Source organism: Croceicoccus sp. Ery15 (assembly GCF_020985305.1).
Taxonomy (GTDB): Bacteria; Pseudomonadota; Alphaproteobacteria; order Sphingomonadales; family Sphingomonadaceae; genus Croceicoccus.
In genome coordinates, this window is the sequence record NZ_CP087588.1 from 1188722 (window position 1) to 1245237 (window position 56516).

The window sequence follows — 56516 nt, forward strand, 5'->3', positions numbered from 1 at the left end:
GCCGGCAATGGCCTCTGCCTCAAGCTGCTGGATCAGGTTCATATGCCTGTGCCTTCATCATCGTGCCGCGCGCCAGAGGCAGGCTGGCCCCGAACGTCACCGTGACGTTCCCAAAGGTCCGGCCTGCGTAACCGTGTATCGTCCTCGCCGCGTTGCTTTCGCCACGCCGCGATCTTCGCATGATCCCCCGATCGCAGCACTTCAGGGATCGTGCGCCCTTCCCATTCGACAGGTCGGGTGTAGTGCGGATATTCGAGCAAACCGTTCTCGAACGATTCCTCGACTCCGCTTGAAGCGGCGCCCATTACGCCGGGAAGCAGCCGAATGCAAGCGTCGAGAAGCATGATCGCGGCAGGCTCTCCACCCGACAGGATGATGTCGCCAACCGACACTTCCTCGACATCGCGGCCCGCAAAGATACGCTCGTCGAACCCCTCGAACCGTCCGCACAGCACGATGGCGCCCGGCCCCGATGCCAGTTCGCGCACGCGCGCCTGCGTCAACGGCTTGCCCCGCGGCGTCATCGCCAGCACCGGCGCCCCCGGGTTCAGCGCGCGCGCATGGTCGATCGCGGCGGCCAGCACATCGACTTTCAGCACCATGCCCGCGCCCCCGCCCGCCGGCGTATCGTCGACGGTGCGATGCTTGTCGGTGGCGAAATCGCGGATCTGAACCGTCTGCATCACCCACGATCCCGCTTCCAGCGCGCGGCCCGCAAGGCTAATGCCAAGGGGGCCGGGAAACATTTCTGGATAAAGGGTCAGGACGGTGGCTGTAAAACTCATCGCGCGGCGTTAGCGGCGCCGGTCATCCACCGCAACCGCCACAACCGCCGCCTCCGCAGCCGCTTCCGCCGCCATCGCTGCCGCAGCCGCCCGACGAATTATTCGCGAACATCTGGTGAAACGGGTTCAGCGCTGTTCCCGCCAGCGCGGCAGGGCCGAACAAAGCCACCGCCTGCGCCATCTCGGGCTCGCGCGGGGCGCGGCGCAACCGCTCGCCGCGCACTCTGGCGGCCGCAATCTCGGCCTTGCCTTGCACCGTCGCCGGATCGATCGCGAAAAAACGCAGCAGCATGGCGATGGCAGTCGCAAATTCGAAAAAGACCAGAAAGCCGATGGATTCGTCGCGGATCACACCCAGCCGCATACGCTCCAGCCCGAACAGCAACAGCATGAACAGCGGCGCGGACTGGGTGAACCGGATCAGCCGCTCGTCCCCGCCGTCCATCATCAACCCGCGCATCTGCAAGTCGCGCTTTACGCCTTGCAAAGGCTCTTGCATCACGCGTTTGAGCTGGCGCAGTTCGATCATGCCCGGACGGCCCAGCATCATCCGCTCCGCCGCCGTGGAACCTGCCGAACCCGCACCGCCCATTGCGGGTCGCATCAGCCGTTTGCCGTTATCAGCCATCACCAGTCGCCCGTCCGCCAGCAGGGCGGTCGCGACCGCTTGCAGAAAACGGATCGGTCCGCCTGCCAACAGGGCGGTATCCTCGGCCCCTTGCAGCACGCCCGCGCGCCCTTCGGGTCGCAAGCCGTTCTGGATCGCCGCACCAAGGATCAGACAGGCGACGAAAGCCATGGCATGAAAGCCCAGATAGGCATTGGCGCTCCAGTCGAGCGGATTCCATCCTTGCATCGAGCGCTCCCCCCTCTGGCGGCTCTTAACGGATCAGCAGAACTGCCATAATGCCAAGTGCTAACAGAATTGCTACCACCAGCGTGCGCCGCCTGGGCAGGATCCAGAAATCGCGGGGGTTGACGCGGCGGGCCTGCGGATCGCGATAGAGCCGTTGCATGGCCGCTGGCCATATATCGGGCGGCGACGGGCCGAAGAAGCGTTCATAGCTGGCAAGCGTATCGGCATATTGGCGATAGTACCGGTCCCGCTCGACCTTGCCGCCCGCCGTGGGACCGTGATGCAGCGACGCGCCCAGTATATCGGGGCAGAACCGGTCCCAATAATCGCGGCTGTATGTCAGATGCAGGTGCCATGCCTGATCCACGGCATCCGATGGCGTTACCTGATGGCCCGCGCGCATCGCCAGAAAGCAGAAACGGCGGTACTCCTCCATCACGCGGTCGGCATGGGATTCGCTCCACCCGTTCTCGCGGGCCAGACGTTGAATGAAACTGAATTCGGCATCGTCGGGACCGACCCGATACCGGTCAAGGCGCTGCCACAGGGCGGTGGTGCGATAATCCTCTCCACCCGCCATGAACGGCCTAGTCCATATGCTTCAGGCCGACACGCAGATAATCCCAGCCGGTCACCACCGTCAGCGCTGCTGCTGCCCACAGACATGCAAGCCCCGTCAGCCTGATCCATTCCATATGCGGCAAGGCACCCGCCAGTATCAGCGCGCCCAGCGCCACAATCTGCGCCGTTGTCTTCCATTTCGCCAGTTTCGACACGGGCACCGAAACCTGCACACCTGCCAGAAATTCGCGCAGGCCCGAAACGGCGATTTCGCGAAGCAAGATCACCAGCCCTGCCAGCGCATGCAGATCGCCCACATAGGGGCCCGACAATCCGCCCTTGGCCGTCAGCACAAGGATCACCGCCCCCACCATCAGCTTGTCTGCGATGGGATCGAGGAAGATGCCCAGACGGCTGACCCGCCCGCTGGACCGCGCGAGATAGCCGTCGAAATAATCGGTTATTCCCGCCAGCGAATAGATCACAAAGGCGATCGCATGCCCCAGCGCCCATTCGGGCCACCACAGGAAACCGACCAGCAGCGGAACGGCGAAAATGCGCGAAAGCGTCAGAAGATTGGGAAGTGTCAGCATAGATTCGTGAAAGCCATGTAGCGCGAAAAGAATGAAAACCCCAAGACGACACGCAGCGCCGCCAACCGATTTTATTGCACCGATGTGCCGCGCGGGCTTGTGCAGCGCGGTATGGTCGGTAAGGACGGGCGCCGACAGATCATGCTGACCTCACCCGATCTCCTTACCAGGCGCCGTTTCCTGCCGCTGTTCGTCACCCAGGTGCTGGGGGCGTTCAACGACAATCTGTACAAGAACGCGATGGTGCTGTTCGTCGTCTATGCCGTTTATTCCAGCGCGGCAGAGGAGACGATGTTCTCCGCCGTGGCGCAGGGCTTGTTCACCCTGCCATTCGTGCTGTTTTCGGCGCTGTCGGGGCAACTGGCCGACATGCGCGACAAGGCGATGATCATCCGGCGGGTCAAGCTGGCCGAGATTTTCATCATGATCGTCGGCGCGGCAGGCCTGATCATGGCGGCGATGGATATTGCGGTGCACGGCGTAGCGATCCCGCTGCTGCTGGCGGCCCTGTTCGCGATGGGCGTGCACTCCACCTTCTTCGGCCCCATCAAATACGCGATCCTGCCGCAGCATCTGGAGAAACAAGAAGTGCTGGCCGGAACCGGACTGGTCGAGGCAGGCACCTATCTGGCGATTCTGGCAGGCACGATCCTTGCCGGCTGGATTTCGGTAGAAGTGGCCGCAGTGCTGGTCATCGGCCTTGCCGTGCTGGGCTGGTTTGCGGGCAAACAGGTCCCCTCCGCACCCGCGCAAGGCACGGTCGAGCCGATCGACTACAACATCTGGCGATCATCGGTAAACGTGGTCAAAGGTTCGATGCAGGATGCGCGCGTGTTCTACGCCATTCTGGCGATCAGCTTTTTCTGGACCATCGGGGCGGTGCTGTTCATCGAATTCCCGCCGCTGGCGAAAAACGTGCTGACTGCCAGCAAGGAAGTCGCCAGCCTGTTTCTGGTCGTATTCTCCATCGGCGTCGCCATCGGATCGGTGTCGATCAACATGCTGCTCAAGGGAGAGGTATCGGCGCGATATTCCCCGGTCTCGGTCATCGTGATGGGGCTGTTCGTTGTGGCCTTTCACGTGGTTTGCCGCATGTGGCAGCCGCATGTCGGCGGGCTATACGATGTGGCCGAATTCATCGCCCTGCCGCTGGCAGCGCCCTTGCTGCTGTGCCTGCTGGGCATCGCCATTGCGGGGGGCATGTTCGTTGTGCCGCTCTATGCGTTTCTGACGACAGTGGTCGACAAATCGCAAACCGCGCGGGCGGTGGCGGCCAATAATCTGGTGAACAGCTTTGCGATGGTTGGCGGATCGGCGCTTGCCATGGGGCTGAACGCGATCGATGTCTCTATCGTCGATCAACTGCTTCTGGCTGCCGCGATGAGCGTGATTTCGGCCTATCTCGGCTGGGTGCTCTATTGCGCGGAACGACGGCTGGCTGCCGCCAAAGGATCAGGCCGACGGTAGGATCAGGCCGCAAGGTCAGGCGATGAAACCGATTACCGCCATGAAGCACGCGCAATAGGCCATCAGGAATTCCTTGGCGTCGCGCGTATTCAGACCCCAGAACAAGGGTTGCGGCCGGTCTTGCGCCACCTGCTCCATCAGCGGTTGCACCTTGCGGCCGAACCAGCCCTGCATGGCCGCGCGGCGCTTGGCGACGGGTTGCACCACGGGAAGCCGGATCGGCGTGCGCATGGCGGGCGTGGCGGCGTGAATCATCGGCGTCGAATTCCTCGCTTGGCTGGCTACTGGCTTACCGGAAACGAGCAAGCGCAGTAACGGTTTCTTAACCAAGCTTAACGGACGCGATCTGCAAAGCGCCACCACACGCCCCGCCCCGTATCGGGACAGGAGCGTCCTCATCCGTCATACCCCCGAATAGCCCGTCGGCAGACCGGGATTCAGCCTGCCTTTTTGGCGTTGGCTTTCGCCATGGACAGGATTTTCCTCCATTCCTCGGGCCGGACCTCGCTGACCGACAGGCGCATCAGCTTGACCAGTTCCATCTCGGCCAGCGATTCCTCGGCCTTGACCTGCTTCAATGTGACGGGCGCGGGCAGCTTCTCGACCGGCTTGACCTTGACCGCGGCCCATTTGCCCGTCTCGTCCGTGGGATCGGTAATGCCGTCCACACTGATTTCGCAAATACCGACGATCTCCAGCCCGATGTTGGAGTGATAGAAGAACGCCTTGTCGCCCTTTTTCATTGCGGCCAGATTGTTCTTGGCGCGATGGTTGCGCACCCCGTCCCACGTCCCCTCGCCCTCTGCGACAAGATCGTCCCACGAATAGACGTCGGGTTCGGATTTCATCAGCCAGAAACGCTTGGCCATGCAGGCGACCTCCAATCATGTAACGGCGTCGGACAGCTCGGTTCACCTTGCGGCCCCGCCGGATGCCCGCGCCTTTAGCCAGCAGCAACCGACCGGCGCAAGGGCCGCGGACACGCAAAAGCGTGCAGGTTGAACCGGCTGCAATTGGTGACTAGATTCCTGCGACCGGCCGCAGCGCATCCCGCGTCGGCCTCCGGTTTCTTGCGGAATAGTTCCTCCATGGCCACACAGACGATCCTTGTCGTCGAAGACGATCCACAGCTTCGCGTCCTGATTTCGCGCGCATTGAAAGAGCATGGCTATGATGTGCGCTCTGCCGCGACCGGCGCCGAAATGCAGGTCCAGCTGGAAGACGGCCGCCCTGCCCTGATCGTGCTGGACATCATGCTGCCGGGCACGAACGGCATCGAGCTGCTGCGCCGTCTGCGCACCACCAGCGATATTCCCGTTATCTTCGCCAGCGCGCGCGGAGAAGAGGCCGATCGCGTCGTCGGGCTGGAACTGGGCGCCGACGATTATCTCGCCAAGCCGTTTGGCACACGCGAGTTACTGGCGCGGATTTCCGCCGTTTTACGCCGCCACGGTAACGGAAATGGCGGTGCCAGCACGCAGCGGCAAGACGAAATCGCGTTCGACGGATGGACGTTATCGCTGTCGCGCCGCGAATTGCGGTCACCCACCAAAGCGCTGGTCGAACTGACCACCGCCGAATTCGATTTGCTGAGCGCCTTTGTCCAGTCGCCCCAGCGCGTGATCAGCCGCGAAAGGCTGATCGAATTGTCGCGCACGCGTATCGGCGATTCGTCGGACCGCAGTGTCGACGTTCTGGTCAGCCGCTTGCGCCGCAAGCTGACGATAGAAGGACGCGACGCCCCGATCGCCACCGTGCGCGGCGTGGGATATATGTTCACGGCCGAGGTCGAAACCCCGTGACTTTCCCCCAATTGCCAAGCGCCGGTCTTCTGGGCCGGCTGTTGGGCATTCTCTTGCTGGTCGTCGCGCTGGAATTCGCGCTGAACGCATTCGTTTTTGAACGTGCGAACGAGTTTTCGCTTCAGGAAGAAGACGCGGCGAGCATTTCCGACCGGCTTGTCGTCGCCTATCGCCTGCTGGAACAGGCCCCCGCCGAGTTGCGGGCCGATGTCGCGCAGGAGCTGTCCACCCATCACTTCCGCATCGGCTGGTCGCAGGATACCGCGCGGCGGGCCGCCAGCCTCGAACTGGATGCGCTTCGCAGCCAGATCGTCGAACAGCAGGAAGAGCTGGGCCTTGCGGGGCTACGCCTCCATCTCGAACCGCTTAGCGGCGGGGGCGACATCGCGGGCAGCATGACGCTTTCGGACCAGAGTGTGATGACATTCTCGGCCGAGGTCCACGAAACGTTCAAGCTGAATGCACAGCGCGTGATCATGTTGCTGCTGCCGACTGCCCTATTGATGCTGATCGGCGGGCTTTTGGTGGGCGCTGCCCTTCGCCCGCTGCGCAATCTGGTCGCCGCATCGCGCAAGGTAGGCGAGCTGGACGAACCCGAGCCCGTTCCCTTAGCCGGTTCGCAAGAGGCCCGCGACCTGATCGCCGCCTTTAACGAGATGCAGGAGAGGATCCACCAGCTGATCCGCAATCGCCAGCTGACCGTTTCGGCCATCGCGCATGACCTGCGAACGCCTCTCGCACGGTTGCAGATGCGGCTGGATCAGACCTCTCCCGACCGCGAGGCAATGGCCGCCGATGTGGCCGAAATGCGCATGCTGCTGCAATCCTTGCAGACCTTTAACGAAGGACATGATCACCGCGGTCCGGTGGAACGGATCGACATTGCTGCAACCGCGCAAACCTTGGTCGACGACGCGGGGGACCGCGGTTTCAAGACGGACTATGAAGGGCCTGAACATCTGGAGATAAAGGGCCGCGCACTCGCGTTGCGGCGGGTGATGTCCAATCTGATCGAAAACGCGCTTCACTATGCTGGCGATGCAAAAGTCCGCCTCGCTCGCGAGGGGAATCATGTCGTCATCTCGGTCATCGATACCGGGCCGGGAATCGCGGAATCGCAAATAGATGAGGTGATGAAACCCTTTGTCCGGCTGGACCATGCACGTAGCCGGAACACGCCGGGCATGGGCCTTGGCCTTGCCATCGTGAACCGCATCGTGCGTGCGCAAGGCGGCAGTTTCACCATTGCAAATCACACCACCGGCGGGCTGTGCGCCACGATCCGGCTGCCTGCCGACGGCCCCGAATAACGCATCGACCGACCGGCTCGCCGCATTTCGCGCGTGCAGCAACAAACTATTACAAACAGGAACGCTTCGCGAAACACGCCCCCGATAGTCCTCTGCCCCATCCGCATATGCGTGATGAAAAATCCCCCCGGATGCAGTCAAAAGGACTTTCCCGATGAACGAACTGATCGGCCGTGTTTTCAACTTTGAAAAGACCGTCTTCCCCAACAGTAGCGAACTTTACGGCACGCTCGCCCGCGACGGACAGAGCCCCAAGGCGCTGATGATCTCGTGTGCCGATTCGCGTATCGTGCCCGAAGAAATCATGCAGGCCCGCCCCGGCGACCTGTTCGTATGCCGGAACGCGGGCAATATCGTTCCGCCCTATGCCTCGATGCTGGGCGGCGTGTCGGCCACGGTCGAATATGCCGTTGCCGCGCTGGGTGTGCGCGACATCATCGTGTGCGGCCACACCGATTGCGGCGCGATGAAGGCGCTGGCCAATCCCGCCGGGCTTGAAGAGGCCATGCCCAATGTCGCCGCATGGCTGAAGCACGGCAGCGCCGCGCAGACCGTGGTGAACGGCTGCCAGGGCCATCTGGAAGGCGACGCACGCGTCCGCGCGATGATTTACGAAAACGTCGTCGCACAGCTTTCGAACCTGCGTACGCACCCGTCGGTCGCTCGGGCCATGGCTGCGGGCGAGATGAGCCTGCACGGCTGGGTCGTCGACATTCACGAAGGTCAGGTTCTGGGTCTTGACGGCCAGACCGGCCAGTTCGTGCCGCTGCGCGACAATGATCCCCTTCCCGTCGCCGTGTCGGCGCAGGTCCGTTATCCCATGGCGGAGGCCGCCGAATGAGCAGCGCCACAGCTTCTGTTGTGGAAGCGGAAGAAAAGGGCGGCATGTTCGCCCATTTCGGCCGCGATTTCACAGCATCCATCGTCGTGTTTCTGGTGGCCATGCCCTTGTGTATGGGCATCGCGATCGCATCGGGCGTTCCGGCCGAAAAGGGCCTGATCACCGGCATCATCGGCGGCATCGTGGTGGGCCTGTTTGCGGGTTCACCTTTGCAGGTATCCGGCCCCGCGGCCGGCCTTGCCGTCATCGTGTTCGATTTCGTCGCCAATAACGGCATCACGGCCCTTGGTCCGATGCTTGTGCTGGCGGGCGTATTGCAGTTCATTGCGGGCTGGATGAAACTGGGCGCGTTCTTCCGCTCCATCAGCCCTGCCGTTGTGCATGGCATGCTGGCGGGGATCGGTGCGCTGATCGTGATCAGCCAGTTCCATATTCTGTTCGACGCATCGCCGCTGTCGAACGGCATCTCAAACCTTGCCGCCATGCCCGCACGCCTGCTGGGCCTGTCGCCGTTTAATGTGGAACAGGCCGAAATGGCGCTGGGCATCGGCCTTTTGACCATCGGCATCATGATCGCATGGGAAAAGTTCAAGCCTGCCAAGATGGGCCTCCTTCCCGGCGCACTGCTGGGCGTGGTGGGTGCGACCCTCGCTTCGATGGCGCTGGGTCTGGACATCACGCGCGTCAATGTGCCCGATTCGATCTTCGGTGCCGTGACCGCGCCCGATGACAGCTTCCTCGGCTTGCTGACCAGCCCGACGATCATCATCGCCGCCATCGCCGTTGCCTTTATCGCCAGCGCGGAAACGCTGCTGTCAGCGGCTGCGGTCGACCGGATGCATGATGGCGTGCGCACCAATTACGACAAGGAATTGAGCGCGCAGGGCATCGGCAACTTCCTGTGCGGCCTTGCCGGCGCATTGCCGATGACGGGCGTGATCGTGCGTTCGTCGGCGAATGTGCAGGCCGGTGCAAAGACCCGTCTGTCGACCATCATCCATGGCATCTGGATCCTGGGCTTCGTCTCGCTGCTGCCATTCGTGCTGAGCGAGATCCCGATGGCGGCACTGGGCGGCGTTCTGGTCGTGACCGGCTGGAAGCTCGTCAGCCTCAAGCATGTGCGTCACCTCTATTCCAGCTATGGCGCGCTTCCGGCGGTCATCTGGACAGCGACCTTTGTACTGGTGGTCACTGTCGACCTGCTGACCGGCGTGCTGGTCGGCCTTGCGCTGACGCTGCTGGAACTGATCCCGCATCGCCGTTCGCTCAAACTCGGCTTCGACAAGGATGACGAGGGCGAGGAATGCGACGTTCATCTGTCGGGCAGCTGCACCTTTGTCAGCCTGACCGGCCTGACCCGCAAGCTCGAGGATATTCCCGGCACGCGTCCCGTGCGCGTGAACCTCGCCAATGTGCAGGGTTTCGACCACACCTCGGCCGAGCAGTTCAAGGAATGGGTCGGCCGCCGCCGCAAGCTGGGTCATCCGGTCGAACTGACCGGTCCGAGCCACCTTGTGGATCGTTTTTCCTGACATAACGATTCACTGCCGACTGGGCCGGGCGCTACCCTCAGCGCCCGGCCCTTTTTCTTTGCTGCACGCAGGCGTGAGCCGGACGGGCATGAAAAAGGGCCGTAAAAACGACCCGCATCCTGTTCGGAATATGAGATAATGTCTGCGATGGTGGAGCCGAGGGGGATCGAACCCCTGACCTCTACAATGCCATTGTAGCGCTCTCCCAGCTGAGCTACGGCCCCGATCTTCATCGCGTCCCTTGGGACATGCGGCACACTGGGAAGGTGCCGCGCTCTCCGTCGTTTCGCGTGCATTATTGCGGCGCGTCCGTTGCGGAGAGCGGCTCTCTAGGCAGGGATTTCGCCGGTTGCAAGAGCTAATTTCAACCGGCGAAAATTCTGTAACGAACGATCAGTTATCGTCGTCGTTATCGTCGTTGGAACTGGCGACGCCCAGATCGTCGTCACCGCCCAGATCGACATCGTTATCCGGCGAATCGTCGTCATCGTCGACATCGATGTCAAGATCGTCGTCGCCCAGATCCTCGTCGTTTTCAGGCTTCTCGGTTTTCGCTTCCTCATAGGGAATCGGCTGCTTGGACTTCAGAACGGGTTCGGGCGTCCATTCGTTACCGCATTCGATGCAGGTAACCGGATCGTCCTTGCCGAGATCGTAAAAGCGGGTGCCGCATTTCGGGCAGCTGTGCTTGGCACCCCATTCGGGCTTGACCATGAAAACCTCTGTGACTTCGCGCCGGAATGGCGCATTCGCAATTGGTGGAATACGGGCGCCGCCGGCAAGAATCGGGCAGTACTGCCCTTCCCGCCTTTGGCACGAAGCGCGCGCCTTGCCATAGGGCTTGCGCGCTGTCAAAAGCCAGCGCCAATCCAGCCCAATGATTTCCGTTGCACCGGCAGTTCGCCGGTCCGGTTCCTGCCCGCAAAGGTCGTTCAGCGTGAGCCATTCTGCATCCGCCCCCTCTCCGCACCGTTTCACTGCCGGGGCCGCGCTGACGGGTCGTATCCGCGTTCCCGGTGACAAATCGATCAGCCACCGGTCGCTGATGTTCGGCGCGCTGGCAGTGGGCCGCACGACCGCGCGCGGACTGCTTGAGGGGGAGGACGTGGTGGCCACCGCCGCCGCGCTGCGCGCCATGGGCGCAACGATCGAACGGCAGGACGACGGCACATGGGTGATCGACGGTGTGGGCGTGGGTGCCTTGCTCCAGCCGGATACCGCGCTCGACATGGGGAACTCGGGCACCTCCACCCGCTTGCTGATGGGGCTGGTCGCCAGCCATCCGGTCACCGCCACTTTCACCGGCGATGCCAGTCTGTCGAAACGCCCGATGGGCCGCGTGATCGTTCCGCTGTCGCAGATGGGCGCCGAATTCACGTCCTCGCCCGGTGGCCGCCTGCCGCTGACGATGCGCGGCGCTTCGCCCGCGGTTCCCATCGAATACCGCCTTCCCGTCGCTTCGGCACAGGTGAAAAGCGCGGTCTTGCTAGCGGGCCTCAACACGCCGGGCATCACCCGCGTGATCGAACCTGTGCCCACGCGCGACCACACCGAACGCATGCTGCAAGGATTCGGCGCCGAGCTGACGGTCGAGGAAACCGGCGGCGAGCGCATTATCGAGCTTCGCGGTCAGGCCGAATTGCACCCGCAAGACATTACCGTCCCCGGCGATCCGTCTAGCGCGGCCTTTTTCGCTGTGGCGGCGCTGCTGGTGCCGGGATCGGATCTGGTGATCGAGAATGTCGGCCTGAACCCAACCCGCGCGGCATTGTTCACCGTGCTGCGCCAGATGGGCGGAGAAATCGAGGAACTGGACCGCCGTGACGTGGGCGGCGAGCCGGTGGCCGACTTGCGCGTGCGCCATTCGCGGCTGACGGGCATAGACGTCGACCCTGCCCTCGCCCCTGCCATGATCGACGAATTCCCCGTGCTGTTCGTCGCCGCCGCACTGGCCAAAGGCCGAACGGTGACGACCGGCCTCGACGAATTGCGCGTCAAGGAATCGGACCGGCTGTCCGCGATGGCCGCCGCCCTCACCTCTGCCGGCGCGCAGGTGGAAGAGCGTGAGGACGGGCTGGTCATCACCGGAACCCGCGGCACGGCGCTGCGCGGTACGGGGAATGCACCCGTCGTGACCCATCTCGACCACCGCATCGCCATGAGCATGGCGGTCGCGGGCCTTGCCAGCGAACATGGCGTGGATATCGACGACACTGCCCCCATCGCCACCAGCTTTCCCAATTTCATGGCGCTGCTGGAACAGGCGCAAACTGCCGCGCCGGTATGATGCTTGCTGCCATGATGCCTGCCGCAATGCCCCATATCGATTGGCCCACCATGGTCGGATTTGGCGGCATGGGGTGCATCATCTGGGCCTATTGGTACATCACCGCGCGGGACGCGCCAAACCCCTTTATCCAGCACGGGGTAAACCTGATGGGGGCGGCGCTTCTGACGGTGTCGCTGATGTATCACCTCAATCTCGCCTCGCTGGTGCTGGAAGGGTTTTGGGCCTCCATCGCGATCTGGGGCCTGTGGAAGGCTTTCAGAAGGCGGGAAGCGTTCAGTAAAAGGAAAAACGCATGATCATCGCCGTCGACGGGCCGACCGCCAGCGGAAAGGGCACCATCGCCAGGGGACTGGGCAAGCATTACGGCCTGCCGGTGCTGGATACGGGCCTGCTCTATCGGGCGGTGGGCATGCAGGCGCGCAAGATGGGCCTCGACCCCGACGATCCGGTCGAGGCTGCCCGTGCGACAGGCTTTCCCGATGCCCTGCTGGCAGAGCCCGAATTGCGCTCCGTCGCATGCGGCGCGCTGGCATCGCGCGTTTCGGTGCACAAGCGTGTTCGCGCGGCCCTGCTCGAACGCCAGCGCCAGTTCGCCGCGCAACCGGGCGGCGCGATCCTCGACGGACGGGACATCGGCACGGTGATCGTACCCGATGCCGATGTGAAGCTGTTCGTAACCGCCAGCCTCGATGCCCGCGCAGCGCGTCGCCATGGCGAAAGCAAAGGCCGTGGAGAGAACCTGACGCTGCAGCATGTGATCGACGACCTCGCTCGCCGTGACGACCGGGATCGCAACCGCGCAGAGGCTCCGCTGGCGCAGGCCGCCGACGCGGTGCTGATCGATAATACTGATATGAGCGCGGCACAGGCGCTGGAAGCCGCGATCGCGATCGTCGATGCCCGCATGGGCCGCCACGCCGCCAAGGGTGCTTGACGCACCGCGCGCGCTGCCCGCACAGCTTGGCAAGGCGCGCTTTCGCTTGCTTTCACAGCCATTAGCGCCTAAGCGCGCGCGGTCCTGACGGCCAAAGGCTCCGGTTCGCTGTCGTTACGGATATTCGCAGGTGCAATCGGCCCTGCGGATGGTTCGGCCCTTTTTGGCCCGCCGATGCAATGGTGCGGATGGCGGAGGAAAGACCGGCGGAAAAACCGCCCGGCCGGAAAAATCGATTGAACGGGAATAACATCCTAATGGCAACTTCGCCTAACCCTACCCGCGATGATTTCGCGAAAATGCTTGACGATATGCTTGGTAACGAGGCCGATGGCGGCTTTGAAGGCCGCGTCGTCAAGGGCACCGTCACCGCCATCGAAAACGACAAGGCCGTCATCGACGTCGGTCTGAAGAGCGAAGGCCGCGTGCGCCTTTCGGAATTCGCGCGCAATGCGGACGAGCACGGCCTGAAGGTCGGTGACGAAGTGGAAGTTTTTGTCGACCGCGTCGAAAACGCCGACGGCGAAGCGATGCTGTCGCGTGACCGCGCCCGCCGCGAAGCCGCATGGGACCGCCTTGAGAGCGAGTTCGGCGAAGGCAAGCGCGTCGAAGGCAACATCTTCGGCCGCGTCAAGGGCGGCTTCACCGTCGACCTCGACGGCGCCGTGGCCTTTCTGCCCGGCTCGCAGGTCGATATCCGCCCCGTGCGCGACATCACCCCGCTGATGGGCATTCCGCAGCCGTTCCAGGTCCTCAAGATGGATCGCCGCCGTGGCAATATCGTCGTGTCGCGTCGCGCCGTTCTGGAAGAAACCCGCGCCGAACAGCGCCAGGAACTGATCGGCGAGCTGAGCGAAGGCCAGGTCATCGACGGCGTGGTCAAGAACATCACCGATTACGGCGCCTTCGTGGATCTGGGCGGCATCGACGGCCTGCTGCATGTCACCGACATGAGCTACAAGCGCGTCAACCACCCCAGCGAAGTGGTGGAAATCGGCCAGACCGTCACCGTGCAGATCGTCCGCATCAATCAGGACACGCAGCGCATCAGCCTTGGCATGAAGCAGCTGGAAAGCGATCCGTGGGATGGCGTCGCCGCCAAGTATCCGGTTGGCGCGAAGCTTTCGGGTGTTGTGACCAACATCACCGAATATGGCGCCTTCGTCGAACTGGAACCGGGCATCGAAGGTCTGGTCCACGTTTCGGAAATGAGCTGGACCAAGAAGAACGTCCACCCCGGCAAGATCGTTTCGACCTCGCAGGAAGTCGAAGTCATGGTGCTGGAAGTCGATGCCGACAAGCGTCGCATCTCGCTTGGCCTCAAGCAGGCCCAGTCGAACCCGTGGGACGATTTCGCAGAGAAGTTCCCCGTCGGCTCGACCGTCACCGGCGAAGTCAAGAACGCGACCGAATTCGGCCTGTTCATCGGCCTTCCGGGCGACGTCGACGGCATGGTTCACATGTCGGATATCGCATGGGGCATTTCGGGCGAAGACGCGCTGGCCCTGCACCGCAAGGGCGAGGAAGTCGAAGCTGTCGTTCTCGATGTCGACATCGAGAAGGAACGCATCAGCCTTGGCATGAAGCAGCTTGAAAAGGGCGCACCGGCCGTTGGCGGCGCTGCCGCTTCGGGCGCTGGCCTGCGTCGTAACGAAGTCGTCACCGTCACCGTTCTGGAAGTCCGCGATGGCGGCCTTGAGGTGCAGGTCGGCGAAGACGGCGCGACCGGCTTCATCAAGCGTTCGGACCTTGGCCGCGACCGCGACGAACAGCGTCCCGACCGCTTCCAGACCGGTCAGAAGATCGACGCCATGGTCACCGGTTTCGACCGCACCAAAAAGCCGAACTTCTCGATCAAGGCGCGCCAGATCGCCGAAGAGAAGCAGGCTGTCGAGCAGTACGGCTCGTCCGATTCGGGCGCGTCGCTGGGCGACATCCTCGGCGAAGCGCTGAAGGGGAAGAGCTAAGCACAGCGAGGAAGGGGCGGAGCGCGCAAGCGGTCCACCTCTTCCGCAGCGGCGGCGCAGCCGGTGCGCAAGTCGGCCGACGGTGGCCCTTGGCCACCGTTCGACGTCATGGAATTCACTTCCATGACGATTTGCGAACACGAACGCCTAAACCCAAATCCCGAAAGGCCCGCCCGGTTCATCCGCGGCGGGCCTTTTGCTTTGCGCGCTTCCCGCCTACATCAACGGGCGAAGGAGCGTGCCATGATCGAAGTCCACCAGTTCCCCTGTCTCTCCGACAATTACGGCTTTCTGCTGCATGACACGGACAGCGGCGAAACCGTGTGCATCGATACGCCCGACGCAGCGGTCTATCTGGCCGAGGCGGAGACGAAGGGCTGGACCATTACCCAGATCTGGAACACGCACTGGCACCCGGACCACGCAGGCGGGAACGAGGATATCAAGACGGTCACGGGCTGCACGATCACTGCGCCCGCAACCGATGCCCCCAAGATCGCAGCCACCGACCGTATGATGAAAGGCGGCGACACGGTTTCCATCGGAGCGCACAAGGCCGAAGTGATCGACGTGGGCGGCCATACGAAAGGCCATATCGCCTATTACCTGCCAGACGCGGGGATTGCATTTGTCGGCGACAGCGTGTTCGCCTTGGGCTGCGGGCGCATGTTCGAAGGGACGCCCGACCAGTTTTGGGCGAGCCTGAAGCGGATAAAGGCCCTGCCGCCCGGGACGCGTTTGTTCTGCGCCCACGAATATACCGCGGCCAACGCGAAATTCGCGCGGCATGCCGACCCCGACAATGCCGCGCTGGCCGATTATGCCGAGGAGGTCGCCGCCCGCCGCGCGCAGGACCTGCCGACCGTGCCGACACGGCTGTCGCGCGAACTTGCGACCAATCCCTTCCTGCGTGCCGACGATCCCGCGATGCAGGCGCGATGGGGCGGCGGTGATGCCGTGGCGACCTTTGCGGCCCTGCGCGCCGCCAAGGACAGCTTTTAAGGAGACTGGCGGCCATGGACGCAGATGACGCCCTCTTCCGCCTCGCCCCCGACCATTACCGCGCCCGCGCCGATGCCGAACAGCTTTACCGCAGCGTATCGCAGCGCCTGATCCGCTTGCTCCCCACGGGGAGCGAGATCATGCATGTCGGCGCGACCGCGATTGCCAATTGCCTGACGAAGGGCGACCTCGACATCATGGTCCGCGTCGACCCCAATGAATTTGCCGAGGCGGAACAAGCGCTTGCCAGCCTGTTCGCCCGCAGCCGCTCCGATCCTGCCGACGGTTTTGCCGGTTTCGAGGATGCAAGTGCCTCCCCCCACCTCGGCATCCAGCTCGTCGCGCGCGGCGGCGCGTTCGACATGTTCGAGAAGTTCCGCGACCGCCTGAATGCCAGCCCCGCCCTGCTGCGCGAATATAACGCGCTGAAACGCGACCATGACGGCGCCGCAATGGAGGCCTATCGCAGCGCAAAGGACCGGTTTATCGCGCGCACATTGCGCTATTGACCGTCACAGATCGGCAAGTAGCACCCACGCCATGAAGTTACCAAGCGATGGCCCATCACCCCGTATGCGATGGCTGCACCGGATTGGATATGTGACGACCGGAATCGTCACCTTACAACTTGGCACAATTGGATTTTTTATCGCCAGCACTCAGGTCCAGAACTGGCACAGGGCAAGCCAGACCGCAACACAAGATGGCCCCATCGTCGACAATGGCGACCCCCATGTGAGAAGTGGCTTGTTACGTCTAATTTCGCTCCTGCCGCAGGATGGGAACTTCAGGGATTGCGGGCTCCGCTTCGTCGCCATGCCATCATTCGGCGATACGGATTACGCAATTTCTATTGGCCTTCCAACCAGCGGAAAATTCGCTGCGGGCACGCTGGTCACCGTGCCCAGCGGTAAGGAAGCACCAATCAGGGCCCGGCACTTTCGGATTCCTGAGAAGGATTTCCACCGCCTGATGACGTCCATCAATCGCGAATTGGATGCAAATGACGGCTACGGGTTAGTCGGCACCGATGGTACGCCAGTAGCTATCGAGACATGCGGAAAAAACGGTATCCGGTCAGCCGCAGGCAATGTCTATAACGAGCGCTATGATACAATTTCCAGTTTAGTGCTGAACTCAATCCGGGAATGGGCTCCCGGCGACGATCTACCCTATGAGGACGACTGGCACCGAATTCCCGAATAGCGGCGCCGCAAACAAAAACCCCCGCACATGGCGGGGGCGTTCGTTTGACTGCAAGGCGAACCCGATCAGATCGAGCCGATCGCCTGATCCACCAGCGCCTTGTCGGCATCCGCGCCATAATTCCTGGCGATCAGATCGGCCGAAGCGGCAGCCGATGCCTGTGCGGCGCGGACGCGCAATTCGTCCATCACCCCGCGCTCGGCAGCAGCGATCTTTTCCTCGGCCATTTTCTCGCGGCGGGCGACCATGGCGGTCGCATCGCTTTCCGCCTTGGCGACGATGGCGCCAGCCTCGGTGCGGGCATGGTCGAGCATCGCGGCCGCGTCTTTTTCGGCATTCGCGATCTTGTCGGCATATTCCTTGCGGAGCGCCTCGGCCTCGGAGCGAAGCTTCTTCGCTTCCTCAAGCTGGTTCTTGATCTCGGCAATACGGTTGTCGAGGCCGCCGGCGATCTTCTTGTGCGCCTTGGCATAGAAGAATGCGATGGCCAGCAGCACGATCATGGCCGAGCTGACAACCGCAGCCGGAGGGGCGATGCCCAGCAGTGCGGGTTCGACGTGATGTTCCTCGGTCATGCCTTCCGCGGTGGCGGCATGATCCAGATGCTCTTCGACGGCCTGCGATGCAGCGGGCAGTTCGTGCGTTTCGGCAGCCATCAGGCGAGCTCCTTCCTGACCGCGCCCAGCGCGGCGGCATTATCGACCGACAGGCCCGACACGCGTGCGACGATCGACTGAGTCGCTTCGGCAGCGATCCCCTCAATCTCGGCAGCGGCCTTTTCGCGGGCTTCGGCAATACGGGCCTCGGCGGCGTCCAGCTTTGCATCGATTCCCGTCTGGGCAGCGCCCAGCCTGGCTTCGGTTTCGGCTGCGGCCTTGGCCTTGGCTTCGGCAATCAGTTCCTGGGCCTTGGCGCGGTTTTCATTCTCGCGCTGGCGCCATGCCTCTTCCTGCTCGTCAGCGGCCTTGCGGGCAGCTTCGGCAGCGGAAAGATCGTCGGCGATCTGCTTGTCGCGCATCGCCACGGTGTCCATCACCTTGGGCACCATGCCGCGCCCGATGACGAAATAGGTCAGGCCGAAAAAGATCAGCAGCCAGAAGACCTGGCTCGCATAGGTTGCGGCTAGCTGGGATATTTGTGGCATGGCCAGACCCTAAAGATAGATCAAATTCATGACGCCCGGCCATATCACAATGGCCGGGCGAAATTCAGTATCGTTCGATCAGGCGACGAAGATCAGGATCATCGCGACGACGAACGAGAGCAGGCCCAGAAGCTCGGCACCGGCGAAACCGATGAAGAGGCGGCCCTGCTGGCCGTCGGCAGCACCCGGATTGCGCAGCGCGCCTTCGAGGAACTTGGCGAAAACGTTACCCACGCCGATCGAGGCGAGGCCCGCACCCAGAGCGGCGAGACCGGCACCGAGCAGCTTTGCGGCTTCTGCGTCCATTTCAAAAACTCCTTTGGAAAACTTGATTAGATGATGGAAGGATCAGTGAAGATTTTCGGCGTCGTTCAGATAGACGCTGGTCAGCAGGGCGAACACATAGGCCTGGATCCCGGCAACCAGGATTTCCAGTGCGCAAATGCCCACCATGAGGAGGAAGCTCGGGATACCGGCCAGCGCGAAAATGCCCGCGCTGTGGTTGCCCGCGCCGATCACGAAGCTGGAAAGCACTTCCAGCAGCACGTGCCCTGCCATCATGGCCACGAACAAACGCAGACCAAGGCTGAAGGGACGCACCATGAAGCTGATCAGTTCGACCACGAAGATCACGGGGATCATGGGAACCGGCGTGCCATGCGGCACGAACAGCGAGAAGAAGTGCAGACCGTGCTTCGCGAAACCGACAATCAGCACGATCGAGAAAGAGATGATCGCCAGCACGCCCGTAACGGTGAAATGGCTGGTGAAGGTAAAGGGATGCAGCCCGATCACGCCCAGCGGCAGCAGGCCGAGGATATTGGCGAACAGGATGAACATGAACAGCGAGAAGATATAGGGCACATATTTACGCCCTGCCTTGCCCACATTGGCTTCGAGCATATCGTCGATAAAGCCGGTGAAGCTTTCCACGGCCATCTGCCAGCGGCCCGGCACCAGCTGGCGCTTCATCCCGCCCGCGACGAACACCCAGAGCACGACGACCGAAATGGCCATCCACAGCGCGCTGTTGGTGAAAGCAATGTTATAGCCGCCGATGGCCCACGCATCCGAACCGAACATCGGTTCGATGGTGAACTGGTGCATCGGATCGACCTTGGCTTCGCTTGCCACTTGCTGAAAATCCCTATTGCCCCAAGGGAACCGTGCGGTCCCCCGGTCCGTAACAGACCTTAAGCCCTTTGCAGAAAGACGCCCTTTCGTGAACCCCCGCAAGGAGGATCACGCCTCCATCGGAAGATTCAATCAGGGCGCCGGTTTGCGAGCCGGATGATGTTCCTGAAGGCGACGACAATCCCGAGTGCGAGCATCACCAACAGACCCCAGGGCGACGTATCCGCGAATCGGTCTATGACAAGACCGATCAGCGCACCGCCGACAAGGCCACCCAGCAAATCCGCCAGCACGCGGGACCCCATACGATAATTCTCGTCTGTTCCCTGCACTTGCGGCCTGATCCGCGCTTCCTCGCGTTGACGCGCGGCTTTCAGCCGTTCGTCGAGTGCGTCGATGCGCTTATCTTCGCCAAGTGGCTCCCGTCCGGACTGCTCGTCACTCATGTCAGGCTCCCGTCAAGACCCCGTCACGCGCGGCAAAGCTGCCCGTCTAGGGCGCGGCCCCTTTAGGAAAGGGGTCTGGCCAAGTCAACACAGCCAGATCGGCCTTTTGTCTTATACCTGTTGGCGGTGTGTTGCGCGGGAAAATATTCGGGGCGTGTCCGATTGCCAAATCAGCCCCTCATCCGACCGACGGACAGCGCGGATCGAGTCGGGCGGCACCTGCACCGCGCGTCTGCCAGCTTCCGTCGGGCGCCTGGTATTTTTCGCCCGCACTGGTGCGCGCGATCAGGATGCACCCTTGCGCGAATGCGAATTCCTCGATTGTCACGCCCTCGGCCCTCGCCCTGTCGGCATAGCTGGCCTTGCGGCGGATATTCAGGTCATCGACAAGCTTGCGCAATGCCGCATCGGGAGAGCCGACAAAGCCCAGATAACCGTCCATCTTCTCACCGATCGCGCCATTCGCGCGCGCGGCGGCATAGGCGGGATCGCGCTGCACGGCAGAGGCCGGAGCGGCAAGCATGCCGGTTGCGGTGACGGCAGTGGCGGCGATGGCCACCACTGCCAGGCCGGCAGCGGAAAGAATTCTATTACGGGCCATCAGAAAATCTCCGGATTATCCTCTATGTTCTGTTCGGCGGAATCGACCAGCCGGTAGAGCACTTCCTGTTTGATATTGATGTTGAGCTCGATCACGATCGCATCGTTGGGTGCGTTCACATTAATGCACCCCGCCAGCGGCGCGGCCATTGTCAACGCCAGTGCGATATTGCGCAAAGCCCGATATCCAGATCCATGCTCCTTCATGGCGGGACCAGTCGCAGCGCGTATTGCCTGCGTCAATCCGGTCGACGCTTCTATGGCACGGTTCATGGCACGGTCTCGCTTTCGGCATTGTGAATAGAGGGTTTAACCGGCGGCAAGCCAGCGACCAGATCGCCTTGCGGAGCCGGAGGAATTTCGGGAGCTTCGGGGTCGGACACCAATGCACCGCCCTCTTCCTTCAACAGGCCCAGTTCGCGCGGATCGCGCACCGAAGCCGGATCGTACAGCGATTTCAGGCTGGAGAGCAGCTGATAGAAGGGCGCGCGTATATTGACGTTAAAGCGCACCGGCAGGCTGGCGAGCTTGCGGGTCAGAATGTTCTTCGACGCCGCCTCGCCCTGACTGACCCCGTCGATTCGCACGCGGGTGACGATCTCCCCTTCCAGCGCGCCGTCCATGCCAATGGTCATGTTCTTGTAATCCAGCGATTTCAGCGCATCGAAGGCGAAATTGGTGATCGCGGACATATCCTCATAGCTGAGCGCCCCGACATAGGAGAGATTGCCGCCCGGCGCGCGCGATTGCAGGAACCCTTCCTCGATCCGCCCGCCCGCCTTGTCGAACACCACGGGCAAGGTGCCGTCGAACGTGCCGGTTGCCGACAGATTGGCCATTTCCATCCTTTCGAGGAAGCGCGCCGCATCCAGCCCCTCGATCACGAAGACATAGCGCCGCGTCTCGTCCGCGCCCAATGTCATGCGCACGGGCCGCAATTCCAGCGTGCCGCCGACAAAGGGCCATTTGCCCGAATGAAAGGCAAAGACATTCCCTTCCTCAAGAGCATAGCGGATCACGCCGTTTTCGACCGGAATGCCGGGATTGATTTCGGCCACGGTGATCGTCTGGTCGGGCGCGGTGACCATGCCCATCAGATCGGTAAAGCGGATCGTTCCCGCCATGCCCTTGACCGGTCCGAATGCCGCCGCGAAATCGAGCGAGGCCGTGGTGAACTGGCCGGTGGACGTAATGCCTTGCGCGCTCCAGTCGATCCGCCCGCTGCCATCGACCCGCCCCTGCATATTGGCGACCACGCCCAGCGCCAGCGGGGTGATATCGGTCGGTTGCAGGCCCTCATCGAAACGCAGCCCGTCAACCGTCAGATCGGCATGGCCCGTCCCGCTGCCCAGATCATGCGCGATATCGACGGCGGTAACCTGCCTGCCGGTCGTTTCCTCGCGCAGCAGGGCTTGCGCCGCGATCCGGTTGTCGGCCAGCCTTAAGGTCGCCCCTTCGCTCACCATCGGATTGAACCGGGCCGAAGCCGCGCGGTCGGTCATCCGAAGGCTGACATCGTCCAGCGCCAGCACGCCATCGTTATAGGACCATCGGCCCGATGCCCGCGTAATATCGTGCGGCACGGCGGCCATGCGCATTTCGGCATCGGCAAAGCTGCCGCCGATCGCGCTGCCCAGATCGGCTTTCAGATCGCTCAGCACGAATTGCGTGGCCGATCCGCCCTCACCCAGTTGCACGTCCAGATCGCGCGCTGCCATGGTGCCGGGAAAGGCAAATCCCACCGGACCGCCATTCACGCGCACCGGCGTGTCGCCCAGACGCCCCGCCAGCGCCAGTTCGGGCACGCCCGCCGCGAAACGGGCGCCGTTTTGCGTCACGCGCAGCATCGCGCCGTCACCTGGCGGGCACAATGTGACGGTCTGCCGCACCATCGACAGGCTTGCCAATGTAAGCGCGTCGAATCGCGGCGAAATGCACGCGGAGCCCAGCGCCAGCCCGCTCCGCTCGCTCCATCCGCCCGCGACCGGCAGGTTCAACGCCTCTACCCTCCCGCCGGGGAACGCGCCGCTGGCGATCAGGCGACCGGCAACCGAAACCGCGCCCGAAGCGTTTTGCACGATGCGCATGTCGGGCACGGCCAGCGCCGCGTCGCGCGCCCTATATTCCGCCATGGTCAGCCGCATGGCGCGAATGCCATCCTCACGCTCTTCCATCCGGCCCGTGATACGCGGCAACCCCGCGCCGCCGGTGGAGAAATTGCCCGCCACTTCGACAGGCCGGTCGCCGCCAAACCCGTATTGCCCGCGCGAAAGCGCCAGCAGCGTCTCTCCGCTCGTGCCCCGCCAGCGCGCCTGCGGCACGATCAGCGTCGTACGACCATCTGCAAGGCGCGCCTGCACATCCGCCGAAAAACTGCTGTCCTTGCCCTCTGCCGCCAGGCCGCTTTGCAATTTGGCCAGCAAAGGCTCCGCCAGCGTTCCCGCAGCCGATTTGCGCCATCCCGTCATCAGGGTATCGAGGTCACCCGCAGCTTGCAGCCCCTCACCCTCAAGCCCGCCGTTGAAGGCCACATGCGACAGGTCCGGCCGCGCGCGGACGCGTCCTTCCAGCCGGACGGTTCGCCCCTTGATGCCCGATGCTTCCACCCCGCTGGCGGATAAGTCGAAATTCGACACCAGAGCGCCCTTGCCATCGCGGGTCAGCGCCAGATCGCCCGTCAGCGCGTCGGCACGCGCCATATCATGCGCCAAACCGCGTCCGTTCAAGCGTCCACGCAGCGCGAAACTGGCGAAATCCTGCGTCTCGGCATGAAATTGCAGCGCGTTTTGCCCCATCGCCGCGCCGGACGCGCATTGCAGGCTGGCCAGACGCACCGGCCCGTCAAACGCCAGTCGCCCCCTATGCGTCGCCAACTTGCCATAAAGGCTCCCCCACTCGCCCGTACAATCGCCCAGCGCCATCCGGGGCATGACCGCGCCCGCCACGCCTGCAAAGCCGCTGGCCAGATTGCCGCCGCCTTCCAGCTTGGCACCGACATCGCCCCACGGACTGCGCACCATTGCCCGCCCGTCCGCAATCGCAAGGTCCAGATCGGGCAGTGCGAACGGCTCGTCGCTCGCACTGTCGTAAATCACTCTGTCGAGCGCACCGAAACTGACCTTTTCGCCATCCCAGCGCCCGTAAAGCCGCGGCTTTTCCAGCCTGACGCCGCCGATGGCGGGCGTGCCGAAGCGATAGGCGATCGTCACCACAGCCCGCTCTACCGTCAGGTCGGGGTCAAGGGGATCGCCCACTACGATATTGCCGATCACCTGCTGCTGCGGCCCGATCGAGATCACCTCATAGCTCGCCGGAACGCCATATTCGGCCAGCGTCGAATCGATCAAATCACCGGCCAGCCTTTCGCGCGTAACGTAAAGCCCGGCGAATATGCCCAGCGAGATCGCGAAAAATACGAGCGCCACATCGGCGAAAAACCGCCGTTTGCGATAGCGGCGCGCACGAACGGAGGCAGCGACCGGTTCGCCGGTCGGCACTTCTCCCGCCTGTTCGTTATCGTCCTGTTCGCTCATGCCGCCTGCGCAATCGAATATCGGCGCCCTTGCAGCTGGCCGAATGCTGGGCCGAACTTGCGCATTCGTCCGGCAAAAGGCAATGACCGCACAGGGATGCGCACGATTTCGTGCCGCCGAAAAGGGACGTTTACGCCATGGCCGACGGGCAGGAACCGCTGCCGATCGATGCGCCTGCCATACCGCCGCAGGGCAGACCGCAAGACGGCACCGATCCGCGCGGCCATCGCGCGCGGCTGCGCGAAAGGATGCTGTCGGGCGGGATCGATGCGCTGGGTGACCATGAAATCGTCGAATATCTGTTGATGACCGCGATTCCGCGAAAGGATGTAAAACCGATCGCGCGCAGCCTGTTGCAGCGTTTCGGCAGCCTTGCGGGCGTGTTCAATGCCGACCGCAAGGCGCTGGCCGATCATCCCGGTATGGGAGAGACCAGCGCCGCGGCGCTGAAGATTGTGGGCGTTGCAGCCCGGCGGCTGGCGCGCAGCCAGGTGCAGGAACAGCCGATTCTGGGCAGCTGGCAGGCGCTGATCGATTATCTGACGATCGATATGGCGCATCTGACGGTCGAACGGGTGCGCATCCTCTATCTCAATGCGCAAAACCGGTTGATTCGCGACGATCATGTCGGCGACGGCTCGCTTGACGAAGCAGCCATCCACCCGCGCGAGGTAATTAAGCGGGCGATGGATCTGGGTGCGGCGGCTTTGATCCTTGTTCACAACCACCCCAGCGGCAATCCCGAACCGAGCAGGGCCGATATCCAGATCACCAACCGCATTGCAGAGGCTGGGCGATTGCTGGGCGTGACGGTGCATGACCATATCATCGTGGGCCGCAGCGGCCATGTATCGCTGCGGTCCAAGGGATTGATATAAAGGGTTGAAAATTCTTCGGGGGCGGACATCGGAAACTGCCCACCCCCGCGACGTCACCGCCGCCTCACCCTTGAAAATGACCATCCGGGTCGCAGAAAGACAGTCATTCCCGCAGGCAAGCCATTTCGGCCGATATGCGAACGGCAAAGCGCATCGCGACCGGGGTCGGGAAAGCTGAAATCATTCGACGGAATTCCGGCAGCGTGCACGTCCCCCGCACGCCCGACGACCCGTCAACGACGGTGCCGACCTGTCACGCCAATGCCTGAACCTTCCCCAACCCGTCTGGTCCACGCCTGCCATCGCGGGCCATGACCCCGACGGAATGTAACATTTCATGCACCGTGGACGTATCGGTAACCGTTCATCGCGCGTAAAGGCAAGGAAATTCTTCAAATCCTAAGCGATCCGAAGCCTTCCCTGCCTGCGGGCGTTAACGATTTTCCTAAACGAGCCGCGACTGCTCCAGTGCCGCCTTGATGAATCCGGCAAACAGCGGATGGGGCGCGAATGGACGGCTCTTGTATTCGGGATGGAATTGCACGCCGACGAACCACGGGTGGTCGGGGCGTTCCACGATTTCGGGCAGCAGGCCGTCGGGCGACATGCCCGAAAACAGCAAGCCGCCTTGTTCCAGCGCTTCGCGATAGGCGACGTTCACTTCGTAACGGTGGCGGTGGCGCTCGGATATCTCGGTGCTGCCATACAGATTGGCTGCGCGGCTGTTGCCCGCCAGCTTCGCGTCATAGGCGCCAAGCCGCATCGTACCGCCAAGGTCACCGCCCTCGGCGCGCTTTTCAAGCCCTTCGGCGGTCATCCATTCGGTGATGATGCCGACGACAGGCTCGCTCGTTTCGCCGAACTCGGTCGAACTTGCGCCGGCGATTCCCGCCGTGTTCCGGGCGCCTTCGATGCAGGCCATCTGCATGCCGAGACAGATGCCGAGGAATGGCACGTCGCGTTCACGGGCAAAGCGGACGCTCTCGATCTTGCCTTCGCTGCCCCGTTCGCCAAAACCGCCGGGGACGAGGATGCCGTGCATCGGTTCCAGCGCCGCCACGATGTCCGATTCATCCTGTTCGAACAATTCGGCATCGATCCACTTCACATGGACCTTGGTGCGATTGGCCATTCCGCCGTGAATCAGCGCTTCGTTCAGCGATTTATACGCATCGGGCAGGCCGACATATTTGCCGACCACACCGATGGTCACCTCACCCTCCGGATTCTCGAACCGGTCGACGATGTCGTCCCAGCCCGCCAGTTCGGGTGCCGGTGCATCCATGCGGAAATGGCGCAGAACCTCTGCGTCGAGACCCTCGGCATGATATTGCAGCGGCACCGCATAGATGCTGCTGGCATCGAGCGCGGGAATGACCGCTTCTGTCCGCACGTTGCAGAACTGCGCGATCTTGCGGCGTTCGCTTTCGGGCAATTCATGTTCGCAGCGGCACAGCAGCAGGTCGGGCTGTACGCCAAGGCTCGTCAGCTCGCGCACCGAATGCTGGGTGGGCTTGGTCTTCAGCTCGCCCGCCGCCTTGATATAGGGCACCAGCGTCACGTGAATCGCGGCGGTCTGTTCGCGCGGCAGTTCGTTACGCAGCTGGCGAATCGCTTCGATAAAGGGAAGCCCCTCGATATCGCCGACGGTGCCGCCGAATTCGCACAGGACGAAATCCAGCCCCTCGGTATCGGCAAGGGCGAATTGCTTGATCGCGTCGGTCACATGCGGGATCACCTGAACGGTCGCGCCCAGATAATCACCACGCCGTTCCCTGGCGATGATCGACTGATAGATCCGCCCGCTGGTGATATTGTCGCCCTGATGCGCCGACACGCCGGTAAAGCGTTCGTAGTGGCCCAGATCGAGGTCGGTTTCCGCCCCGTCGTCGGTCACGAAAACCTCGCCGTGCTGATAGGGGCTCATCGTCCCCGGATCGACGTTGAGATAGGGGTCGAACTTACGAATGCGGACCTTGTAGCCACGCGCTTGCAAAAGGGCAGCCAGCGATGCCGCCATAAGACCTTTGCCGAGCGAGGAGACCACGCCGCCGGTGATGAAAATGTACCGCGCCATGGGGGTTGGGCCTTAGTCGAAAGAATCGAAATGGGGCAAGCTTCGTGTGAAGCCTGCGGCCGCTTTTCGTCAATTTAATGGGGATGGACCGGATAAGCGATCCGGTCCGGTGCTGATTTCAGGGCGGAACCCTATGTGGCCCGGTTATTCGGCCGAACCGGCCAGCGGATCTGCATCGGCAGCCGGCGCCGCCTCGCCCGCAGGAGCGGGAGTCGCCGCAGGAACGGCAGGCGCCAGCGGATCGGGCGCTGCGGCGGGGATCGTACGGTCGAGCGAGGTATCGATTTCGCTGCCCTGCGTGGTTTCGACGGCAATCGCCGCCAGCGCGATCGACAGCACGACGAACAGAACAGCCAGAATGCCGGTGGCCCGCGTCATGAAATTGGCCGCACCGCGCGCGCTCATCAGGCCGGACGGGCTACCGCCCACGCCAAGCCCGCCGCCTTCCGACTGCTGCATCAGGATCGCGCCGACCAGCGCCGCACCAACAATCGCTTGAACGATGGTAAGAAACAGGAAAAGCGACATCGATTGATCCGGTTATGCAGACAGACAACAAGTTTGCGAAAAATAGGAGCCGCGCGTGCCTATGCAAGCCCGTGCGCCGATCCAAGGCGGCGGCTCTTACCGGCAGCGGCCCTAACTTGCAAGCAACCCGAACTGGGAAGCAAAGGGGCGGGGGGCAAGTTTCGGACGTTCAGCCTTCGTCCAAAGAGGATGCCGCCGCGATGATCGGTACGAAACCGTCCGCCGTCAGGCTGGCCCCGCCGACCAGCGCGCCGCCCACTTCGGATGCCGACAGCAATTCGGCCGCGTTATCGCCCTTGACCGACCCGCCATAGAGAATGCGGATTTCCTTCCCCTCGTCCCCGTAACGGTCCATCAGCACCGCGCGCAGCCATTTATGCATGGTACCCACATCCTGAACCGACGGGACGCGACCCGTGCCGATGGCCCAGATCGGTTCATAGGCGACCGACAGGCGCTGCGGCGAATCGGGCAGGCAATCGGCCAGCTGGCGCGCGACGATCTTCTCCGCCTCGCCCGAATCGCGCTGCTCCGCGCTTTCGCCCACGCACAGGATCACGCCAAGGTCGACGGCCTGCGCCGCTTCGGCCTTGGCCTTGACGTCCGCGTTGGTCTCGCCATGGTCGGCGCGGCGCTCGGAATGGCCGACGATCACGAAATCGGCCCCCGCCTCGCGCAGCATGGCGGCCGAAATATCGCCGGTATGCGCACCCTTCTCGGACGAATGGCAATTCTGCGCGCCCACGCCGATCTGGTTCACCGCCTCTCGCAGTGCCGAAATCAGCGTTGCGGGCGGCGCGATCGCCACCTCTACCTTGGGCAGGCGCGACGAAGCGCGGTCGATGGCGCGCGCCTCGCTAAGATCGGTGCGCATGCCGTGCATTTTCCAGTTTCCGACTACATAGCAACGTTGTGCCATCGATTACCCGTCCGCCCTGTTTGTGATCCGTGCTGTCACAATGACAACGCCCGAAGGAATGACCCGGAAAGAATGACCCGGGAAGAATGACAGAGTCGATAGCCCTGCCGGTCGGCGGCGGCTAGCCCATGGAGGGTTTTGTGTCAAAACGGTAGCGGACCGGTCGTGCCCGCTTTGCGGGGACGGTGTTGCAGCGCGGCCATCACCCGCCTAAAGCCGTGCGCCAATGCATCGCGCCGGTCCGGTTTCACGCCGGGCCATGCGAAGAAAATGACGGCCCCTTACGGCCAAATTACGGATTGCCAGTCACCATGATCCAGGGTTTTCGCAAGCTTTTCCAATCTCCGCTCGGCCTTGCGCTGACTTTGGGCTTTGTCGCGCTGATCGCTTTGGCGTTTGCCAGCGCGGATATCACCGGATCGGGCTTTGGCGGCATCGCGGGAAGCGAGCGCGTGGCGACGGTGGGCGACCAGAAAATCACCACGTCGCAATTGCGCACCACCGTGGGCAGCGCGTTCGAACAGGCGCGGGAAAATAATCCGACCGCGACCATGGAGGATTTTCTGGAGGCCGGCGCGATCGACAATCTGCTGGACCAGATGGTCGAACGCTATGCACTTTACGATTTCGGCCTGTCCAAGGGGGTGCGCATCGGCGATTCGCTGATCGGCAGCGAATTGACGCAGATGGCCGCGTTTCAGGGGCCCGACGGAAAATTCAGCCAGGACCTCTATAATCAGGCCATCCAGCGTCGCGGCCTTTCGGACCAGATGGTGCGCGAGGATATCGGACAGGGTCTTGTCTCGCGCATGTTGCTGGTGCCCACGACCTATGGGGACAAGGCACCGCTGAATGTCGCGCGCCGATATGCGGGGCTGCTCAACGAAACGCGCCATGGCGGCGTGGCGCTGATCCCCAGCCCTGCCTTTATCGATCAGGAACCGGTCGACGATGCGGTACTGAAAAAATACCTCGCCGACAATCGCGACACCTATATGCTGCCCGAGCGTCGCACGATCCGCCTTGCGACTTTCGGCGCGGAAGTGCTGGGGGATGCGGCCAAGCCGACCGAGGCCGAGATTGCCGAACGCTATAAGGCGAATGCCAGCCAGTATACCGCGCGCGAGGAGCGCGAGTTCGAGCAGCTGATCGTACCGACCGAAGCCGCGGCCAATGCGCTGAAAGGGCAGATCGCTTCCCCCTCGCAATTGCGGGCCGTGGCGGAAAAGCAGGGGCTTGAGACGAACACGGTCACCGCCACCAGCCGCCAGCAACTGACCTCGACATCAACGCCGCAGGTTGCAGCCGCCGTTTATGACGCGGCCTCGGGCAGCATCGTCGGGCCGGTTCGCGGACCGCTGGGTTTTTACCTGATCCGCGTCGGCAAGGTCACTCCGGTCGCGGCACGCGGTATCGATGCCGTGCGCGGCGAGATTGCCGAAGCGATCGGGCAGGAAAAAACCCGCAGCCTGATGGCCGACCGCGCCTCACAGATCGAGGATCGCCTGCAGTCGGGCGCAAGCCTTGCCGATGTCGCCAAATCGCTGAATGCCGAGGTGAGCAATACGCCCCCGCTGACCGAGGATGGCAGCGTGTTCGGCGAAGGCGAAGTCGATCCATCGGAAGCGCGTCTGGCGCAAACCGTGTTTGCCATGCAGCCCGGTGGCGATGCGCAAATCGCGGCCAGCATGGACGGACAACGCTATGTGATCTTTGAACCCGGCGAAGTCACCCGTGCCGCGCCGCCGCCGTTCGACGACATCAAGGACGTGCTGACGCGCAATTACAAGCTGGAACAGGGCTCTGAAAAGGCGAAGGCTGCCGCCGACAAGGTGATGGCCGCGATCAAGGGCGGCAAGACCCTGTCCGAGGCGCTGGCCGGTCTCGATGTTCGCACACCGCCGGTCGACAGCATCGATCTGTCGCGCCGCCAGCTGATGGCGCAGCGCCAGCAACGCGGCATCGCGCCGCCGCTGGCCCTGATGTTCACCATGGCACCCAAGACCGCGAAACGGCTGGAAGCGCCCAATGGTCTGGGCTGGTTCATCGTCTCGCTCGACAGCATCGACGTACCCGAACTGGCCGACGACGATCCAATCATCGCGCAAACGCAGGCCGAATTGTCGCATCTTCGCCAGCAGGAGCTGATCGACCAGCTTCGCGTTGCGATTGCAAAGGAAGTGCCGGTGACTCGCAATGACAATGCGATTGCCGCCGTTCGCACCCAGCTTGCGCCCTAGCGCAATTGATCGCCCGTATATAAGCGAACCGCCAACACGATGACCGACACCGCCGTCCCCGAAAACGCGGATCACGCCCGCGACGCCTTTGCCGCCAGCCAGTTGCGCGCGGGACGCGCAGGCGTGGTCTGGCGCAAGGTGATCGCGGATTGCGAAACGCCGGTGGCCGCCGCGGTCAAGCTGATCGAACCGGGTCGCGGCGATTTCCTGTTGGAATCGGTCGAAGGGGGCGAGACGCGCGGGCGTTACTCGCTTGTCGGGCTGGATCCCGACCTGCTGTTCCGCGCAAGGGGCGATACGGCGGAAATCAACCGCATCTGGCGGCATGACCGCAACGCTTTCGTCCAGCTGAAGGACGAGCCGCTGACCGCATTGCGCAATCTGGCGGCCAGCTGCCGTTTCGATGTGCCCGATGAATTGCCGCCCGCGCTTGCCTGTCTTGTCGGCTATTTCGGGTATGAAACGATCGGTCTGGTCGAGGATATCGCACGGCCCGCGCCCAATCCGCTGGACCTGCCCGACATGATCTTCGCGCGGCCCACGCTGATCCTCGTGTTCGACCGGCTGAAGGACACGCTGTTCTGCATCGCGCCCGTCTGGCCCTCGGAAAGCAGCGCCGATAATGCCGTTTCCGCCGCGGCAGAGCGGATCGAGGCCTGTCTGGCAAAGCTGCAGGGCGCGCGCCTGTCAACGCCCCCGCTTTTGCCCGAAGAGGCCGAGGCAGCGCTGACCCCGCAATTGCCCGCGGGCCGCTATACCGAGATGGTGCGCGCGGCCAAGGATTACATTACGGCGGGCGATATCTTTCAGGTGGTTCTGGCGCAGCGTTTCACGTGCCCCTTCCCGCTGCCTCCGCTGGCGCTTTACCGCGCGTTGCGGCGAGTGAACCCCTCGCCCTTCCTCTATTTCCTCGACTTGCCCGGCTTTGCGCTGACGGGGTCCAGCCCCGAAATCCTCGTGCGCGTGCGCGGCGGGGCGGACGGCAAGCCCGAGGTGACGATCCGGCCCATCGCGGGCACCCGCCCCCGCGGCAAAGACGCAGAGGAAGACCGCGCCAATCGCGACAGCCTGCTGGCCGATCCCAAGGAACGCGCCGAACATCTGATGCTGCTCGATCTTGGCCGCAACGATGTGGGCCGCGTGGCGAAACCGGGCACGGTGCGCGTGACCGAAAGCTATACGGTCGAACACTACAGCCATGTCATGCATATCGTGTCGAACGTGGTGGGCGATCTGGCGGCCGATGCCGATGCCATCGACGCCATGTTCGCAGGTTTTCCTGCAGGCACGGTCAGCGGCGCGCCCAAGGTGCGGGCCTGCCAGATCATTGCCGAGCTGGAGCCGGAAACCCGCGGTGCCTATGCGGGCGGCGTCGGCTATTTCGCGCCGGACGGATCGGTGGACAGCTGCATCGTCCTGCGCACCGCAGTGGTCAAGGACGGGGTGATGCATGTGCAGGCAGGCGCGGGCATCGTGGCCGATTCCGATCCCGCCTATGAACAGCGGGAGTGCGAAGCAAAGGCGGGCGCATTGCTCGCCGCCGCGAAAGAGGCACTCAGCCTCGCGGGTGAGCCGGGATACGGGCAATAGGCCCGCCCCGCTTCCCCCGCCGCCTTGATCTCGGCCCTATTCGCGCGCAAAGGCGGGCATCATGATCCTTGTCATCGACAATTACGACAGCTTCACCTGGAACCTCGTCCATTATCTGATGGAAATGGGCGCAAAGGTGGAAGTGGTGCGCAACGACGCCATCACGGCAGCAGATGCACTGAAAACCGGCGCGAAAGGCTTTCTGATCTCGCCCGGACCCTGCACGCCCGACGAAGCGGGAATCAGCCTCGACCTCGTCGGCGCTTGCGCCGATGCGCGGCTGCCGCTGCTGGGCGTGTGCCTTGGCCACCAGTCCATCGGGCAATATTTCGGCGGCAAGGTCGTTCGCGGCGGGCTGATGCATGGCAAGACCTCGCCCGTCGATCATGACGGAACGGGCGTATTCGCTGGCCTGCCCTCGCCCTTTACCGCCACGCGCTATCACAGCCTTGTGGTAGAGGACGTGCCCGATTGCCTGAAGATCAACGCCACCACGCCGCGTCCGGACGAGGATGGCACCCATGCCATGGGCTTCCGCCACGAAAGCCTGCCGATCCACGGTGTTCAGTTCCACCCCGAAAGCATCGCCACGCAGCACGGCCATGCCATGCTTGCCAATTTCCTTGCGCTATGCGGGATCGACGCGGTTCTGCCTGCCGAACAGGCCGTGGTCGCATGATGGCATCGACCGGACTGACCATCGACGAAGCCGAAGCGCTGGTCGGCAAGATGCTCGACGGCGAAATGGCGGACGATGCCATTGCCGATGCGCTGACCGCCATGGCGGAGCGCGGCGAAACGGCAGAGGAAATCGCCGGTGCCGTGCGTGCCATGCGCGCAAGGATGAAGCCGGTTCCCGCGCCCGCGCTTGCCATCGATGTTTGCGGCACGGGCGGCGACGGGCAGCATTCGCTGAACGTATCCACTGCCGTGGCGCTGGTGGTGGCCGCTTGCGGCGTGCCTGTGGCGAAACACGGCAATCGCGCGGCCAGCAGCAAGGCGGGCGGGGCCGATACGCTGGAAAGCCTTGGCCTGAACCTCGACAAGGCCGGTGCGCTGGCGGCGCAGACCCTGCCGGATCTGTCCATCGCCTTTCTGTTTGCCCAATCGCACCATCCCGCGCTGGGCCGCATTGCCCCGATCCGCAAGGCACTGGGTCGCCGCACCATCTTCAACTTCACCGGCCCGCTGGCCAATCCCGCCAGTGTCACCCGCCAGCTGGTCGGCGTCGCCAGCCCCGCTCTGGTGCCCGTTTACGCGCGCGCCATGCGCGATCTGGGCACCGAACGCGCACTGGTCGTGTCAGGCATGGAAGGTCTGGACGAATTATCGATTGCCGGGCCCAGCAGGACCGAAGCGATCGGGTTCGACTTTCCGTCCGAGATCGGCCCCGAAGACGCGGGCCTGCCTGTCCATCCGCTCGATGAGATCAAGGGGGGCGACGCGGATTTCAACGCCGCTGCCCTGCGCGACTTGCTGATGGGGGCCAAAGGTGCCTATCGCGACACGGTGATCTTCAACGCCGCCGCCGCACTTGTGGTCGCGGGCGAAGCCGAAACCTTGCGCGAAGGCGCGGAAGAAGCCGCCGAAGTCATCGACAAGGGGCTGGTGAAAGCCTTGCTCGACTGCTGGATCGGCGTCGTGAATTCGGGAAAACTGGCATGAGCAACCGTCTGCTCGAGATTTGCGACGTCAAACGCGGCGAAGTCGCCCTTCGCAAGGCGCAGCGTTCCCTGCGCGATCTGGAAGTGCTGGCCCGCGCACAGGAAGCACCGCGCGGTTTCGCCGCGCGGCTGGAACAGGCATCGCGGCGCGGCTTTGGGCTGATCGCGGAAATCAAGAAAGCTTCGCCTTCCAAAGGCCTGATTCGCGCTGATTTCGACCCACCCGAACATGCCCGCGCCTATGCCGCCGGCGGGGCGACCTGCCTGTCGGTGCTGACCGATGCGCCGCATTTTCAGGGGCACGAGGATTATCTCGTCGCCGCGCGCGCCGCCTGTACCCTGCCCGTGCTGCGCAAGGATTTCATGGTCGACCCCTGGCAAGTGACCGAAGCGCGCGCCATTGGCGCCGATGCGATCCTGATCATCGTCGCCGCGCTCGACGATACGCTCGCCGCCGAGATCGAGGCCGCCGCCATCGAAGCGCATATGGATGTGCTGGTCGAAGTGCATGACGAGGCCGAGATGGAGCGCGCGCACCGGCTGCGGTCGCGGCTGATCGGCGTCAACAACCGCGATCTGCGCACATTCACGACCGACATCGCCACCACCGCCCGGCTTGCCCCGCTGGCCCCGCAAGGCGCCCTGCTGGTCAGCGAAAGCGGCATCGCCAGCCATGCCGACGTGCAGAGAGTGTGCGAAACCTCGGGCGCGCGTTGTTTCTTGGTGGGAGAGAGCCTGATGCGGCAGGACGACGTGGCCACTGCCACACGCGACCTTTTGGGTCTTCCCCGCCTGTCCGGCATGGCCGGACCGCTCGGAACGCGATGATGGGCAGCAGGCTGTCCCATATCGATGCCGCGGGAAATGCGCGCATGGTCGACATCGGCGGCAAGGCCGCAGCGCGCCGCATCGCGGTCGCCAGTGGCATCATCACCATGTCAGACGAAGCACTGCAGGCGATCCGCGAAGGCAGTGTGAAAAAGGGCGACGTGCTGGCGACGGCGCGCATCGCCGGTATCATGGCGGCGAAAAAGACGGGCGAGCTGGTGCCGCTGTGTCATCCGCTGCCCATCGATGCAGTGAATGTCGATTTCGCGTTCGAACACGGCGCGATCCGCGCCAGCGCCAGCGCCGCGATCGAGGCGAAGACCGGTGTGGAGATGGAAGCGATCACGGCCGTTTCAGTTGCGCTGATCACGATTTACGACATGGCCAAGGCTCTGGACAAGGGGATGGTCATCGGCGGTATCCGCCTGATCGCCAAGGATGGCGGCAAATCGGGCCGCTGGCGCGCCGCAGGGCACGAGGATCTGGAGCTTTGACGGCACCGCTGCTCGATCTGGACGAGGCGCAGCGGCGCCTGCTGGCGATGGCACAGCGGTTACCCGCCGTCGATTTGCCTGCCGAAGAGGCATCGGGCCGCTGGCTGGCGCGCGATGTCGTGGCGCTGCGATCGCAGCCGCCCGATCCGATGTCGGCCATGGATGGCTATGCCATGCGGCAGGCCGATATGCCCGGACCGTGGAACATCGTCGGCGAAAGCGCGGCGGGCCATGTGTATCAAGGCTCGGTCGGTGCGGGTCAGGCGGTACGCATCGCCACGGGCGGCGTGGTGCCCGACGGCGCGGACATGGTCGCCGTGCAGGAGGATTGCCGCCGCGACGGCGTCCGCCTTTATTTCGAAGGGCAACCGCCCGCCCCGCTTCACCGCCATATTCGGCCGCGCGGACTGGATTTCAGCGATGGCCAGACAGTCGCCAGGGCGGGCGAAAGGCTGACACCGGCACGGCTGGCGCTGAGCATCACTGCGGGTCATGGCATCTTGCCAGTGCATGATATCGCCAACGTCGCCGTCATCGAAAGCGGCGATGAATTGCGCCCTGCCGGTGAACCGCTGCCTGCCGGTTCCATTCTCGCCAGCAACGGGGCAATGCTGGGCGCGTTGTTCGCCGATATCGGCTGCACGGTTCAGCGTCAGGGCCCCGTCCCCGACCGGCGGGATGCCTTGCGCAGCGCCTTTGAAAATGCAGGCGATGCGCAGATGATCGTCACCAGCGGGGGCGCTTCGGTGGGGGACCACGATCTCGTGCTGCCCGTACTGCAGGAGATGGGCGCCGAAATCGATTTCTGGCGCGTTGCGATCAAGCCGGGCAAGCCGATCCTTGTCGCAAAGCTGGGCAAGCAGCTCGTCATCGGCCTTCCCGGCAATCCGGTTTCCAGCTTCGTCACCGCGCATCTGTTCGCCCTGCCCGTCGCGCGCGCGCTGATGGGCGACCGGTCGCCGCTGCCCGCGCTACAGCCCGCGTTCTGTCTTGCCGATCTGCCCGCCACTGGCAGGCGGACGGAATTTCTGCGCTGCCGCTTTACCGATGCAGGCGTCATGCCCCTGTTTCTGCAGGATAGTGCGGCGTTGAGCCCGCTGGCCGAAGCCGATGCGCTGATCCTGCGCCCTGCAAAAAGCGGAACGGTTGCCAGCGGCGATATCGTACAAGTGATGCCCTTTGCCCCGCGCAATCGCGCCTAGTGGAACATTGCGTTAACATGGCTTGACGATCATTCTGATGTTGCTTAATTGTTCCGCATTCGTTCGCGCCATTGGGGCGCGGAACGGAACAGGACTTTGGGCGGAACAGGATATTGGCCATGCTTACGCGCAAACAGCACGAATTGCTGCTTTTCATTCAACAGCGGCTTGAGGATACGGGCATTTCCCCCTCGTTCGAGGAAATGAAGGAAGCGCTCGATCTGAAATCGAAGTCGGGTGTCCACCGGCTGATTTCCGCCTTGGAAGAACGCGGGTTCATCCGCCGCCTGCCCAATCGCGCGCGGGCGCTCGAAGTGATCCGCCAGCCCGACGACGTGACCGGCACGGCGAAACCTGCGGCAGTGGCGCCAAGCGCGGCGAAAGCCGATAATGTGGTCGAATTCAGGCGCCCGTCCCCGCCGTCCGGCGCGTCGAACGATGTGATCGAAATTCCCCTGCACGGTCGGATCGCCGCCGGCGTCCCGATCGAAGCGATGGAGGATACGCAGGTCCTGCCTGTTCCCGCAGCCCTGCTGGGCAGCGGTGAGCATTACGCGCTGGAAGTATCGGGCGATTCCATGGTGGAAGCCGGTATTTTCGACGGCGATTACGCGCTGGTCCGCCGCACCGACACCGCCCGCGACGGAGAGATCATCGTCGCGCTGGTGCGGGGAGAGGAAGCAACGCTGAAATATCTGCGGCGCGAAAACGGCATGGTCAGGCTCGATCCCGCCAATGCTGCCTATGAACCGCAGATCTACGATCCGTCGGAGGTTCAGGTTCAGGGACGGCTCGCCGGATTGCTTCGCCGTTATCACTGATCGGATGATAAGGTCACCAGCCGTGGCGGTCGCCTTGGGGTCTGACCGCGCGGGTGGTGCCATTCGATAAGTCCACGGCCAGCCCACCGCGCCGCGCCAGCAGGCTGCTGTCCGCCTTCAGCATGGCCGGCTGGCAATCGGCGGGAAGCCGCCTGCTGGCGATCACGATATCGGCGCGCGCGCATGCCGCCACCATCGCGCCATAGGGCACCTCTGCCGGTCGCTGGGCGACAAGTAACACGCGCCCCTCCGCTTCGAACTGACAGAAAACGCCATTGCATCGTGCCCCCGGCCATTCGGGAAACTCGGCGAACGGCTCGACGCCATATTGCGCACCTTTTCCCATTGCCTCCACCATGGCCTCGGCAGAAAAACTTGTACTGTTGCGCAACAGGTAAAGCCGTCCGTCAGGCGCCAGTAGCGCAGCGTTGCGACCACTTTGCTCGATCAGCAAATCGGCTGGCCGCGCCAAAAACAGCGCAGGCAACCCGATCGCCAGCGGTGCCAACCCCCACAGGCGGAGCCGCCCCGACCAAAGCGCCAGCCACAATCCGCCCGCAACACAGGCGAGCACGGCCCACAAGGCGATCTGCGGCAGTTGCAAAACCGCCCCTGGCAATGACGACGTGCCATGCGCCAGCGCGATAATCAGATCGAGCGATTTGGCCCCCGCCCACCAGAACGGCGCGCCCCAGCCGACGGCATCGAAGACCAGCCCGCCGATCAGCACCGGCAGCGTCAATCCCGTCATCAGCGGAATTGCGATGACATTGGCCAGCGACCCGTAAACCCCTGACCGCTGGAAATGGAACAGCACCAAAGGCGTCAGCGCCGCCTCCACCACAAGACCGGTCAGGAACAGCAGCAATCCGGCGTGGAGCAGTCGCTCCAGCCGACCCTCTCCCCGACCCTCTCCCCGTTTCCCGCGCAGCCATGCGACGAACCGGCTGTTATGGAACGCCACGATCGCGATCACCGCGGCAAAGCTGAGCTGAAACGACGGGCCGATGACAGCCTCGGGCCAGAACAGCATCACGCCCATTGCCGCCAGTGCAATCAGGCGCAACGACAATGCCTGCCGCCCCAGCGCCAGCGCGCCCACCACCAGAAGTGCCGCAAGGCAGGCGCGCACCGTGGGCAAGGCCGCGCCCGTCAGCAGCGTATAGGCGATACCCGCCAGCGCGCCCGTCCCCGCCGCCGCCAGAGGCAGCCGGACCCGCAGTGCCAGCCATGGAAACAAGGCCCCCACACGGACTACCACAAGCCACGCAATCGCCACGATGGCGCCCACATGCAGTCCGCTGATCGAGAGCATATGCGCCAGACCTGCATCGCGCATCGCTTGTCCGTCGCTGTCGGGAATTGCGCCCCTGTCGCCGGTAATCAGCGTGGCCGCGATCGCCGCCGACGCCGTGCCACTGAACCGTCCGACCTGTTCGCGCACATGCTCCGCCAGCCTGCTGCGCCAACCCGCGATTCCGCCGCCCTCGCGCGTGATCGCCGGTTGCTCGAGCAGAGAGCCCGAAGCCGCCAGCCCGTCGAACCATGCTGCCCGTGCGAAATCATACCCGCCCGGCACGGCAGCGCGCTGTGGCGGGATCAATCGCAGCTTTGCGCGGAATTGCGCCCCCGCCGTCAGCCGCGGATCATCCATCTCTTCCGGCACGTTCAGCCGTGCGCGGATCGGCCTTGCATCCAGCGGATCGCGCGTGGCGACGATCAGCCGTACCCGATCGCGCGCCGGTTGCTCCTCGCGCTCCAGAACCAGCGCTTCGACCACGGCGACACGCGGGCCTGCCACCGGCTCTGTCCCGATCAGGGCGGATCGCGCCCAAATCAGCACAATCCCCGCCGCGATCATCAATGGCACCGCAACGGCGGCATTGCGCAGCAGGGCGCGATCGTCCCCGCGCATTGCAATCAGGGCCAGACCGGCCGGCAATCCGCACAGCCCCAGTGCGATCAGCCATTCGCCGGGGCCCGGCAGGGCGAACCAGATACCGATCCCCGCCAGCATCGCGACCGCCAGCCATGGCATGCGTTCAAAGCCGCGATCGGCAAGCAACGCCTCTAATCGTGCCACGGCACTGGACAAATGCGCTTCGCTCCCCCATTTCCGCAACCGCGAAGGAAGGCGGGAATCGCCTTCGTCCTCGCCCGCTATCGGGACGATGGTATTGGCAACGATGGTATTGGCACGGGCCTTCCCCATGGCACCGCGCAAGTCATTCATACCAAATCGTCTCCGGTTCGAGCGGCTCGCCCATGACATGTATTGAAAGAGGAAGCACGCGCAGATGGCAAGCGGCCAGGCAGACGGAACCGGCAGCGGAACGGGGAAAAGCCCGACGCAAGGAACTGTCGTCACGCGTTTCGCACCCTCGCCCACCGGTTTCCTGCATATCGGCGGCGCGCGCACCGCGCTGTTCAACTGGCTCTATGCCCGCCACTTCGGCGGAAAGACGCTGCTGAGGATCGAGGATACGGACAAGGCGCGGTCCACGAAGGAAGCCATCGACGCCATCCTCGACGGGCTGGACTGGCTGGGCTTTGATTACGACGAAGCGCCCGTGTTCCAGTCCGAACGTGCGGCCCGCCATGCAGAGGTGGCGAACATGTTGCTGGAAGCGGGCCATGCCTATCGCTGCTATGCCACGGCCGAAGAGCTTGAGCAGATGCGCGCCGAGCAGCGCGCCGCGAAAAGGCCGCTGCGCTATGATGGCCGCTGGCGCGACCGCGATCCTGCCGACGCTCCCGAAGGCGCGCCCTTTGTCGTCCGCCTGAAAACGCCGACCGACGGCGTGACCGAGATCGAGGATGCCGTGCAGGGCAAGGTAAAGGTCCGCAACGAAGAGATCGACGATTACATCCTGCTGCGTTCGGACGGTTCGCCGACCTATATGCTGGCCGTGGTGGTCGACGATCACGACATGGGGGTGACCCATGTGATCCGCGGCGACGACCATCTGAACAATGCCTTCCGCCAATTGCCGATCTATCGCGCGATGAACGCTATCGAAGGCGGGTGGGACGATCCGGTCTATGCCCATATCCCGCTGATCCACGGTGCGGACGGCGCGAAACTGTCCAAGCGTCACGGCGCGATGGGTGTCGATGCCTATCGCGACGAGCTGGGTCTGCTGCCCGAAGCGGTTGTGAACTATCTGCTTCGTCTGGGCTGGGGCCATGGCGATCAGGAAATCTTCAGCCGGGACGAGGCGGTCGCATTGTTCGACCTGCCCGCCGTCGGCAAAAGCCCGTCGCGCTTCGATTTCAAGAAGCTCGCCAATATGAACGGGCAATATATGCGCGAGGCGGACGATGCGCGGCTTGCCGATCTGGCCGCGCCGCGCATTGCCGCGCTGGAAGCCGGTTTCGACGCTGCCAGCCATCGCGATCTGCTGGTGCAGGCCATGCCATCGCTAAAGGCGCGCGCCAAGAATCTGGACGAGCTGGCCGAAGGAGCGTTGTTCCTGTTCCGCCAGCGCCCCTTGCCGCTGGACGACAAGGCCGCCTCGCTGCTTCAGGCTGAGGGTGCCGGCGAATTGCTGGCCGATGTAGCCAACCGGCTGGAACAGGCGTCCGACTGGTCGATCGAGCCGCTGGAAACCGAATTGAAAGCCATGGCCGAAGAGCGCGAGCTGGGCCTTGGCAAAGTCGCACAACCGCTGCGCGCGGCCTTGACCGGGCAATCGACATCGCCCGGCATTTTCGACGTGCTGGTGCTTTTGGGCCGCGAGGAAAGCCTTGCGCGGATCCGCGAACACGCTGGCGCAGCAGTTCCCTAGGGATCAGGGCTTGACGGGTGCGCCGGCACAGGAAATTGAGACGTTAGAAGAAGAGGAGTGAGTAAGTGGGCGATACGGCGAAACTGACCGCAGGGGGCGGCGACTACGAATTTCCGGTAAAGAGCGGGACGCTTGGTCCGGATGTCGTCGATATCGGCAAGCTTTACGGCAAGTCGGGCATGTTCACTTATGACCCTGGCTTCACTTCCACCGCCAGCTGCGATTCAGGTCTGACCTTTATCGATGGAGAAGAGGGCGTGCTGCTGCACCGCGGCTATCCCATCGGCCAGCTGGCCGAAAATTCCAGCTTCATGGAAGTATCCTATCTGATGCTGAACGGCGAATTGCCGTCGCAGGAAGAGCTGGACAAGTTCGAATTCACCATCACCCGCCACACCATGCTGCACGATCAGTTGCGCCAGTTCTATCAGGGTTTCCGCCGCGACGCGCACCCGATGGCGATCATGTGCGGCGTGGTCGGCGCACTCTCGGCTTTCTATCACGACAGCACCGATATTTCGGACCCCGAACACCGCAAGATCAGCTCCCACCGCCTGATCGCCAAAATGCCGACCATTGCAGCGATGGCGTATAAATACTCGATCGGTCAGCCTTTCCTGCAGCCCGACAACTCGCTGAGCTATACCGGCAATTTCCTGCGCATGACCTTTGGCGTCCCTGCCGAGGAATATGAGGTGATCCCTGCCGTCGAAAAGGCGATGGACCGCATCTTTATCCTGCATGCCGACCATGAACAGAACGCCTCGACCTCGACCGTACGTCTGGCCGGTTCGTCGGGCGCAAACCCGTTTGCCTGTATCGCGGCGGGCATCGCCTGTCTGTGGGGTCCGGCGCATGGCGGCGCGAACGAAGCCGCGCTGAACATGCTTCACGAAATCGGCACCCCCGACAAGATCCCCGAATATATCGCGCGCGCCAAGAACAAGGACGACCCGTTCCGCCTGATGGGCTTTGGCCACCGCGTCTATAAGAACTATGACCCGCGGGCGACCGTGATGCAAAAGACGGTGCGCGAAGTGTTCGACGCGCTGAAGGTCAACGACCCTGTGTTCGAGGTTGCCCTGCAACTGGAAGAAATGGCGCTGAACGATGAATATTTCATCGAGAAGAAGCTGTTCCCGAACGTCGACTTCTATTCGGGCGTGATCCTTTCGGCCATCGGCTTCCCGACCGAGATGTTCACGGCACTGTTCGCCCTTGCCCGCACCGTCGGCTGGGTCGCGCAATGGAACGAAATGATCTCCGATCCCGGCCAGCGCATCGGCCGTCCGCGCCAGCTTTACACCGGCCCGACTGAGCGCGATTATGTGCCTATCAATCAACGCTAAATTTTTGGCGCTGATTCGGCGATAAAGGAAATGACGATGCGGAGACTGGCTTTTACCATCCTCGGCATCGTCATTTTTCTTTTGGGGACCTTGTGGACGCTGCAGGGTCTGGAACTGGTGTCATGGCCCCCCAGCAGCTTTATGATCGGCAAGCGGCAATGGGCCTATATCGGTGTGCTTGCGATGGCAGCGGGGCTGATCCTGGCGTGGCTGATGCAGCGTCGACGCAGCGACCGCTGACATTTCGCTGAAGGACGCTATCAGCCCTCGGCTGTGTCGGCGGCCTTCAGGCGAAGCGTAAAGCAGTTTCCGCCCTCCGATGCAGGCGTAACGGTCAGGCTTCCGCCCATTGCCTCGGCCAGACGGCGCGAAATATGCAGGCCAAGGCCTGTGCCCCCGCCCCCCTCACGGCCCAGCCTTTCATATTTGCCGAAGATCAGCTCGCGCTCCTGCGCGGACAGAGGCTTGCCTTCGTCGCTGACGCTGACGCTGGCCCATTTTCCCTCGAGCGTACAATCGACAAAGATTTCCCCGCCGCGCGGGCCGTAATCGACCGCATTGCCCAGCAGATTCAACAGAACCTGCATGCACCAGCGCCGGTCGCCCAGCGCATGGGCAGGGTGATAGGCAATGGTGAACCGCGCCTGCCTGCGCGCCGCGCGCGTCGTTTGCAGGCGGCACGCGCTCTCGGCAATCTCGCCCAGTACCAGCGGCACCATCTCGGGCTCAGGCTCGTCCTCACCATCGGCCAGCGATTGCGCCAGCCCCGCCAGATGTGCGCCCGCATTCACGATATCGCCAGCATAATTCACATATTCGCGCGCCAGCGGCCCCGCCAGACGGTCGCGCATGATCTCACCCAGCCGGATGATCCGCCGCACCGGCACGTCGAGCGCGGGGGCAAGCTGATCGGCCAGCAGATTGTCGGGCAGCAAATCCTCGTCATTTGCGGGTTGCGAGCTGATCAGCTCCTCGTGCCTGCGGATCAGGATCTGCTGCCCCGCATTGCCCGTCGTGCCGCCTGCCAGCATCAGGTGCCAGCGCCGCTGCGACCCCTCGATCCCTGCGACGATCCCGCTGCGAATGCCCCATTGCGCCTGATGCTCACCGCCCGTCTGGAACAGGGTGGACCAGTTCTGCCCCCGCTGCTGCCGCGCGCGGACCACCAATGGCGACAATTCGGCGCATTCCGTCTCCAGCGCGACGATATTCTGCTGCGCGTCGACCCACAGCACGGCCTCGGCCAGCAATTGCTCGATCGCATGGCGAGTTTCGGCGGCCTCATCGTCTCCGTCCGCAATCGCGCCTGAGGACGGCGTATTATCGACGACGGTCCAGTCCGACAGACGGATCGCGCAGCCATCTTCGTCCGGCTCGATCTCTGCCCAACCCGCCAGCGAGCCGCCGGGATGCGTCACCGCCAGCGCCTGCGCCAGTTTCATCCCGTAAACGCGCGCCTTACGCACCAGTTGCAGCAATTCGGGCGCTGCGATGGCACCCGGCAGGTCACCGCCACACGCCCTTTGCAGCGCTGCAATACGGCCATCGGCCTCGACCAGACGGTCCTGCCGGTCGCTGCGTGCTGTCAGCGGAACTGTCGCGCCGGTTGCCGCCATGGTGCCGCCCGCCACTGCCTTCAGCCTTCCGGCACTTCGCCGGAAGCCGGACCGGAATCAGGCACCCCGCCCGTCAGCAACGCCTGTGCGTCATTGCCGCGAAGCGCCGCGAAATTATCGGGCAGCGTGATGTCGGGATGGATCGCAAAGAACTCGCGCTCGATCTCCTTGTCCCCCAGCCCCGCCGCGCGCAGCGACAGCGCAAGCCGCGCCAGCTGGCTCTCACCCGTGGATGAAGCGATATCGTCACGCGTCTCGCCCGTGGTTGCGGCCAGCGCCGACAGGAACACCGCGACGCCCGCATGGCTGACCGACAGCGCCGCAAAGGCCCCTGCCCCCAGCGCGCGCACCAGCCGGTTGGCGACCGCAATGCGCGTGGTCGATTCGTCATAGGCAGTGCGGATCTTGTGCTCTGCCGTACGCGCATGTTGTTCGAACGAGAGATCGCCCGCCACCACGCCGCGCAATGTGTTGAGGACGGCGAACAGCACATCGGCAGGCAATTCAGTCATCGGCAGGGTCATGCGTTGCATATGGCGCACGAAAGCCGCCTGCCCAGTCAGCAGATCCATCGCCAAAGAGCTTGCATTGGGATCGTCCGCGCTGATCAGCGCCTGCAACAGCGGCGACAGAGCCGGGTCCATACCCGCCCTTCGTTCAAGGCTTTCGGTCAGCTGCCATTCCATCGCCACCGAATGCAGATGTTCCAGCAACAAAGGTTCGTCGATCAGAGCGCCCGCCAGCGGTTCCGAAAGATGCTCGACCCATTGGTCCGGGTCTTTCTCTCCCGCGGCTTCGGCCAGTTTCACGGCCAGCTGCGCGGCAATATCATTGGCCAGTCCGCGCACGCGCGCGACGATCGCGTCCGAGAACATGGCGCGATCCTCGCACCCGATGATATGGCGCAGGACAACCCCGCGCGCACCCAGCACCCGATCACCGCGCTTCAGTTCGGAGCGCATGGCGGAAGCGATTCCGCCGGTCTTTTCCAGTTCGCCCATGGCCTTGGCTTATCACCGTGTGGTTAAGGGCGCGTTAGTTTCGTGCGAGCCGTGCCCGTTTGGAACGTAAGCACAATCCACCCCAGTGCAATCACCCCTGCGAGCAGCATCGAAAGCGTTACCGGCCCTGCCCAAATGGCCGATAGCGCCAGTGCAAGGCACAGCAGAAACCGGTCGTCCAGCCACGCGCGAATCGGCGCAAAGGGTATTTCCGCCGCACCCAGACGCAGCAGCGCCACCGCCATAAAGGCGGCAAACCACGCGGGCGGCCGTGCCAGCCCCGGCCCGCCGTTCACCGCGATTACCGCGACCAGCAAGGCATCGAAAGCCAGAAACAGCACCGGTCCCATGTCGCGTCCGCGCGGCCGCATACGCGCCTGTTGCCGAACCGCCTGTAAAACGCGGTGTCCACGCAGCACCATCCAGCTTAGCCCCATGAACAGGAACGCCAGCCAGCCCAGTTGAAACCCCGTCGCCGCCAGCGCCGCGCCCGCCAGCAAAATGCCAAAGGCCGCGACCAGCAGATCGCCGTGGTCCTGTTCCAGAAACCTGCCGCCGAATTGCTGGGCGACGCGGCCGGCGATCTTCGTGCCCACCGTTTGCCCGCTCGCGTCGGCTATCGTACTGTCCAGCCTGCGCTTTTCGGCGGCCTGCGCATCCGTTTCGCTGCGGATCAGGTTCCAGCGCCCCTCGGCAATCGCCACAGGGTCCACCGGTCGCGCCTGCAGGCGCGTCATCAGCGCGATGCGCAGCAGCGAGGATGCAATATCGCAATCGCGCGGCAATTCGCGCAAGCGTTCGGCCAGAGAGCCGGGCACGATCATCAACCCGGCCCATGCATATTCGGCATCGATCCGTTCGAAACCGGCGGCCAGCCCCTGCTCCACCGGCAGGGTCGCCACGCCCCGCCCGCTGCAAAGATCCAGCGCCATGGTCGCATCTGCCATCAGCGAATCGCCGAATATCAGCATTTCGTCGGCAGCGGTCACCTCGGCGCATAAGGCCGGGGCGTCGCGGATGATCTTGGCTTGCAACCCGGCCACACGCGCCGCGCCCAGCATCATTTCCACCCGATCGTCTCCCGGATCGCCCAGCACCAGCAGGCGCTTGGCACCGGCGGCGGCAGAGATTTCCAGTTGGTGGCGAGCAATCGGCTCCCCCGCAATGCGCAGCGAGGCCGAGGGGCGATTACCGCCCTCTACCCAATCCAGCATTGGAATGACTGCTATGCGCAAGGATCACACCCGTCTTGGCCCGTCGCCCGCAAGGCAGGCTGCACCTCTATTGCGGTGGAATGGGCCCGTCACGCAAGATGGCGCGCGCGATCTGTGCAAAGGCGGCCATGACTTCTCCAGCCGACGGGTCGCCCCATCCCGCTCTGTCAACGATTTATCCACCGCTATGTCCCGCAGGCTTCCCCGATAAAATTGCGCTGCGGGGCCTGTTTAACGCCGCCTTTCGTGCTAGATAATACGGCTTGAGGTCGGGACGGGCGAACATAATGGACAGACGGCGTAATATCATCCGCTTTGGGCAGGAAGATCAGCAGGATACGGCAGGCAATGCCGAATCCGGCGAATATGGTCGTGATGCCAATTTCGACCATTCCGGCCATGATCAAGCCGATGCCGCATCGCATTACGAGTTGACCGAAGACATGGCCTACGCCGAACCCGCGTTCGAGGCAGAGGCACCGCGCCGCGCCGGATGGATCGTTCCCGTCATCGCCGTGTTGGCGCTGGCCGCATGGACCGGCGTTTTTGCCTATGCCCAATGGCTGGGCGGCACCGTGCCTGGCGATATTCCGGCGTGGACCACGCTGATCGCGCAATGGTCGATGCCGGCCGCTCTGATCGTGGCACTGTGGATGCTGGCATTGCGGCACAGCCGCGCCGAGGCAGGGCGTTTTGCCGATGCCGCCGCGTCGCTGCGCAACGAATCGCGCGCACTGGAAGAACGGTTGGGCAAGGTGAATGCCGAATTGTCGATCGCGCGCGAATTCCTGACCTCGCAGGGACGCGATCTTGAATCGCTGGGCCGCATCGCCAGCGACCGGCTTTCGGAAAATGCAGAGCGTTTGCAGGGCCTTATCGTCGATAATGGCCAGCAGGTCGATCGTCTGCACGGCGTATCGGGCGCCGCGCTCGACAATATGGAGAAATTACGCGGACAGCTGCCGGTGCTGACCAATGCCGCGCGCGATCTGGTCAATTCGATCGGACAGGCAGGCGAAGGCGCGCATGGACAGATCGCGCGACTGACCGAGGGATTCGGGCGTCTGGGCGAAGCGGGCGAGGCTTCGACGTTGAAGGTCGACGAGATGCGCGCCCGCGTGAACGAGGCATTGGCCGAATTCGAACGTTGCGCCGATCAGCTGGGCACGATCGCGACGGACCGTTTCGCCGCTCTGGATGCCGAAGGCGCCGTGCTGCGCGAGCGTCTGGACCAGCAGGAAATCGATGCTCTGGCCGCCGTGCGCGATCGCGCCGACGCGATGGAGCGCATTCTCGAACAGGCCCGCACCCGTTTGGCCGAAGCGGAGAACGAGGCACTGGGCGCCTTGCGCGACCGTCTGGCGCAACTGGAACGCGAAAGCGGCGATATCGCGGGCCGCGTCGCTCGCGGAGAGACCGAGGCACTCGACCGTTTGCGCAATCAGCTCGCCAACCTCGGGCAAGAGGCGGAGAGCCTGTTCGCGGGATTCGACAGCTCTGGCGACAGCGCGATCCACGGCTGGCGCGACCGCCTGACCGCCGTCAACGACGAGGCAGACGCGCTGATGCAGCGCTTTGCAGAAGTGGGCGCCGAAGCCGTGGCCGCATGGCGCGACCGCATGGCGGAAGGCGGACGCGAGGCTGCAACCATGTTTTCGGGGCTGGATCGCAAGAGCGAGGAAACGCTGGAAACCGTAGGCTCGCGCATTTCCTTGCTGTCGCTTGAAATCGGGCGCTTGCACGGCGAATTGCTTCAGCACGGCGAGACGCTGGAAAGCGAGATTTCGGGCCGGATCGAACGGAGCGAGGCCGCAACCCGCACGCTGGCAGATCGCTTGCGCGCCGGTCTGGAGGCTTTGGACAGCGAAATCGATCAGCGCCGCCAGAAAGGCGAAGCCGCCGGTCGGAGCCTGACAGAGGCGCTGGCCACTCAACTCGACGAAGTGGACGGCCGGATCGAGGAACGCCGCCAAAGCTATCTGACCGCGCAGCGCGAGTTCGGCGATGCCGTCACCGGCCAGCTGGCCGATTTCGACTCGCGCATAGAACAGCGGCGCGAAACCTATCAGAACGTCGAGCGCGAATTCGGCGAGACCATTGCCCAACAATTCGCCGCCATCGAACAAGCGTTCGAGGAACGGCGCCTGCGTCAGCTTGCCGCGGGCCGCGAAATGACAGAGGCGGCAGCCGAACAGCTCGATGCCATCGACCGCAGTTTTGACGAACGCCGCGAGGCGCGTCTGGTCGCCGGGCACGAAGGACTACAGACGCTGGAAGAACAATTGGCCGAGATCGACGGCCAGATCGACGAGCGTCGCCGGCGCCATCAGGCCACCAGTGAATCGCTGGCCCGCCATGCCGAAATTATCGCCGGCCGGCTGGCCGATTTCGGCAAGCGGATGGAGCAGGTTGCCGACAGCGGACGCGAGGCCGAATCGATCGTCGGGGCCAGCCTGACCGCCTTGGCCGCCAAGCTGACCGAAAGCCGTGAAGCATTGGCGGGAACCGATACCGCAGTGCTGGCGCTGACCGATAACTCGGTGCGTTTGCTCGAGCTGATCGAAGCCAGCGCACGCCACAGCCGCGAGGCACTGCCCGAATCGCTGACCGAGGCGGAAACGCGCCTAACCGGCGTTTCCGAGCGCATGGACGGTCTGCGCGCGGCGCTGGGCGAAGCGGGTGAGAACAGCAAGGCGCTGGACACGGCGGTCGAAACTGCGCGCCAGAGCACCCGCTCCGCCATTGCCGAGCTGGAGGAACTGCACGCCAGCCTTCACGAACGTGGCAGCGAGCACGCGACCCAGATCGCCGAATTGCGCGATACGCTGGCCCTTGCGCGCAGCGATAGCGAAGCCATGGCCGAGGCAGCCGAGGCAACCCTTGGCGGCGCGATCAGCCGCCTTGCCGATGCGAGCCGTGAAGCCGTCGCCAATATCGAGGGCACATCATCCGAGGCCGTGCGCGCCATTGCCGAAAAGCTGGCCCACGAAAGCAGCATCGTGGTGCGCGATGCCGTCGAAGCGAGCACAAAGGACACGCTGGAAACGCTGGACGCCGCCGTGTCGCGCGCGACCAGCGCGGCCCGCGACGCCGCTGGCGAGCTTGAAGATCATCTGAATCGTGTAAACGAAATCACCGGGCATCTTGAATATCGCGTGGCCGAGGCGCGTCGCCGTGCCGAAGAGGACATCGACGATCATTTCGCACGGCGCGTGTCGCAGATCACCGAATCATTGAACTCGACGGCCATAGACATCGACAAGGTGCTCTCTGCCGATGTCAGCGACAGCGCATGGCAAGCCTATCTGAAGGGCGAACGCGGCATTTTCACGCGCCGCGCCGTGCGCCTGATCGACAATGCCGATGCCCGCTTGATCGTCGAACATTTTGAATCAAACGGCGATTTCCGCGAACACGTCAATCGCTACATCCATGACTTTGAAGCCATGTTGCGCAATCTGCTGGCCACCCGCGAGGGCAATTCGCTGGCGGTGACGGTGCTGTCTAGCGATATGGGCAAGCTCTATGTCGCGCTTGCCCAGTCGATCGAACGGCTGCGTCGTTGAACGTAGAAAGGGGCGGAAACCTTAACGGTTCCGCCCCTTTTCTTTATTCGCCTGCCGCGTGGCCTGTCGTCAGGCTCTGTTCGGCCGAAATGTCTGGGGGCGCGGGGAAGAAATCCAGATTCTCCGCCGTGATCCAGCCCTGTGTGTAATTCAGATAGAACAGCACGAACAGGACCGCCGCCAGCAATGTGGTGCGCCAAACGATGCGCCACGGGCGAAAATTGACCGGCGCACTATCGGCATGACCTGTTTCGGGCACCGTTCCCGCATCGTGATGGGTCCGCACGCCGAACGGCATGACGATAAAGGCGCTGAAGATCCACAAAAGGAAGTAGATCGCGATTCCCGAAGTCCATTGCATGGACGGGGGATTAGGCTCAGCCCGCTTCCATCGCAAGCACCGCGACTTGCGGGTTTTTGCCCGACCACCGACGCGCCGCGCGGCGAACAGCCAGTCGGGCAGCTTCCTGCACAGCTTCGGGGTCGCGCGAGCGGCCTTTCAGGCGCGAAATCGCGGTCAGAACGCCGCTTCTCGCTTCGTCGAGAAACTCGTCCATATCCTCGACCAAAGGCAGGCCGATCGCATTGATCAGCACGTCACCCTTGTTGCCGGCGGGCGGCAGCACCACCGTAATATGGCCGTTATGCGCCAGACGCCGCCGCTCGACGATGGAATCGCCGTCGGCGGGGACGATGATGTCACCATCCAGCACAAGCCGCCCCGCCCTGCTTTCGCCGATCTTGCCCGGCTTTCCTGGTGCGAGGCGGACGATGTCGCCGTTCTTCTGCACGATCTGCTTGGGAATGCCCGCCAGCGCACCGACACGCGCCTGTTCGGCCATGTGCCGCATCTCGCCATGTATGGGGACAAGAATTTCGGGCCTGATCCAGCCATAAAGCGCTTCAAGCTCCGGCCTGCCGGGATGGCCCGATACGTGAATCAACTCCTGCCGGTCGGTCACCATGTCGATCCCGCGCGCGGCCAGTTGGTTCATGATGCGCCCGATGGCCAGCTCGTTGCCCGGAATCTGCCGGCTGGAGAACAGGACGACATCGCCCTCATCCAGATCGATCGGATGCTGCTCTGCCGCGATGCGCGCCAATGCGGCGCGGGGCTCGCCCTGACCGCCAGTCGCGATGATCAGCACCTCGCCGCGCGGCAGAGCCATCGCGGTGTCGAAATCGACGGTTGTCGGGAAATCGCGCAAATATCCGTTCGATTGCGCCGCACGGATGATACGGTCCAGCGACCGCCCCGCCACGCACAACTTGCGCCCCGAATCCCTTGCCACTTGCCCCAGGGTTTGCAGCCGCGCCACATTCGACGCGAATGTCGTGACCAGAACGCGCTTGCCGCGGTGGCGGGCAATCTCGCTCTCTAGCCCCGCGCGCACTTCGCCCTCGCTGCCCGAAGGCTTGGGATTGAAAACATTGGTCGAATCGCACACCAGCGCGAGCACGCCCCCGTCGCCGATCTCGGTCAGTTCCTCAGGCGTGGAGGGTTCGCCGATCTGCGGATCCTCGTCCAGCTTCCAGTCGCCCGTGTGGAACACGCGCCCGAACGGCGTTTCGATCAGAACCGCATTCCCCTCGGCAATCGAATGGGCCAGCGGGACATAGCGGACCTGAAACGGCGAAATCGAACCGCCGGGCCGGAAATTGTCGAGATGGTCGATGACATGCAGTTCGACCTCGTCCTCTATCCCAGCCTCGACCAGCTTTTCGTGCACCAGCGCGGCTGTGAACGGCGTCGCGTACAGTGGCACGCCCAGATCGCCCGCGAAATAGGGGACCGCGCCAATGTGATCCTCATGCGCGTGGGTCAGCACGATACCGACCAGATCCTCGGCCCGCTCCTCGATGAAATCGAGGTCGGCGAACACCAGATCGACGCCCGGATAGCCGGGATCGGCAAAGCTCATGCCCAGATCGACCATCAGCCATTTGCCGTCGCAGCCATAGAGATTGACGTTCATGCCAATCTCTCCCGACCCGCCGAGGGCGAGGAATATCAGTTCTTCTTTCGGAGTCATTGCGCCTTCATATCGGCGCGCTCTGCCAGAATTGCGAGGCCCCGAAGGGTCAAATCCACATCGATATGGTCGAAAATATCGGTGCATTCGTCGAACAACACCGCCAGCCCGCCCGTGGCAATGACCTTGGCCGGTCGACCGACTTCGACCTGCAGACGTGCGACCAGCCCCTCGACCATGGCGACGTAACCCCAGAACACGCCGATCTGCATCTGGCTTTCTGTGTTGCGCCCGATGACGCTGCGATCGCTACCCGGCGATTCGATGGCGATTCGCGGCAGCTTGGCCGCAGCATTGACCAGCGCGTCGAGCGACAGGTTGATGCCCGGCGCAATGATCCCGCCCTTATAGGTGCCGGCAAAGTCCATCACATCGAATGTCGTTGCCGTTCCGAAATCGATGATGATCTGGTCGCCCTGCCATAGCTGGTGCGCGGCGACCATGTTCACCGCACGGTCGGCACCCAGCGATCCGGGTTCGTCAACATCGGCGCGGATGCCGTAACCGACGGGCGGTTCGCCCGCGAACAGGGGTGTGCCGCCGAAATATTTCTCACCCAGTACGGTCAGATTATGGCGCGCACGCGGGACGACGGTTGAGACGATCATCTGCGACACCGCCTTGAAATCCAGCCCTTCCAGCGCGAAGAGCTGCATCAGCCAGACGGCATATTCATCCGCCGTGCGCCGCGCATCGGTCGCGATGCGCCAGCGTGTGCGGGCCTTGCGCCCCTCCATCAAGGCGAAAACAATATTGGTATTGCCGACGTCACAGGCGAGCAGCATGTCAGTCTTCCCCGTTGCCGAGCAGTTCAACCTCGCCCGCGTGAATGGCACGATCGGCCCCGCCCGCCAAGCGCATCAACAGCGCGCCATCAGGATCGAGCCCGCGATAGGTTCCGGTCAGTTGCCCCTCTCCCGCAGGATTGGCCGCGACGCGCGTTCCCAGAACGGGGCCGCGAGCGGTCCAGCGGGCAAGAATATCGGCAAGACCGTTCGCTCGCCAACGCATGATTTCGTCAGCCATCGACGCGACGAGCCGGTTCGCGAACGCGTCACGGTCCACTTGTGCATCACTGGCCGCAACCGATATTGTGGCGCGGTCGGGCAGATCGGGCGCACTGACCAGATTGACGCCTATTCCGATAATGACGTGATCGCCTTTGCGCTCCAGCAATATCCCAGCCAGCTTCGCACCGCGCAGCAACAGATCGTTCGGCCATTTGAGCATGAGCCCGTCACGGTCGGGCAGAAAAGCAGCGACCGCATCATGGACGGCGATCCCCGCCACAAGGGCCAGCGTATGCGGCAACGGATCGCCGGCGCGGATGGCAACGCCGGTCGAACCCATGAAATTGCCGCTCGCGTCCTGCCACTGGCGGCCAAGCCGCCCTCGCCCTGATTCCTGCCGGTTGGCGATCAGCCAGTCGCCCTCCCGAAGGCCCTCGCCGCGCGAGAGGCGGTCGAGCAGTTCGCCATTGGTCGAGGCGATACGTTCGACGACCTCGAGCCTTTGAGGGAAGGATGGCGCAGGGGCCTCCACCCGATCAGCCGACGAAGAACAGCGCCTGCGCAGCCTTGTCCGCCAGCGCGCCCAGCCATGGGGTCAAAACATAGCCCAGCGGCGAGATGAACAAGCACGAGACAAGCAGGATGATCTGGTGCGACAGCGGACCGCTTTCCTTGGCGATGCGCCCGCTGGGCTCGTCAAAAAAGGCGACCTTCAGCACTTTGATATAGTAAAACGCACCGATCACGCTGGCCGCGATGCCCAGCGCCGCCAGCACGATCATATCGGCATCGACAGCTGCCTGGAACACGACAAACTTGCCCCAGAAGCCGAACAGCGGCGGAATGCCCGCAAGGCTGAACATTACCGCAAGAAGGGCCCATGCCATCGCCGGACGGACCGAGGACAGGCCCGCCAGATCGGCAATCGCCTCCACCGGCTTGCCGTCGACGTCGCGCAGCATCAGCACCACGGTAAAGCCCGCAATGCTCATCGCGACATAGATCGCCAGATAGACCAGCATGGCCGACGCGCCCTGCGGCGTCGCGGCAGCAAGGCCGATCAGCAGGAAGCCGATATTATTGATCGAGGAAAATGCCAGCAGCCGCTTGATATTGGATTGCCCGATGGCTCCCAACGCACCCACGATGATCGAGGCCAGTGCCACGAAGATCACGATCTGCTGCCACGCGCCGGTCTGCCCGCCGAATGCGCCCAATGCGACCCGCATGGTCAGCGCAAGGGCGGCAACCTTGGGCGCGGTGGCGAAAAAGGTGGTGACCGGCGTCGGCGCGCCTTCGTACACGTCGGGCGTCCACATGTGGAACGGCACGGCGCTGATCTTGAACGCCAGACCAGCCAGCACGAAGACGAGGCCGAAGATCGCGCCCGTCCCGATCTCGCCATCCATGGCGGCGCGCACGGCGCTGAAATCGGTGCTTCCGGTAAAGCCATAGGTCAGGCTCATGCCGAACAGGATGATGCCGCTGGCCAGTGCGCCGAGCACGAAATATTTAAGGCCCGCCTCGGCAGAACGTTCGTCCGTTCGCAGGAAAGCGGCAAGCACATAGGCCGACAGCGAGTTCAGCTCCAGACCGATATATAACGTCAGGAAATCGCCCGCCGACACCATCATGTTCATGCCCAGCACCGCGAACAGCACCAGCACGGGGAATTCAGCCCGCATCGCGCCATAATGTTCGAGGAAGCGCGGCGCGACCATCAACGTCACCGCTGCCGAGATATAAATCAGCAGCTTGGCAAAAGCAGAGAAGGCATCGGCATTATACTGGCCCAGAAATGCCAGACGATCCGGCCCCATCAGCCCGCCGCACAATGTGGGCACAGCAAAGGCAGCACAGGCGACCAGCACGGCGACCGCCGCGATCGAAATGGCGCGCGATGCCTTGTCGCCCATCCATGCGGCGGCAAGCAGCAGGACAAGGCCCGCTACGGTGAGGATTTCCTCTGCGACGATAAGCGCGAGGGATTGCGAGAAATCGGTCATCAGTGGGCACCCTCACCCGCATCATGGTGTTCTTCGGCAGCGGCCGCTGCGGCAGCTTGCTCTTCCGCGCTCGGCATGGCGAGATGCGCATCGCCGGCGGGCGCCACGCTTTCAAGCCGTTGGTCGAGCCATTCGATATCGCCGCGCATCGGTGCAAGGAAACTTTCGGGATAGACGCCCATCCACAAAGTCGCTGCCGCGAGCGGGACCATCATCATCCATTCGCGCGCATCCATGTCGGGCATGGCGGCGGCATCGGCGTTCTTCTGGTCGCCAAAGGCCACCCGGCGATAGAGATAGAGCATATAGCCCGCGCCCAGAATAATGCCGGTGGTGCAAACGAACGCCACCCAGCTCGACGCCTGATAGATGCCTGCAAGGCCGAGGAACTCGCCGATGAAATTGCTTGTCCCCGGCAGGCCGATCGAGGCCATGGTGAACAGCAGGAAGAAAGTTGCGTATTTGGGCATGTTGATCGCCAGCCCGCCGTAACGCGAAATCTCTCGCGTATGCAGACGGTCATAAATCACGCCCACGCACAGGAACAGCGCACCCGACACAAGGCCGTGGCCCAGCATCACCATCATCGCGCCTTCGAAGCCCTGCACGTTGAAGGCAAACAGCGCCGCGGTCACGATCGCCATGTGGGCGACCGACGAGTAGGCGATCAGCTTCTTCATATCGTGCTGGACCAGCGCGATCAGGCTGGTGACGACCACTGCGATCATCGACATCGCAAAAACCAGCCATGCGAAATGCACGGATGCGTCGGGGAACATCGGGATCGAGAAGCGGATGAAACCATAACCGCCCATCTTCAGCAGCACGCCGGCCAGGATGACCGAGCCTGCCGTCGGCGCCTGAACGTGCGCGTCGGGCAGCCAGGTGTGGACCGGCCACATCGGCATCTTCACCGCGAAGCTGGCGAAGAAGGCAAGCCATAGCCAATTCTGCGCACCCGCCGGGAAGTCATAGGACATCAGCGTCGGGATGTCGGTCGTCCCTGCTTCGCGCACCATCCAGAACATCGCGATCAGCATCAGCACCGAACCGATCAGCGTGTAGAGGAAGAATTTATAGGCAGCATAGATGCGGTTATCGCCGCCCCAGATACCGATGATCAGATACATCGGGATCAGGCCTGCTTCGAACATGATGTAGAACAGGAACAAATCCTGCGCCGCGAACACGCCGATCATCAGCGTTTCCATGATCAGGAACGCGGCCATGTACTCGCCCACGCGCTTTTCGATCGAGTTCCAGCTGGCACCGATGCAGATCGGCATCAGGAACAGCGTCAGCATGATCAGCAGCAGGGCAATGCCATCAATGCCCAGCGCATAGCTGAAGCCCGCGAACAGCTCTGCCCGTTCTGTAAACTGCCACTGCGCGCCGCCGATGTCGAATGCGCCCCACAGCACGATGCCCAGCGCCAGATTGACCAGCGTTGCCGCCAGCGCGACCACGCGTGCCGTCTGCGCGGATACGAAGAAGCATGCGATGGCGCCGACCAGCGGCACCGCAAGCATGAGCGAAAGGATCGGAAAGCCGTCCACGAACTTAATGCCCCGCCATGGTTGCAATGACCCAGCTGATCGCGGCGACAAGGCCAAGCAGCATGGTCAGAGCGTAGGAATAGATATAACCTGACTGCGTCCGGCTAGCGATGCGCGAGCTGGCTGCCACGAC

55 protein-coding genes and 1 tRNA gene (2 of these 56 running past the window's edge) are annotated in these 56516 nt (G+C 63.3%); 25 read left to right on the forward strand and 31 right to left on the reverse strand.

What is annotated here, in order from left to right:
• The 5 genes in view from rplS to pgsA are tightly spaced (at most 25 nt apart) and all read right to left on the reverse strand, a layout consistent with a single transcriptional unit that may run on beyond the window.
• A protein-coding gene (gene rplS / locus LOZ77_RS05885) for a 50S ribosomal protein L19 (protein ID WP_230281253.1) crosses the window boundary here: on the reverse strand, nt 1-42 show its beginning. The gene continues 327 nt to the left of window position 1, outside the view; only the first 42 of its 369 coding nucleotides appear in the window; it begins with the start codon at nt 40-42; the stop codon falls past the left edge of the window.
• Complete coding sequence (gene trmD, locus LOZ77_RS05890) at nt 39-785, reverse strand: tRNA (guanosine(37)-N1)-methyltransferase TrmD (RefSeq protein WP_230281254.1); 747 nt, start codon at nt 783-785, stop codon at nt 39-41. Before trmD ends, rplS begins: the two co-directional genes overlap by 4 nt.
• Before the next feature lie 22 nt (nt 786-807).
• The gene (locus LOZ77_RS05895; protein WP_230281255.1) at nt 808-1641 is read right to left on the reverse strand and encodes a TIGR04222 domain-containing membrane protein; all 834 of its coding nucleotides are present in this window, start codon (nt 1639-1641) and stop codon (nt 808-810) included.
• A 25-nt stretch (nt 1642-1666) separates the two neighbouring features.
• Nucleotides 1667-2221 (reverse strand): hypothetical protein, encoded by a 555-nt coding sequence (locus LOZ77_RS05900; protein WP_230281256.1) that lies wholly within the window; start codon nt 2219-2221, stop codon nt 1667-1669.
• Nucleotides 2222-2228: 7 nt separating this feature from the next.
• On the reverse strand, nt 2229-2795 hold the full coding sequence (gene pgsA / locus LOZ77_RS05905) for a CDP-diacylglycerol--glycerol-3-phosphate 3-phosphatidyltransferase (protein WP_230281257.1): 567 nt from the start codon (nt 2793-2795) through the stop codon (nt 2229-2231).
• Between the two features lie 141 nt (nt 2796-2936).
• Between pgsA and LOZ77_RS05910 the strand changes: the two genes are divergently transcribed.
• Nucleotides 2937-4262, forward strand: coding sequence for an MFS transporter (locus LOZ77_RS05910; RefSeq protein ID WP_230281782.1), 1326 nt, complete (start codon nt 2937-2939; stop codon nt 4260-4262).
• Between the two features lie 15 nt (nt 4263-4277).
• On the opposite strand, the gene LOZ77_RS05915 is transcribed toward LOZ77_RS05910, so the two are convergent.
• Entirely contained in the window at nt 4278-4517 is a 240-nt protein-coding gene (locus tag LOZ77_RS05915) for a hypothetical protein (RefSeq protein WP_230281258.1), read from the reverse strand.
• Nucleotides 4518-4699: 182 nt separating this feature from the next.
• Nucleotides 4700-5131, reverse strand: coding sequence for an EVE domain-containing protein (locus tag LOZ77_RS05920; protein ID WP_230281259.1), 432 nt, complete (start codon nt 5129-5131; stop codon nt 4700-4702).
• A 219-nt stretch (nt 5132-5350) separates the two neighbouring features.
• Between LOZ77_RS05920 and LOZ77_RS05925 the strand changes: the two genes are divergently transcribed.
• The 4 genes from LOZ77_RS05925 (at nt 5351) to LOZ77_RS05940 (ending at nt 9747) form a co-directional block, all read left to right on the forward strand.
• Complete coding sequence (locus tag LOZ77_RS05925) at nt 5351-6064, forward strand: response regulator (RefSeq protein WP_230281260.1); 714 nt, start codon at nt 5351-5353, stop codon at nt 6062-6064.
• 41 nt (nt 6065-6105) lie between these two features.
• The gene (locus LOZ77_RS05930; RefSeq protein WP_230281261.1) at nt 6106-7374 is read left to right on the forward strand and encodes an ATP-binding protein; all 1269 of its coding nucleotides are present in this window, start codon (nt 6106-6108) and stop codon (nt 7372-7374) included.
• Nucleotides 7375-7528: 154 nt separating this feature from the next.
• Nucleotides 7529-8215 (forward strand): carbonic anhydrase, encoded by a 687-nt coding sequence (locus LOZ77_RS05935; protein WP_230281262.1) that lies wholly within the window; start codon nt 7529-7531, stop codon nt 8213-8215.
• Nucleotides 8212-9747 (forward strand): SulP family inorganic anion transporter, encoded by a 1536-nt coding sequence (locus LOZ77_RS05940; RefSeq protein ID WP_370638049.1) that lies wholly within the window; start codon nt 8212-8214, stop codon nt 9745-9747. The genes LOZ77_RS05935 and LOZ77_RS05940 overlap by 4 nt, the downstream gene beginning before the upstream one ends.
• A 148-nt stretch (nt 9748-9895) precedes the next feature.
• On the opposite strand, the gene LOZ77_RS05945 is transcribed toward LOZ77_RS05940, so the two are convergent.
• Together LOZ77_RS05945 and LOZ77_RS05950 are read right to left on the reverse strand one after the other, a co-directional pair.
• Nucleotides 9896-9971 (reverse strand) — tRNA-Ala (locus LOZ77_RS05945).
• 169 nt (nt 9972-10140) lie between these two features.
• Nucleotides 10141-10461 carry an FYDLN acid domain-containing protein gene (locus LOZ77_RS05950; RefSeq protein WP_230281263.1) on the reverse strand — a complete coding sequence of 107 codons (321 nt, stop codon included), beginning with the start codon at nt 10459-10461 and terminating at the stop codon, nt 10141-10143.
• A gap of 223 nt (nt 10462-10684) precedes the next feature.
• On the opposite strand from LOZ77_RS05950, the gene aroA reads away from it, so the two are divergent.
• The 7 genes from aroA to LOZ77_RS05985 all read left to right on the forward strand — a co-directional run bounded on the left by aroA (nt 10685) and on the right by LOZ77_RS05985 (nt 17146).
• The gene (aroA, locus tag LOZ77_RS05955; protein WP_230281264.1) at nt 10685-12034 is read left to right on the forward strand and encodes a 3-phosphoshikimate 1-carboxyvinyltransferase; all 1350 of its coding nucleotides are present in this window, start codon (nt 10685-10687) and stop codon (nt 12032-12034) included.
• Nucleotides 12031-12333, forward strand: a complete 303-nt coding sequence (locus LOZ77_RS05960) for a permease (protein WP_230281265.1) — start codon at nt 12031-12033, stop codon at nt 12331-12333. The genes aroA and LOZ77_RS05960 overlap by 4 nt, the downstream gene beginning before the upstream one ends.
• Nucleotides 12330-12971, forward strand: a complete 642-nt coding sequence (locus LOZ77_RS05965) for a d(CMP) kinase (RefSeq protein ID WP_230281266.1) — start codon at nt 12330-12332, stop codon at nt 12969-12971. The genes LOZ77_RS05960 and LOZ77_RS05965 overlap by 4 nt, the downstream gene beginning before the upstream one ends.
• A 257-nt stretch (nt 12972-13228) precedes the next feature.
• On the forward strand, nt 13229-14938 hold the full coding sequence (rpsA, locus tag LOZ77_RS05970) for a 30S ribosomal protein S1 (RefSeq protein ID WP_230281267.1): 1710 nt from the start codon (nt 13229-13231) through the stop codon (nt 14936-14938).
• 243 nt (nt 14939-15181) lie between these two features.
• Nucleotides 15182-15940 (forward strand): hydroxyacylglutathione hydrolase, encoded by a 759-nt coding sequence (gloB, locus tag LOZ77_RS05975; RefSeq protein WP_230281268.1) that lies wholly within the window; start codon nt 15182-15184, stop codon nt 15938-15940.
• A gap of 14 nt (nt 15941-15954) precedes the next feature.
• Nucleotides 15955-16449, forward strand: a complete 495-nt coding sequence (locus LOZ77_RS05980) for a GrpB family protein (RefSeq protein WP_230281269.1) — start codon at nt 15955-15957, stop codon at nt 16447-16449.
• Between the two features lie 31 nt (nt 16450-16480).
• The gene (locus tag LOZ77_RS05985) at nt 16481-17146 is read left to right on the forward strand and encodes a hypothetical protein (protein ID WP_230281270.1); all 666 of its coding nucleotides are present in this window, start codon (nt 16481-16483) and stop codon (nt 17144-17146) included.
• Nucleotides 17147-17211: 65 nt separating this feature from the next.
• Here the strand turns inward: LOZ77_RS05985 and LOZ77_RS05990 are convergent, their stop codons facing one another.
• The 8 genes from LOZ77_RS05990 to LOZ77_RS06025 all read right to left on the reverse strand — a co-directional run bounded on the left by LOZ77_RS05990 (nt 17212) and on the right by LOZ77_RS06025 (nt 24003).
• Nucleotides 17212-17802, reverse strand: coding sequence for a hypothetical protein (locus LOZ77_RS05990; protein WP_230281271.1), 591 nt, complete (start codon nt 17800-17802; stop codon nt 17212-17214).
• Nucleotides 17802-18290 carry an ATPase gene (locus LOZ77_RS05995; protein WP_230281272.1) on the reverse strand — a complete coding sequence of 163 codons (489 nt, stop codon included), beginning with the start codon at nt 18288-18290 and terminating at the stop codon, nt 17802-17804. Before LOZ77_RS05995 ends, LOZ77_RS05990 begins: the two co-directional genes overlap by 1 nt.
• A gap of 78 nt (nt 18291-18368) precedes the next feature.
• Entirely contained in the window at nt 18369-18596 is a 228-nt protein-coding gene (locus LOZ77_RS06000; RefSeq protein WP_066770184.1) for a F0F1 ATP synthase subunit C, read from the reverse strand.
• A 42-nt stretch (nt 18597-18638) separates the two neighbouring features.
• Entirely contained in the window at nt 18639-19424 is a 786-nt protein-coding gene (locus tag LOZ77_RS06005) for a F0F1 ATP synthase subunit A (protein WP_230281273.1), read from the reverse strand.
• A gap of 128 nt (nt 19425-19552) precedes the next feature.
• On the reverse strand, nt 19553-19870 hold the full coding sequence (locus tag LOZ77_RS06010) for an AtpZ/AtpI family protein (protein ID WP_230281274.1): 318 nt from the start codon (nt 19868-19870) through the stop codon (nt 19553-19555).
• A gap of 178 nt (nt 19871-20048) precedes the next feature.
• Entirely contained in the window at nt 20049-20471 is a 423-nt protein-coding gene (locus LOZ77_RS06015) for a YdbL family protein (protein ID WP_230281275.1), read from the reverse strand.
• Nucleotides 20471-20677 (reverse strand): YnbE family lipoprotein, encoded by a 207-nt coding sequence (locus tag LOZ77_RS06020; protein WP_230281276.1) that lies wholly within the window; start codon nt 20675-20677, stop codon nt 20471-20473. The genes LOZ77_RS06015 and LOZ77_RS06020 overlap by 1 nt, the downstream gene beginning before the upstream one ends.
• A gap of 62 nt (nt 20678-20739) precedes the next feature.
• Complete coding sequence (locus tag LOZ77_RS06025; protein WP_230281277.1) at nt 20740-24003, reverse strand: YdbH domain-containing protein; 3264 nt, start codon at nt 24001-24003, stop codon at nt 20740-20742.
• A 137-nt stretch (nt 24004-24140) separates the two neighbouring features.
• Here LOZ77_RS06025 and radC point away from each other — a divergent pair, with 137 nt between their 5' ends.
• Nucleotides 24141-24881 carry a DNA repair protein RadC gene (gene radC, locus LOZ77_RS06030; RefSeq protein ID WP_255671208.1) on the forward strand — a complete coding sequence of 247 codons (741 nt, stop codon included), beginning with the start codon at nt 24141-24143 and terminating at the stop codon, nt 24879-24881.
• A gap of 445 nt (nt 24882-25326) precedes the next feature.
• Here the strand turns inward: radC and LOZ77_RS06035 are convergent, their stop codons facing one another.
• From LOZ77_RS06035 to tpiA, 3 genes are all read right to left on the reverse strand, one after another.
• Nucleotides 25327-26958, reverse strand: coding sequence for a CTP synthase (locus LOZ77_RS06035; RefSeq protein WP_230281278.1), 1632 nt, complete (start codon nt 26956-26958; stop codon nt 25327-25329).
• 144 nt (nt 26959-27102) lie between these two features.
• Nucleotides 27103-27486, reverse strand: a complete 384-nt coding sequence (gene secG / locus LOZ77_RS06040; protein ID WP_230281279.1) for a preprotein translocase subunit SecG — start codon at nt 27484-27486, stop codon at nt 27103-27105.
• Between the two features lie 169 nt (nt 27487-27655).
• Nucleotides 27656-28405 carry a triose-phosphate isomerase gene (gene tpiA, locus LOZ77_RS06045; protein WP_230281280.1) on the reverse strand — a complete coding sequence of 250 codons (750 nt, stop codon included), beginning with the start codon at nt 28403-28405 and terminating at the stop codon, nt 27656-27658.
• A 311-nt stretch (nt 28406-28716) separates the two neighbouring features.
• On the opposite strand from tpiA, the gene LOZ77_RS06050 reads away from it, so the two are divergent.
• The 8 genes from LOZ77_RS06050 (at nt 28717) to lexA (ending at nt 37244) form a co-directional block, all read left to right on the forward strand.
• Nucleotides 28717-30645, forward strand: a complete 1929-nt coding sequence (locus LOZ77_RS06050; RefSeq protein WP_230281281.1) for a peptidyl-prolyl cis-trans isomerase — start codon at nt 28717-28719, stop codon at nt 30643-30645.
• A 39-nt stretch (nt 30646-30684) separates the two neighbouring features.
• Complete coding sequence (gene trpE / locus LOZ77_RS06055; protein WP_230281282.1) at nt 30685-32235, forward strand: anthranilate synthase component I; 1551 nt, start codon at nt 30685-30687, stop codon at nt 32233-32235.
• A gap of 61 nt (nt 32236-32296) precedes the next feature.
• On the forward strand, nt 32297-32914 hold the full coding sequence (locus LOZ77_RS06060; protein WP_230281283.1) for an aminodeoxychorismate/anthranilate synthase component II: 618 nt from the start codon (nt 32297-32299) through the stop codon (nt 32912-32914).
• On the forward strand, nt 32911-33900 hold the full coding sequence (trpD, locus tag LOZ77_RS06065; protein ID WP_230281284.1) for an anthranilate phosphoribosyltransferase: 990 nt from the start codon (nt 32911-32913) through the stop codon (nt 33898-33900). The genes LOZ77_RS06060 and trpD overlap by 4 nt, the downstream gene beginning before the upstream one ends.
• The gene (gene trpC / locus LOZ77_RS06070) at nt 33897-34727 is read left to right on the forward strand and encodes an indole-3-glycerol phosphate synthase TrpC (protein ID WP_230281285.1); all 831 of its coding nucleotides are present in this window, start codon (nt 33897-33899) and stop codon (nt 34725-34727) included. Before trpD ends, trpC begins: the two co-directional genes overlap by 4 nt.
• On the forward strand, nt 34727-35221 hold the full coding sequence (gene moaC / locus LOZ77_RS06075; protein ID WP_230281785.1) for a cyclic pyranopterin monophosphate synthase MoaC: 495 nt from the start codon (nt 34727-34729) through the stop codon (nt 35219-35221). The genes trpC and moaC overlap by 1 nt, the downstream gene beginning before the upstream one ends.
• Nucleotides 35218-36423 carry a molybdopterin molybdotransferase MoeA gene (locus LOZ77_RS06080; protein ID WP_230281286.1) on the forward strand — a complete coding sequence of 402 codons (1206 nt, stop codon included), beginning with the start codon at nt 35218-35220 and terminating at the stop codon, nt 36421-36423. The genes moaC and LOZ77_RS06080 overlap by 4 nt, the downstream gene beginning before the upstream one ends.
• A 119-nt stretch (nt 36424-36542) precedes the next feature.
• A complete protein-coding gene (lexA, locus tag LOZ77_RS06085; RefSeq protein WP_230281287.1) occupies nt 36543-37244 on the forward strand; it encodes a transcriptional repressor LexA in 702 nt (233 codons plus the stop codon).
• 13 nt (nt 37245-37257) lie between these two features.
• Here the strand turns inward: lexA and LOZ77_RS06090 are convergent, their stop codons facing one another.
• A complete protein-coding gene (locus tag LOZ77_RS06090; protein ID WP_230281288.1) occupies nt 37258-39456 on the reverse strand; it encodes a ComEC/Rec2 family competence protein in 2199 nt (732 codons plus the stop codon).
• 85 nt (nt 39457-39541) lie between these two features.
• Between LOZ77_RS06090 and gltX the strand changes: the two genes are divergently transcribed.
• From gltX to LOZ77_RS06105, 3 genes are all read left to right on the forward strand, one after another.
• On the forward strand, nt 39542-41032 hold the full coding sequence (gltX, locus tag LOZ77_RS06095) for a glutamate--tRNA ligase (protein WP_230281289.1): 1491 nt from the start codon (nt 39542-39544) through the stop codon (nt 41030-41032).
• A 65-nt stretch (nt 41033-41097) separates the two neighbouring features.
• On the forward strand, nt 41098-42381 hold the full coding sequence (locus tag LOZ77_RS06100; protein WP_230281290.1) for a citrate synthase: 1284 nt from the start codon (nt 41098-41100) through the stop codon (nt 42379-42381).
• A gap of 36 nt (nt 42382-42417) precedes the next feature.
• The gene (locus LOZ77_RS06105; protein WP_230281291.1) at nt 42418-42621 is read left to right on the forward strand and encodes a hypothetical protein; all 204 of its coding nucleotides are present in this window, start codon (nt 42418-42420) and stop codon (nt 42619-42621) included.
• A gap of 20 nt (nt 42622-42641) precedes the next feature.
• Here LOZ77_RS06105 and LOZ77_RS06110 read toward each other — a convergent pair whose 3' ends face one another.
• Genes LOZ77_RS06110 through LOZ77_RS06120 form a run of 3 tightly spaced genes read right to left on the reverse strand, consistent with a single transcriptional unit; the run spans nt 42642 to nt 46212 of the window.
• On the reverse strand, nt 42642-44012 hold the full coding sequence (locus LOZ77_RS06110) for a sensor histidine kinase KdpD (RefSeq protein ID WP_230281292.1): 1371 nt from the start codon (nt 44010-44012) through the stop codon (nt 42642-42644).
• Between the two features lie 5 nt (nt 44013-44017).
• A complete protein-coding gene (locus LOZ77_RS06115; RefSeq protein ID WP_230281293.1) occupies nt 44018-44998 on the reverse strand; it encodes a hypothetical protein in 981 nt (326 codons plus the stop codon).
• A gap of 23 nt (nt 44999-45021) precedes the next feature.
• The gene (locus tag LOZ77_RS06120; protein ID WP_230281294.1) at nt 45022-46212 is read right to left on the reverse strand and encodes a hypothetical protein; all 1191 of its coding nucleotides are present in this window, start codon (nt 46210-46212) and stop codon (nt 45022-45024) included.
• Nucleotides 46213-46499: 287 nt separating this feature from the next.
• Here LOZ77_RS06120 and LOZ77_RS06125 point away from each other — a divergent pair, with 287 nt between their 5' ends.
• On the forward strand, nt 46500-49778 hold the full coding sequence (locus tag LOZ77_RS06125) for a hypothetical protein (RefSeq protein ID WP_230281295.1): 3279 nt from the start codon (nt 46500-46502) through the stop codon (nt 49776-49778).
• 43 nt (nt 49779-49821) lie between these two features.
• Here the strand turns inward: LOZ77_RS06125 and LOZ77_RS06130 are convergent, their stop codons facing one another.
• The 7 genes in view from LOZ77_RS06130 to nuoL are tightly spaced (at most 16 nt apart) and all read right to left on the reverse strand, a layout consistent with a single transcriptional unit that may run on beyond the window.
• Complete coding sequence (locus LOZ77_RS06130; RefSeq protein ID WP_230281296.1) at nt 49822-50139, reverse strand: DUF1467 family protein; 318 nt, start codon at nt 50137-50139, stop codon at nt 49822-49824.
• A 16-nt stretch (nt 50140-50155) separates the two neighbouring features.
• On the reverse strand, nt 50156-51811 hold the full coding sequence (locus tag LOZ77_RS06135) for a ribonuclease J (protein WP_230281297.1): 1656 nt from the start codon (nt 51809-51811) through the stop codon (nt 50156-50158).
• The gene (locus LOZ77_RS06140; RefSeq protein WP_230281298.1) at nt 51808-52596 is read right to left on the reverse strand and encodes a type III pantothenate kinase; all 789 of its coding nucleotides are present in this window, start codon (nt 52594-52596) and stop codon (nt 51808-51810) included. Before LOZ77_RS06140 ends, LOZ77_RS06135 begins: the two co-directional genes overlap by 4 nt.
• 1 nt (nt 52597) lies before the next feature.
• Nucleotides 52598-53353, reverse strand: a complete 756-nt coding sequence (locus tag LOZ77_RS06145; RefSeq protein WP_230281299.1) for a biotin--[acetyl-CoA-carboxylase] ligase — start codon at nt 53351-53353, stop codon at nt 52598-52600.
• A 4-nt stretch (nt 53354-53357) separates the two neighbouring features.
• A complete protein-coding gene (nuoN, locus tag LOZ77_RS06150; protein ID WP_230281300.1) occupies nt 53358-54827 on the reverse strand; it encodes an NADH-quinone oxidoreductase subunit NuoN in 1470 nt (489 codons plus the stop codon).
• Nucleotides 54827-56383: an NADH-quinone oxidoreductase subunit M gene (locus LOZ77_RS06155; RefSeq protein WP_230281301.1), complete on the reverse strand. Its 1557-nt coding sequence runs from the start codon at nt 56381-56383 to the stop codon at nt 54827-54829. Before LOZ77_RS06155 ends, nuoN begins: the two co-directional genes overlap by 1 nt.
• 4 nt (nt 56384-56387) lie before the next feature.
• On the reverse strand, nt 56388-56516 hold the end of the coding sequence (gene nuoL, locus LOZ77_RS06160) for an NADH-quinone oxidoreductase subunit L (protein WP_230281302.1). 1872 nt of this gene lie beyond the right edge of the window; 129 of the gene's 2001 nt are visible here — the last part of the coding sequence; its start codon lies beyond the right edge, outside the window — the gene reads right to left on this strand; it ends in the stop codon at nt 56388-56390.

Excerpts from the sequence above, each read along its gene's own strand:
- trmD (WP_230281254.1), bottom strand. The coding sequence starts at position 785 with ATGAGTTTTACAGCCACCGTCCTGACCCTTTATCCAGAAATGTTTCCC.
- LOZ77_RS05895 (WP_230281255.1), bottom strand. The coding sequence starts at position 1,641 with ATGCAAGGATGGAATCCGCTCGACTGGAGCGCCAATGCCTATCTGGGC.
- LOZ77_RS05900 (WP_230281256.1), bottom strand. The coding sequence starts at position 2,221 with ATGGCGGGTGGAGAGGATTATCGCACCACCGCCCTGTGGCAGCGCCTT.
- pgsA (WP_230281257.1), bottom strand. The coding sequence starts at position 2,795 with ATGCTGACACTTCCCAATCTTCTGACGCTTTCGCGCATTTTCGCCGTT.
- LOZ77_RS05910 (WP_230281782.1), top strand. The coding sequence starts at position 2,937 with ATGCTGACCTCACCCGATCTCCTTACCAGGCGCCGTTTCCTGCCGCTG.
- LOZ77_RS05915 (WP_230281258.1), bottom strand. The coding sequence starts at position 4,517 with ATGATTCACGCCGCCACGCCCGCCATGCGCACGCCGATCCGGCTTCCC.
- LOZ77_RS05920 (WP_230281259.1), bottom strand. The coding sequence starts at position 5,131 with ATGGCCAAGCGTTTCTGGCTGATGAAATCCGAACCCGACGTCTATTCG.
- LOZ77_RS05925 (WP_230281260.1), top strand. The coding sequence starts at position 5,351 with ATGGCCACACAGACGATCCTTGTCGTCGAAGACGATCCACAGCTTCGC.
- LOZ77_RS05935 (WP_230281262.1), top strand. The coding sequence starts at position 7,529 with ATGAACGAACTGATCGGCCGTGTTTTCAACTTTGAAAAGACCGTCTTC.
- LOZ77_RS05940 (WP_370638049.1), top strand. The coding sequence starts at position 8,212 with ATGAGCAGCGCCACAGCTTCTGTTGTGGAAGCGGAAGAAAAGGGCGGC.
- LOZ77_RS05950 (WP_230281263.1), bottom strand. The coding sequence starts at position 10,461 with ATGGTCAAGCCCGAATGGGGTGCCAAGCACAGCTGCCCGAAATGCGGC.
- LOZ77_RS05960 (WP_230281265.1), top strand. The coding sequence starts at position 12,031 with ATGATGCTTGCTGCCATGATGCCTGCCGCAATGCCCCATATCGATTGG.
- LOZ77_RS05965 (WP_230281266.1), top strand. The coding sequence starts at position 12,330 with ATGATCATCGCCGTCGACGGGCCGACCGCCAGCGGAAAGGGCACCATC.
- rpsA (WP_230281267.1), top strand. The coding sequence starts at position 13,229 with ATGGCAACTTCGCCTAACCCTACCCGCGATGATTTCGCGAAAATGCTT.
- gloB (WP_230281268.1), top strand. The coding sequence starts at position 15,182 with ATGATCGAAGTCCACCAGTTCCCCTGTCTCTCCGACAATTACGGCTTT.
- LOZ77_RS05980 (WP_230281269.1), top strand. The coding sequence starts at position 15,955 with ATGGACGCAGATGACGCCCTCTTCCGCCTCGCCCCCGACCATTACCGC.
- LOZ77_RS05985 (WP_230281270.1), top strand. The coding sequence starts at position 16,481 with ATGAAGTTACCAAGCGATGGCCCATCACCCCGTATGCGATGGCTGCAC.
- LOZ77_RS05990 (WP_230281271.1), bottom strand. The coding sequence starts at position 17,802 with ATGGCTGCCGAAACGCACGAACTGCCCGCTGCATCGCAGGCCGTCGAA.
- LOZ77_RS05995 (WP_230281272.1), bottom strand. The coding sequence starts at position 18,290 with ATGCCACAAATATCCCAGCTAGCCGCAACCTATGCGAGCCAGGTCTTC.
- LOZ77_RS06000 (WP_066770184.1), bottom strand. The coding sequence starts at position 18,596 with ATGGACGCAGAAGCCGCAAAGCTGCTCGGTGCCGGTCTCGCCGCTCTG.
- LOZ77_RS06010 (WP_230281274.1), bottom strand. The coding sequence starts at position 19,870 with ATGAGTGACGAGCAGTCCGGACGGGAGCCACTTGGCGAAGATAAGCGC.
- LOZ77_RS06015 (WP_230281275.1), bottom strand. The coding sequence starts at position 20,471 with ATGGCCCGTAATAGAATTCTTTCCGCTGCCGGCCTGGCAGTGGTGGCC.
- LOZ77_RS06020 (WP_230281276.1), bottom strand. The coding sequence starts at position 20,677 with ATGAAGGAGCATGGATCTGGATATCGGGCTTTGCGCAATATCGCACTG.
- LOZ77_RS06025 (WP_230281277.1), bottom strand. The coding sequence starts at position 24,003 with ATGAGCGAACAGGACGATAACGAACAGGCGGGAGAAGTGCCGACCGGC.
- radC (WP_255671208.1), top strand. The coding sequence starts at position 24,141 with ATGGCCGACGGGCAGGAACCGCTGCCGATCGATGCGCCTGCCATACCG.
- LOZ77_RS06035 (WP_230281278.1), bottom strand. The coding sequence starts at position 26,958 with ATGGCGCGGTACATTTTCATCACCGGCGGCGTGGTCTCCTCGCTCGGC.
- secG (WP_230281279.1), bottom strand. The coding sequence starts at position 27,486 with ATGTCGCTTTTCCTGTTTCTTACCATCGTTCAAGCGATTGTTGGTGCG.
- tpiA (WP_230281280.1), bottom strand. The coding sequence starts at position 28,405 with ATGGCACAACGTTGCTATGTAGTCGGAAACTGGAAAATGCACGGCATG.
- LOZ77_RS06050 (WP_230281281.1), top strand. The coding sequence starts at position 28,717 with ATGATCCAGGGTTTTCGCAAGCTTTTCCAATCTCCGCTCGGCCTTGCG.
- trpE (WP_230281282.1), top strand. The coding sequence starts at position 30,685 with ATGACCGACACCGCCGTCCCCGAAAACGCGGATCACGCCCGCGACGCC.
- LOZ77_RS06060 (WP_230281283.1), top strand. The coding sequence starts at position 32,297 with ATGATCCTTGTCATCGACAATTACGACAGCTTCACCTGGAACCTCGTC.
- trpD (WP_230281284.1), top strand. The coding sequence starts at position 32,911 with ATGATGGCATCGACCGGACTGACCATCGACGAAGCCGAAGCGCTGGTC.
- trpC (WP_230281285.1), top strand. The coding sequence starts at position 33,897 with ATGAGCAACCGTCTGCTCGAGATTTGCGACGTCAAACGCGGCGAAGTC.
- moaC (WP_230281785.1), top strand. The coding sequence starts at position 34,727 with ATGGGCAGCAGGCTGTCCCATATCGATGCCGCGGGAAATGCGCGCATG.
- lexA (WP_230281287.1), top strand. The coding sequence starts at position 36,543 with ATGCTTACGCGCAAACAGCACGAATTGCTGCTTTTCATTCAACAGCGG.
- LOZ77_RS06090 (WP_230281288.1), bottom strand. The coding sequence starts at position 39,456 with ATGGGGAAGGCCCGTGCCAATACCATCGTTGCCAATACCATCGTCCCG.
- gltX (WP_230281289.1), top strand. The coding sequence starts at position 39,542 with ATGGCAAGCGGCCAGGCAGACGGAACCGGCAGCGGAACGGGGAAAAGC.
- LOZ77_RS06105 (WP_230281291.1), top strand. The coding sequence starts at position 42,418 with ATGCGGAGACTGGCTTTTACCATCCTCGGCATCGTCATTTTTCTTTTG.
- LOZ77_RS06115 (WP_230281293.1), bottom strand. The coding sequence starts at position 44,998 with ATGGGCGAACTGGAAAAGACCGGCGGAATCGCTTCCGCCATGCGCTCC.
- LOZ77_RS06120 (WP_230281294.1), bottom strand. The coding sequence starts at position 46,212 with ATGCTGGATTGGGTAGAGGGCGGTAATCGCCCCTCGGCCTCGCTGCGC.
- LOZ77_RS06125 (WP_230281295.1), top strand. The coding sequence starts at position 46,500 with ATGGACAGACGGCGTAATATCATCCGCTTTGGGCAGGAAGATCAGCAG.
- LOZ77_RS06130 (WP_230281296.1), bottom strand. The coding sequence starts at position 50,139 with ATGCAATGGACTTCGGGAATCGCGATCTACTTCCTTTTGTGGATCTTC.
- LOZ77_RS06135 (WP_230281297.1), bottom strand. The coding sequence starts at position 51,811 with ATGACTCCGAAAGAAGAACTGATATTCCTCGCCCTCGGCGGGTCGGGA.
- LOZ77_RS06140 (WP_230281298.1), bottom strand. The coding sequence starts at position 52,596 with ATGCTGCTCGCCTGTGACGTCGGCAATACCAATATTGTTTTCGCCTTG.
- nuoN (WP_230281300.1), bottom strand. The coding sequence starts at position 54,827 with ATGACCGATTTCTCGCAATCCCTCGCGCTTATCGTCGCAGAGGAAATC.